Source organism: Sphingomonas sp. J315 (assembly GCF_024666595.1).
Classification (GTDB): Bacteria; Pseudomonadota; Alphaproteobacteria; order Sphingomonadales; family Sphingomonadaceae; genus Sphingomonas.
The window spans coordinates 2,079,542-2,136,225 of the sequence record NZ_CP088296.1 but is presented as its reverse complement, the minus strand read 5'-3'; the positions used below and the strand labels follow the sequence as shown (position 1 = coordinate 2,136,225).

Here is a 56,684-nt window from a genome sequence, read left to right as displayed (position 1 = left end):
GGGCGGGCACTGGCGGATGCACTGCGGCGGGGCGAAATTTTCACCCTGACGTCACCCCGGGCTTGACCCGGGGCCCAGCTTCTTCGGGCGCTCAAGGCAGCTGGGCCCCGGGCCAAGCCCGGGGTGACGATTGTTTGTTCGGATGGTCAGCGCCGATTGAGATCGGTGCGGGGCTTTCATCGCGTGCCAACAACCCCTAGATTACGCCCATGCAACTCTTCCTCGTCCTGCTCCTCGTCGCCGCGATGCTTGCGACCGTCTTCGCCCTCATCAAGGGAATCGTCGCATTCCTGCGCACGACCGAGGCGGAGCTGAAATCGGGCGAGGGGCCGAGCGCGTCGGCGCTGAAGTCGAACAAGGCGATGCAGCAGCGCATCCTGTTCCAGGGCATCGCGATTGCCATCGTCGCGCTGTTGCTGTTGCTCGCCAGCAACGGCTGAGGCGCTGCCTGAGCGGTGGTCAAGCTCAATAAGATTTATACGCGCACCGGCGATGACGGCACCACCGGTCTGGTCGACGGGTCGCGGGTGGCGAAGCATGACGCTCGCATGGCCGCGATCGGCGATGTCGATGAGGCGAACAGCGCGATCGGGGTCGCGATTGCGGCAATCGGCGAGGACTATCCGGCGCGGTTGCTGACCACGATCCAGAACGACTTGTTCGACCTGGGTGCGGACCTGGCCACACCGAGCGAGGATTTCGAGCCGGGCGAGATGAGCTTGCGCATCGTCCCCGCGCAGGTCGCGCGGCTGGAGGTCGCGATCGACGCAGCGAATGAATCGCTGTCCCCGCTGACCAGCTTCATCCTGCCCGGCGGATCGGCGGGCGCGGCTGCGGTGCATCTCGCACGCGCGATCGTGCGGCGGGCGGAGCGCAGCGCGACCGCGGCAGCAGCACAGGTTGCGATCAATCCGCAGGCGATCGCGTACCTCAACCGGTTGTCGGACCTGCTTTTTGTGCTGGCGCGCGAAATGAACCAATCGGCGTCGGGCGACGTTTTGTGGACTCCAGGGGCGCATCGCTGATTTCCGGCATTTGACCCGCGCCCCGGTTTCGGGTTACAGGAACAAAATGCGAACGAGTGCGAGTCCCGTCGCGTGCAGTTCAACGCTTGAAACGCGGTTCCGCAAGGTTCGCGCGCTGACCGCCAATCTCGCCGCCTCGCTGTCCGACGCCGATGCGTGCGTCCAGTCGATGGACGACGCCTCCCCCGCCAAATGGCATCTGGCGCATACGACCTGGTTCTTCGAGACGTTCGTATTGCGCGATCATGTGCCAGACTATCGGCTGCACGACGACCGCTTCCCGTTCCTGTTCAACAGCTATTACGAGGCCGAGGGACAGCGCCATGCGCGGGCGCGGCGGGGGATGGTGACGCGGCCGACGCTGGACGAGGTGCTGGCGTACCGCGCGGCGGTGGAAGCGGCGGTGATCGACGCGCTGCCGGATTTGCCCGAGGCGGTGTTGGCGCTGGTCGAGCTTGGCTGTCACCATGAGGAGCAGCATCAGGAGTTGCTGCTGACCGACTTGCTTCATCTGTTTTCATGCAATCCGGTCGAGCCGGCGGTGTGGCCGGGCGATCCGAAGGTGCCGGTGGCGATGCCGGGGCCGATGGGCTGGATCGAAGGTGCCGAGGGTGTCGCCGAGATCGGCGCGACCGGCGATGGCTTTGCGTTCGATTGCGAAGGACCGCGCCATCGCGTGCTGCTGCATCCGCATGCGATTGCCGACCGGACGGTGACCAACGGCGAATGGGCGGCGTTCATCGCCGATGGCGGTTATCGCGATCCGCGCCACTGGCTGTCCGATGGTTGGGCATGGGTGCAGGCGCAGCGGATCGAGGCACCGCTTTATTGGGAGATGCGCGACGGCGGTTGGACGCGGTTCGGGCTGGACGGGCGGCGGCCGATCGACCCCGCCGCGCCCGTGACGCATGTGAGTTTCTTTGAGGCCGACGCCTATGCCAGCTGGGCAGGCGCGCGATTGCCGACCGAGGCGGAGTGGGAGGTCGCGGCGACGGGACATGACCCGGTGGGCGGCAACCAGCTCGACCGCGCCGGGCCGGTCGAGCCGCGCCCCTCCCCCACCGGCCCTGCCTTCTTCGGCGATGTGTGGGAATGGACCGGGAGCGCCTATCGCCCCTATCCCGGCTTTGCCGCCGCCGAGGGCGCGGTCGGCGAGTATAATGGTAAATTCATGAGCGGGCAGTTCGCCCTGCGCGGCGGAAGCTGCGCAACGCCGCGCGGCCATGCGCGCGCCAGCTATCGCAACTTCTTTTATCCGCACCAGCGCTGGCAGTTCACCGGGGTGCGGCTGGCGAAGGATCTGTAATGCTGAAGCGGGAAATCGAGGATGGTCAGGCGGGTCTGGCCGATCCGGCGTTTCGCGCGGATGTGCTGAACGGGCTGGCAGCGCGGCCACGCGCGATTCCGGCGCGCTGGTTTTACGACCGGCGCGGGTCGGAGCTGTTTGAGGCGATCACGCGGTTGCCGGAATATTATCCGACGCGGACCGAAACGGCGCTGCTCGAGCGTGTGTGCCCGGAGGTAGCACGCGAAGTGGGCCTGGGCGGTGCGGTGGTCGAGTTTGGGTCGGGTTCGTCGGCCAAGACGCCGATCCTGCTGCGCGCGGTGCGCCCGGCCGCCTATGTCCCGATCGACATTTCGGGCGAATTCCTGCGCGCGTCCGCGCGGGAAATCGCGGCACAGTTTCCGGTGATGGCGGTCGAGCCGGTGGAGGGGGATTTCCTGAAGCCGCTCAAGCTGCCCGCAGGAATTGGCGGATTGGCGCGGCTGGGCTTTTTTCCCGGATCGACGATCGGCAACATGACGCCTGTCGCCGCAGTCGACCTGCTGCGCGCGATGCGGGCGTCGCTGGGCGAAGGGTCGGCGCTGTTGATCGGGATCGACCGGATCAAGGATCCCGCAGTGCTGGTTCCCGCCTATGACGATGCGGCTGGCGTGACGGCGGCGTTCAACCTCAACCTGATCGAGCGGATCAATGCCGAGCTGTCGGGCACGATCCCGGTCGATGCGTTTGCGCATGTGGCGAAGTGGAACGATGACCTTGCGCGGATCGAGATGCATCTGGAGGCGAAACGCGCGGTGGCGTTCGAAGTGGATGGACGCGGCTTTGCAATCGCGGCGGGCGAGACGATCCATACCGAGAACAGCCACAAATATGGGGATCGCGACGCACGGCTGCTGCTCGCGGCAGGCGGGTGGAGCGTGACGCGCGCATGGACCGATGATGCCGGGCTGTTCGCGCTGTATCTGGCGCAGGCGCGGGCGGCGGAGGTTGCGCCGTAGCGATGCGCTCCTGCGACCGGAGCGCTGAGGCTATCCATTCGGCTCCACAGCCCCGCTCGCGCGCCAGCGGCGGCGCAGCAGCCGCGCCGCGACGCCAGGCAGTCCCGGCCGCACAAACAGCCAGTCGCGAATCGCAGGACCGGTGTCCGCGCCGATGACACGCTTGTAACCGCTGTCCCCTGCACCCCAGTCGACATCGGTAATGCCGTCCTCGAGCGCACGGACGAGGTTGCGGTAATAGAGCAATTTCCCCGGCGAATGCTTGGCAACGCGCGGGTCATAGCTGTTGGCGATCGCGTATTTGAGCGTCCCGGCGTTGAGATCGAAGGAGAAGGCGGTGGGTTCGCCATCGATGCGCAGCACTGCGGCCCACAGCATCTGCGCAACCACCGGGTCCTGCGCCGCCGCGCGCCAGAATGCGCCGTGGCCGGTGTCGGTGAACTTCGCATCGCGCCCGTCGGTGCGGTCGGCGATCCAGCTCTTGCGTTCGATTTCCGCCAGGGCGTCGAACGCCTGCGCGGTCCAGTCCCCGCCGCTGACGAAGCTCCAGTCGGGTTCGCCATGTTCGGCGAGATGCTTTTCGTGGAAGCGGTTCTTGCGCAGGGTCGAATTGCGGGGCCAGGTGCCTTCGGCCTGCAATGCGGCCATGTCGAGCAGGAAGCTTTCGGCGACGAAGCGGTCGAGCGCGACCCAGCCGCGCGTCGCGGCGGCGGCGCGCAGCCCCTCCAGCGCCGGGTCGCCGTCATAAACGGGGCCGATGCGCAGCGCGTTGGCGTGCCGCGCGAGCAGGTCGAGCGCGACCTCGAACGCCTCGGTCCCCGCCTCCTGCGCAACCGGGAAACTTCGAAACGGCCAGTAGCAGCCGGGGACTTGCGCGAGACGCAGTGGCGCGGGGCCAGTGGGGATCAGCGGCAGCGCGAGCACCGGCACGCCTTCGCGCAATATGGTCAGCGTGCGCGCTTCACCGCCATAGACGTGGAGCGCGGCGGCAAACCATCCATAGCGCAGAAAGCGGTGGGTTGGCGCGGCGGATGCGGCAACGCTGTCGATCGCGCTCGCCAACCCGTCCCCGATGCTGGCGGTCAGCACGGGCGGCAGGCGCGTGAAGTCGGCAAGCGGCATCGGCTTCGTCATAGCTCCGCTCTACCGGCAAGTCGTTACGAATGGGTGGAAGTGCTTGCACTCGCGCGCGGCGCTCCTAGTGTTTGCTTCGCTGCGCTCAGCAACGGCACCGGCCCGCTCCCCCACCCGGCCACCCAACGACAGTGTATTCTATGGGTGGCCGGGTGGGGGAGCGGGCCGGTGCCGCCACGGGTTCAGCTTGTCTGAACCCAAGCAAAGGCTTTCGATGCAGGCCCCGATGATCTCCACCGTCGCCGCGACGATCCAGATATCGATCGCCCCCGTGTTCCTGCTGGCGGGCATCGCCGGCATCCTCAACGTGCTTGTCGGGCGGATGGCGCGGGTGGTGGATCGCGCGCGCAAGCTGGAGCAACTCCACCCGGTGTCGACCGGCGCGGAGCATGAGCGGCAGGTGTGGGAGCTGCGGCTGATCGACCGGCGACTGTCGATCATCAACACGTCGATCTGGCTGTGCGTGGCGAGCGCGATCGCGATCTGCCTGGTGGTCGCGTTGCTGTTCGGGGCGGAGATCGTCCATCTCGACATCGGCGTGGTGGTCGCGGTGGCGTTCATCGCGTCGATGCTGTTGCTGACGGCGGGACTGGTCGCGTTTCTGGTCGAGGTACGACTGTCGGTGCAGGCGGTGCACGTCCGAGAGGAATTGCTGGAGCGGGATCGGGTCGGCTAGCGCCGCTCGCGCGCCTGTGCGACGGCGCGCTTGAGCGTGGGGAGATCGACCAGACCGGGGACGAGATAGGGGCCGACCATCATGCCGGGGGTGCCGGTCAAGCCGAGCAACCGGGCATAGTCGTTGGTCCGCGCGAGCAAGGCGTCGATCTCACCCTTGCGTTTGACCAGGTCGCTGTCGAGCCGCTTCCAGTCGACGCCGGAGGCATCGGCCGCGGCGCGGATCTTTGCCGCGTCGATCCGGCCCGATTGCGCGATCAGCGCGCGGTGGAACGCGAGATGCTTCTTCTGGAAGCTGGCGGCAATCGCGGCGCGCGCAGCGGGGCCGGAGCCGCCGCCAAGGATCGGCCAGTCGCGATAGACGACGCGAACCTTTCGGTCCTCCGCCATCAACGCGTCGAGCGTCGGGCTGAACCGACGGCAATAGCCGCATTGATAGTCGGAGAAGACGACGAGTGTGACGTCATAACCGCGCGGCGCGATCGTCGGGGCGAGCACGTCGTTGCGGATCTTTTCGCGGATCGCCTCGGCGGCCGCACGGCGGCGGGTGTCGCCGGATTCGGACACGCCCTCGTCCTGCGCTGCGGTGGAGAGCGGGATCGCGAGCGCGAGCGCGGCAAACAGGAACTGGCGAAGCATCTGCGCGCCTTAGCGCAGACGCGCGGTCATCAGGAAGCGTTCGCGGCTTTCGGCGGCCTTGCGGCGCAATTCGCTGATCTCGCGCTCTTCGGTCGCGTCCAGCATCGCTTCGAGCAGGCGGTTGAAATGCTGGCGCATCGCGATGCGCGCGCCACCCGAATCCCCCGGCGCGCAGCGCATCGACGATCGCGGCGTGCTCGCGCTGGCGGGTGCGTCCGTCATGCTGACACACGCTGGCATAGGTGGTCCGCACTTCGGGCATTTCGGTGCGCATCCGCCACAATTGCTTGATGACGTGGATCACAGCCTGATTGCCCGATGCCGAAGCGATCAGCAGGTGGAATTCCTGATCCGCCTCGGTCGACGCAGCGTCGTCGCTGTCGTCGCGACCCATGATTTCGAGCAGCTCGTCGAGCCGGGCGAGCATTTCCGGAGTGACGGTGGACGCAGCAAGCGCCGCCGCCTCGCTTTCGAACAGCGAGCGCGCCTCGGTCAGTTCGAACGCGCTGACCGAAGGGGGCGTGTCGGTCGGCGCGGACTTGCCGTCGGTGACATAGACGCCCGATCCCGTCTTGATGACGATCCGACCGATCGCCTGGAGCGCGATCTCCGCCTCCCGGATCGTCACGCGGCTGACCCCGAACCGTTCGGCCAGCTCTCGCTCGCCGGGCAAACGGGTGCCGGGGGGAACACCCCCTGATCGATCAGCGCGGTGATCTGGTCGGCGATCCCCTGGTATAGCCGGTCAGCCATTGCGCTCCTCACCAATTCGCATGGCCCGATCCTTATTGCCTTCGCACCAAAGCGCAAGCGAAGAGGGTTCCGAGCATCGCTTTGCCATGCGTGCGGTGCCGATCGGCTCCCCCAAGCCCCTAAATCCGGAACCGCGCGCCGATGAAGTAGCGCGGGCCGTAATAATGGTACTGCCGGATGCTGCCGACGACCGGCATATCGGTAACCTTGGGCGAATCGAAGATGTTGGTCGCTTCGGCGCGCAGCGAGATGTTGCGGTTGACGTTGAACGAGGCGCGCAGGTCGAATGTCTCGTTGCCGCGCACATAGCGCAGCTGCGTGTTGCCGCCGACAAAGTCCTGATAATAGCTCGACCGATAGTTGTAGATGCCCTGGAGCGAGAAACCGCCAATCTCGTAATAGAGCTGCGCCGAGACGACGTGCTTGGAGAAGCCGCTGAGGCCAGCCGGCGGGATGATCCCCTCGCTGACATTGCCGGTCAGCGGATCGAGAATGTCGCCGAGGCTGACATCCTCATTCTCGAAATCGGTGTCGGCATAGTTGTAGCTGAGCTTGCCGCCAAACCCGTCGAGCGGCTTGGGCAGCCAGGAGAAGCGGTTGGCGAGCGTGACCTCGACGCCCCAGAGCTGGCTCTTGCGGTCGCTGTTCGCGGTCTGGATCACCGGGACGCTTACATTCTGGCCGCCGATCACAAAGTCTTCGTTGGTGACGAACGGGATGAAGCCGCCGCTGAATTCCTTGAAATAGAGCGTCGCGGAGAAGAGCGAGTCGCGGTTCGGATAGTATTCGAGCGCGATGTCACCGTTCCACGACATCAGCGGCTTCAACGCCGGGCTGCCATTGGCGCGGATTTCATTGATCGCGTCGGCGACGCTGGTGCCGCTCGCGTCGAGGACGAAGGTGCGGCCGGCACCGAGCGCGCTGGGTGCGGGGCGCGAAAGGGCACGATATGCAGCGGCGCGGAGCAGCAGCCGGTTGGGCTGAAGCTCGAAGATCGCATTGACGCTCGGCAGGACCCGGGTGGTCTGCGCTTCCAGCGTCACCGTGTCGAACGTCCCCGGCGTCGGGGTCAGCGTGACCGTGCCGTCGGGATTGTTGACCACCGTGAACGCGCTGCGCAGCCCGACCGAGGTCAGCTGCGTGTTGACCACGCGCACGCCGACATTGCCGCGCACCGGCATGTCGCCAAGGTCGCCCGCATAATCGGCCATCACATAGCCGGCGAGCGTGGTTTCGGTGACGTCGCGATTGGCGGGCGAGCGCAGGTCCGCCGGGCGCCCGGGGTCTTCCGACCCGGTATATTCGCGCATCAGGCACAGCGGGTCGAAGGTCGCCCAGCTGGTGATGCTGTTGCCCTCCGCACGCTCGAGGAAGCCAGTCTGCGGGAAGGCGGTGCGGCACAGCGTGTTGATGCGCGCATCCTCACGCCCCGCAGCGGGCGGACCCAACGGGTTGAGCGTGACTTCGTTCCGGACATCGTAATCGGTGAAGGTCTGCTGCGCCCAGCGACCGCCGACGGCGATGTTGGTGATGAAGCCGTCGAGCCGGTAGTCGAGGTCGAGGCGCGCGCCCCAGATCTCGTTATGGCGGCGGCTTTCGTCGCGGCGGGCGCGGGCGTCGTCCCAGAACAATGCGTGGTTGTTGGGGTCGAAGCGCGGATCGAAGGTCACCGTCGGCGCGAAGTTCCCCGGCAGCACTTCATAGGTGTAGGGGACGCGCATGCTGTTGGTGGCAAATGGCGCGGTCGCGAAGAAATTGCGGGTGCCGTTCATGTCGAACGGGTCGGTGCGCAGGCGGACCTGACGCTCGATTTCGGTGCGGATGGTTCGCGAATAGGCGCCGTCGAGTGCGACAGTGAGACGGTCGCCGCTCCAGCGCAGGTTAGCACCTGCGCCCAGATATTCCTCGGCGCGCGACAGGTTGGAGGCGGTGGATTCGACCGCGCTGAGGCCGTTCATCCGCTGAATCACGCCATTTTCGTCATAGACGACGTTGGTGAGGCCGTAGCGCATTTCCGAAATGTTGAGGTCGCGGCGGTTCTCGACGAACGTCCGGTCCGACCATTGTGCGTCGAGGTTGAGTTCGACCCGGTCCGAAAATTGCCATTGCAGCGCGCCGAACACCGCGTCGCGCGTGTCGACTTCGCTGATCTGCCGCCATGCCATCGCGTTGGGCGCAAGGTAGAAGGGCGTGCCGGCCGCTGCCTGGGGGCGGGTGACCGGGGTGCAATTGTTGTTGGCGACGACGATGGTCGCGTTGCATGCGGTCCAGGTCGAGCTGCCCGCGACGGTTTCCTCGGGGTTGTTGGTCGAATTGCGCTGGACGCCGATCGCGATGCCGACCTCGCCGAGGCCGCCCAGCTGATACTGGTCGACATAGGACAGGGTACCGCGCCAGCCCCAGGCCGACGAACCGGTGACCTTGTCCTGATAGGGGCTGTAGTTTGCCTTGATCTCGCCCTGCACGCGCATCTTGCCGAAGTCGAGCGGGCGCAGCGTGCCGATGTCGATCGTGCCGGCGACGCCGCCTTCGACCAGGTCGGCCTGCTGGGACTTGTAGATCTTGATGTTGTTGACCAGTTCCGACGGGAACTGGTTGAAGTTGACGGCGCGGTCGCCCGACCCGTTGGTGGCGTCGCGGCCGTTGAAGGTCGTGTTGCTGAGGAATGGGCCAAGGCCGCGCAGCGCGATTTCCGATGCACCGCCCTTTTCGCGGTGCGTGGTCGCGCCGGTGATCGTCTGGATCGCCTCACCGACCGACAGCGCGGGAAGGTCGCCGATTTCCTCGGTCGACAGCGCATCGACGATCGCGGTCTCGCGCTTCTTGACGTCGATCGAGGTGCGCAGCGTTTCGCGGATGCCGGTAACGACGACCTCGTCCTCCGCCGCGGCATCGGCGTCCTGCGCCAAAGCGGGTGCAGCGGCGAACAGCGGGAGCGCGGCTCCGGCCAGCAGAATGTTACGAAGTGCGCGCGGCGTGCGTGCGGCCTGATCGAGCATGGCCATCGGCCCTCTCCCCAAAGTTCATGTTATGCCAGCTTGGTCGCCGGTCAGGGCGATTCTGTCAACCTGTTATTTAGTCCTATTATCGCAATTGGTCCTACCAATTTGTCAGGGCACCAATTGCGATGCGAGCGCCGGGACCGCGCGGGCGAGGTCGTCGGCGACCAGGCGCGCGAATACGCCCGCCCCGGTTTCCCCGAGATGGGTGTAGTCGAACTTGCGCGTGTGCTGGCCGCGCGCGCCGCCGGGCCGGGTCGGCAGATCGGGCTCGCGCGCTTCCTCGGTCGAGCGCTGCCTGAGCGTCGTGCCGGCCTTGGCGGCGGCGCGTTCCTCGGCCGTCGGTTCGGCCTGGGCGAGCGCCATCGAGTCTTCCGCGCCCAGCTTCTGCACCACTGCGGCGCTCCGGCGATTGAGGTCGACCAGTGGGGTCTTGGTCGCGGTCGCGACCTTGCGCACCTCTTCCGACCATTCGTCGAGATTGTTGTCGAGCTTGCCGCTCTTGAACACGCGGCGGGTCAATGGGGTGACGAGGACGGGAATTCCCCCAGCGGCGCGGACCTCCTCGACCATCTTCGTCAAATTCGCGGGGAATTCGGTGGTGCGGTCGGTCCAGCGCTCGGGGACACTCGACTGGTCGTTATGGCCGAACTGGATCAGCACATAGGTGGCGCGATAACCCGGCACCTTCGCCTCGGCCAGCGCGATGTCCCAGCCGCCTTCCTGCCGATAGCTGCGCGTCGAACGCCCGCCGCGCCCCGCATTGAGGCAGGCGACCGAGGACTTGACGTGACGGGCACAGAACATCGACCCCCAGCCGCTCGCCACCGCCATCGTCAGATCGCCGACCAGCACGATCTTGTACGGCTGAAGCGGCGGTGCGTCGGTGCGCTCCTTCGTCTGCGCCCTGGCAATGGCGGGAGCCAGCGCGAGGGCGACGGCGGCGAGCGCGGCGGTGGCGAGGATGCGGGTCATGAGAAGGCGAGCCCCCCGTTGATGTCCATGTTGAGTCCGGTGAGGAAGGAGGCATCGTCGGAGGCGAGGAATGCCACTGCGGCAGCGACCTCGTCGGGATGGCCTTCGCGGCGCAGCGGGGTGTTGCCGGCGACCGCGGCGCGTCCCTCGGGCTTGGAGAAGATGTCGTGGAAGCTAGTGCCGATCAGGCCCGGGCACAGCGCGTTGACGCGGATGCCCTGCGGACCCAGCTCCTTCGCCCAGCCGCGCGTCAGCGTGGTCAGCGCGCCCTTCGACGCGGCATAGATGCTCGCGCCCGGCCCGCCGCCGTCGCGCGCGGCGAGCGAGGACAGGTTGACGATCGCCGACCCCCTGGCGAGGTGCGGGAGCGCCGCCTTGGTAACGAGGAAGGCGGACTTGAAGTTCAGGTCCATGACGGTGTCGAAGAACGCTTCGTCCATCTCGGACAGCGTCTTGCGCGCGACCATGCCGCCCGCGCAGTTGACGAGCACGTCGATCGCGCCGCCGCCGAACTGTGCCGCCGCAGCGATCAGCTCGGCGACCTCGTCGGACTTCGTCACATCGGCGCGGTGGAGCAACGCGGTGCCGCCTGCTGCCTCGACCGTAGCCAGTGTGTCCTGTGCCGCTGCCTCGTCGCTGCGATAGTTGATGACGACCTTCGCGCCCTCTGCCGCGAGTCGCAGCGAGATCGAACGGCCGATGTCGCGACCGCCACCGGTGACGATGGCGAGCTTGTCCTTGAAACGCATTTATGCCCCTTGGTCTTGAGTGTTCGATTGGACGGGCTCGATGCGCCCGCCGATGAAGATGCAGATCAGCGACAGCGGCACGAGCGCCGCGCCGAGGATGAAGATCGGTGCGAAGCTGGTCGCGGTCATCGACGGGACCAGCCAGGTGGTGATCAGCGTGCCCGCGACCGCCGCCGTGCCGCTGATCCCGGCGAGCGAGCCGACTGCGCCACCGCCGAACCAGTCGGACGGCAGCGTCTGGATATTGTTGATCGCGACCTGAAAGCCGAACAGGATCGCGGCGATCAGCAGCACGGCATAGAGCGGCGTCGCGGCGGTCGCGGTGAGCAGCAGTGCGGGCAGCATGATGATGCAGCCGAGCGCAATCACGCTCTTTCGCGCCCGGTCGGTACTCCAGCCGCGCTGGATGAGCTTGCCCGACAGCCAGCCGCCCGACAGCGATCCGGCCATCGCGCCGACGAACGGCACCCAGGCGAACATGCCGATCTGCTTGACGTCGAAGCCGAAGCTTTCGTTGAGGTAGATCGGCAGCCACGAGACGAACAGCCACCAGATCGGATCGAGGAAGAAGCGGCCCGACATGACCGCCCATGCCTGACGATGGCGCAGCAGTTGGCCCATCGAGGGGGCGTAGCCGGCGCTCTTTACGCCGCCCTCCGCCTCGTTCGCGCCGAGGATGTGTTCGCGCTCGGCCTTGCTGAGCCAGGGGTGGGCGTCGGGGTCGGATTTGTAGACCCAGATCCACGGCAGCAGCCACAGGAAGCCGAACACGCCGATGATGACGAAGGTCGTCCGCCAGCCGACAAAGCCGAACAGGATCGCGATCAGCGGCGCGGACACGATCGCGCCCATCGACGCGCCGGCGTTGAAAATCCCCTGCGCAAAGGCGCGTTCGGAGCGCGGGAACCAGGTGGCGTTGGCCTTGGCCGCGCCGGGCCAGTTGCCCGCCTCGCTGACGCCGAGCGCAGCGCGGAGCACGCCCAGGACGAGCATCGAGCGGACCAGACTGTGCGCGGCGATCGACAGCGACCAGACGACGATCGAGATGGCGAAGCCCATGCGGGTGCCGACCACGTCGAAAATCTTGCCGAAGATCGACTGGCCGAGCGCGTAGAAAACCATGAAGATGGTCACCAGCAGCGCATAATCTTCCTTGGTCGCGCCGATGTCCTTGGCGACTTCAGGCCACATCACCGCAAGCGCATTGCGGTCGATGTAATTGATGACCGTCGCGATCGCGATCAGGCCGATGATCCACCAGCGGAACCCGGATTTCATTTGCTCTCTCCATCGAACCGGCCGACCGGGCCGCTCCAGTCGAGCTTGCGCCCGTTCACGGTGACGCTGTGCGCCTTGCCCGCAGTGGTGTCGGTGGCGATGGCGATCAGGATGCTGCGCCCGCCGGTGAGGGTGATCGTCGCGACGCGCGCGCCGCCCGTTTCGGTCATGGTCAGGCCGGTCACCGCGCTGCGGCTGCCGGTCGTGGTCTCGGTCGCGGCGTCGTAGCGGCCATGCGGTTCGAGCAGGCTGAGGAACGCGGCGTCCCCTGCCCCGCTCAGCCGCTGGATCAGCACCGGTTCACGGCGCAGGTTGAAGCGCGGATCGTTCGCGCCGCTTTCGGCGACGATCAGCTGCGCGCCGGGCGTCGCCATGCGGTAACTGTAGAAGCGCCCCTGATTGATCCAGGTAACGCGCCCCTGCCCGTTCGCAAGCGGCCCCGTCGCATCGACCCAGAGATGCTGATAGCCGTTCGCCTTGCCCAGCACCGGGCGGGTGGTGACGTTCGATGCCAGTTTCACGTCGGTATCGATGATGTGCCCGGCGAAGTGGAGCGGCAGGTCATAGGTTGCCTTGCCTGCGTTCTTTACGGTCATCAGATCGAGGACGAGCGGGGCGTTCTTGCCCATGTCGATCTGGACCAGCGCGCGGCGGAAGACGATGCCGGGATAGGCACCCGCCATCTCGCCGATCGAATAGCGGGCCGGTCCTTCGCCCTGGAACGCCAACTGGACCGGCGCCACCTTTTCAGCCGGCGCGAGCTTCGCGTCGAAATGGCTGGTTTCGTTCACGACCAGCGTGTTGTGCGCGACGCTCTGCTGCGCCCAGCTGTCGTTTTCGGGAAGGTAACGACCGCCGTCCTTCGCCTCGATATTGAGGAAGCGGGCGGCGCCGTAATCTGTCACCACCGCCTGGCCATTGTCGTAGAGCAGCCAGTTGAGCTTGTCGAAATGGCCGTGGCCCATGCCCTGCGCCGTATTCTTGGCGACGACCACCTGCGCGGTGTCGTGCGGACCGGAGCGCAGGATGGCGAGCGCGCCGTCGCGGCCCTGTGGCCCGTCGCGGAGCAGGGTGGAGGCGAAGGCAAAGGGTTTGGCCTTTCTCGCCGCAATGTCGCGCGCGACCGCGAAGCCCTCGGGCGAGAGGGCGACCTTGTCCTGCCATTTGGCGATGCCGAGCAGGCCGGGATCGCGGGTCGCGGCATAGCCGATGGCTACACCCTGATAGAGTTCCTCGGTCTTGAGGCTCTTGTCGGGCATCGCGTCGTTGATCGGGAAGAAATAGCCGCCGTAGCTGGTCTGGATCGCGGTACGGATCGCCTTGAGCACGATCCCGTCGCGGTAGGTGAAGATCTTTCGCTGCGGCTCGTTCGCCTCGATCGCCTGCGCGAACACGACGAAGGGCTGGAGCGCGTAGCGCTGATAGTACGGCCCCTCGGCATAGTAGCCGTCGGGGGAGAAGAGTTCATCGAGCTGACGCAGGAAGCCAACCTTGCCCGAGCGGTCGCTGCCCTTGAGTGCCTGCTCGACCAATACGGGATCGCGCAGGACGTAACCGGTCATGCCGACCCCGGCATTGGCCCAGGTCGAATGATTGTGAATGCGGTCGAACGTCTTGGGCTCGCTGGTCAGCCACGCGGCAATGCGACGGAACACCTGCTCGTCGATCGTCTTGCGCTCGGCAGCGGTCAGGTCGGCGCGGACCGCGTCGTAACCCTGGATCGCATGGACCAGCCAGACGCTGTCGTTAAGGCTCTGCCAGAACAGCCGGCCCGGCACCTGATTCGACGCGGCAGGGTGGTTCGCAAGCGTCGGATACAGCTTCGCATAGGCGAGCAGCAAGTCGCGGACATAGTCGGCGTAGCGGCGCTCGCCGGTCACCCGGTAGAGCGTCCCCGCCTGCTGGATCAGCTTGTAGTTCGCCTTGTGCCGCTCATGCGTCGGCCCGCCGCCGCGATCTTTTGGGATCGGCACGTCGATCCCCGCACGGATGGCGGCATCGACCGATTTGCGTGCGGCGGCGAGCTCGCGCGCAAACAGCGGGGCGGACTCGGCGCCGGCGGTCATCGCGCGATAGGCTTCGAGGCTGGTGAGGACGGGCGCGGTCGCAGCGTCCTGCGCGAAGGCGGGCGCGGCGCTGGCGAGCAGCAATGCGGCGAGCGTGATGCGGATCATTGCAGCGCCTCGACGCGGTTGTCGGCGACCAGAATGTCGGGCGCTCCCTGTGGGTAGAGACGGGTGATTGCCGGTTCGGGCGTCGCGGCGAAGACATTGGCGGTGATCCGCACCACCGGCGCGCCGACGCTGTTGGCGATGGCGATGCCCCCTGCCCGCTCAAACCGGTTGCCGCTGATCGTGACATTCTGAACCCCCGAGAGGCGCACCGCACCGCCGCCGGCAACGCGGTTGCCGGTCATCGCGAACCACGGACCGAAGGTGCTTTCATCAGTTCCGAGCCGCGCGACATCGGCGATGGTCGCCACATCGGTGAAGTCGCTGTCGGCGACGGTGATCCGCTCGGCACTGTACAGGCCCTTGCTGCCGGTCTCGGCGGCGGCTGCGACCACCGCACCGGAGACGTTGGCGAAGCTCGAGCGGCGGATTTCGATATCCTCGGCGAAGGTGCCTGCAGTCGTCGCGATGACATCGCCCGCGCCGCGCACGGCGACATCGGTCAGCGACACGCGATAGTTCAAAATGCTCACCGACTGCGGCGCGCGAATGAGGGCGGCGCGCGCCGCAGCCGGTGAGGCAGCGACGCCGGAGAGGGTGACGCCGCTGAAGTGAAGACTTCCGCCGGGGAGCAGCTGGAACAGGGTCGGCGACGCGCTTTCGAGGATCGCGGCGCGCGGGCCGGTGAGCGTCAGGCTGTGGCCGACCGGGATCGGCGCTGTGACGCGATGCGTGCCGGGGGCGACGCGGATCGTGTCGCCGGGGCCGGATGCTGCCACCGCCTGCGCCAGCGCGCCGGGGGCCGCGTCGAGCGTGCGACCGCTCGCGGCGGCGGCGTCCTTGGGATACCAGGCCGGGCCGGCATCCTCGCGCTTGAGCATGACGAGGTCGCGGGGCGCGCCGACGTTCGCGAGCGCGGGGTCGGCGGGATAGAGCAGGCCATTGGCCGCGCGAACCAGCTTGATGTCGGCCCGCGCGAAACCGGTCAGCCCCTTGGGTGCCGGGCCGGACTGGACGTTGCCGGCCATGGCGATGCCCGACGCATCGCCCTCGACCCGGACGATATCCTTGCCCGATGCGGTGTAGATCAGGTTGCGCTCGAACCTGCTCGACACCGGCGGCGCGCTGCGTTCGGCATCCGCCCCCGCGCCGAAGGTGATGCGCGCGGCGTCCACGATCGTATTGCGTTCGATCACCGCATTGGCGACCTGGTGATAGCGATTGATCGTCGAATTGGGCACGCCGTGCATCACGGCGATGGCGCTGAGGAACGAGGTGCCGGTGACGCCTTCCAGATAATTGTGCCGTACGATCTGGTCACGGTTGATCACGCGGATACCCCCGGTCGACGGCTTGCCGCGCCCCAGGAAGATGTTGCGCTCGACCAGATTGCCGTTGCCGTGGCGCAGCACGATCGCGCCCTGCGATTCGACGACCATGTTGCCGCGGATGATGTTGCCACCGGCCTTGACCGAGACGATCTCGACCTCGCCATCGCAGCGTTCGAACCAGTTATTCTCGACGATCGACTTCGAATCGCTGAGCGATTCGTCGCTGGTGCCGATGCGGATCGTCTCGCCACCGTTGGAGCCGAGCGGGGGCGCGGGCCGAAGAAATTATGGTCGATGCGTGCGCGGTTCTCCTGCCCCTGTCCCTTGGGCCGGATCACCGCGAGGGTGACGCCGCCATTGCCCTTGCCCGCGAACCAGCTGTGGTCGACGCGGTTGTCGGTGCCATAGAGCGCAACCCAGATATCCTCCGCGCGACGATCGGGATTGGTGAAGCGATCGACCACGATGCCGGTCAGGCGCGTGTGCGATGCGGGCGTCTTCAGATCGCGGCGGAGCGCGATCAGTTCCTTGGTCGGCGAAAAGCCGTTGCGGAAGACGAGGTTGGAGACGACGAGATGTTCGCCGCCGATGCGCAGGTTGGACTGACCGGAAATGATGACCCTGCCCGGGGTCTGTGCGGTCAGCGTGATCGGATTGTCGGCGGTGCCGCGCCCGGTAAAGACGATCTGGAAGTCGCGCCACACCCCGTCGCGCAGGATGATGCGATCGCCGGGCTTCGCTTTCTTGACCGCAGCGGCATAGGCGGCGGGGTCGGCGACGAGATAGTCTGCGGCGAACGCGGGCATCGGCGCGGCGATCACCGCAACTGCAATGAGTGCCCCAATCCGCATCCCGATCCCCTCAATCTGTTCTCTATACCCATTGGACTAACCAATTGGTCGTAACACTTCAAGGGGTCTTCATACCATTTCGTCGCGACGACGTTGGCCCTACCCGCGCTCGACGATGCCAAGCGTGAGTTTCTCGCCCGCCGCGACGCGTTCATAACGTTCGGCCATGGCCCGGTGCGCGGCGCGGACTGCGGGATCGATGGCGGCTTCCGCACGCGCCCGCTCTTCCGCCGCCCGCGCACGGTAATAGTCGAGATCAGCTTCCATGGCGCGTCCTCCTGTTCACGGAGGCGTAGCGCGTCGGGCGAGGCGGACCGGCTAACCCGTGTTAGAGCGGGTCCGCATCGAGATAGAGATAGGCGGGATCGAACTCGGCAATCGCACGCAGCGCGACCGCATCGGTGATCTCGACCCGCCCGGCGCGGAAGGTGAGTACCCCCATTTCGCGCAACCGGCGGAGCGAGCGGTTGACGTGGATCGAGGTGAGCCCGTGGCACTCGGCTAGATCGGTCTGGCTGAGCGCGAGCGCATAGCAATCGGGATCGGCCAGCCCGACGATGCCGAGCCGTAGGTGCAGTTCGCAGAACAGATGCGCGATCCGGGCGAGCGCATCGCGGATACCCATCGACAGCACCCATTCGCGGTGGATCGATGCGTCGAGATTGGTCGAGAACCAGTAGAGCCGCCCGATGCGGGGGTATCGGGTGATCAGTTCCTCGATCCGCGCATGGGGCACCGCGGCGATGCGGCACGGGGTCAGTGCGATCAGCGAATGATCGAGACGCTTCAATGTGAAGCTGTGCAGATCGGCGAAGTCGCCGGGAACGTGGAGTTCGGTGATCTGGCGCTGACCGTCGCTCAAGTCCTTGTAGCGCGCTGCGATGCCGTCGAGGATCAGGATGCTGTGGTCGAGCCGGGTCCCCGCCTCGATAAAGGTGCGCTGCGCCGGGACGGTCAGGGGAGCGCCGATGATCTCTCGAATCGCCCGCTCCTCCTCCGTGTCGAGGCTGTGGCGCGCGCGGATGCGGGCGAAATGGCGGTCGATCATTTCGGTCACGCCCCGCCAACGCGTGGGCCGCGATTGGGGTCCGTAAAGCAGAAGGGCCCGGGCATCGTGCGATGCCCGGGCCGCCCCGTTCGCCCAAGGGGTCGGGCTTAGAAGTTCAGGCGCGCACCAAAGGTGAAATAGGTGCCGATCGCGTCGTAGAAGACCGGACCGACCGGGCTGAGCGGCGGCTTCTGGTCGAGCACGTTGTTGATGTTGAGCGACAAAGTGACGCGGTCCATCACCTTCGCCCGCGCGCCCATATCGAGATAGGTGTAGGCACCGATATCGTTGTTCACCAGATAGCCGGTCGGGTTTACCGACTGGTCGAGCTGGCTGTTGAACTTGCCCGCGCCGACATAGCGGACGCGCGCATCGAGCCCGAGTACCTCGTTCTGGTAGGCGAAACTGAGGACGCCGCGCCAGCTGGGGATCGCGTTGCCGGTGCCCGCACCGACATCGCCCGCCGTGTCGACGCGCGACACGCCGGTGTCGATCACGAATTCGCGAACATGGGTTGCCAGCGCGCGAATGCGCATCGTGCCGGGGATGTTCGCGATCGCCGACATCGGGAAGACATAGGATGCCTCGATATCGACACCGCCGGTTTCGAAGATCGCCAGATTCTGGGAGTTCGATCGGACTTCGGTGACCGTGCCCGTCGCATCTCGGGTGATCCGCGCACAGGCGGCGGCGTTGCCGTTCTTGCACGCCAGCGTCAGGTTGGAGCCCGACAGGGTGCTGATCGCGCCGTCGATCTTGATGTCGTAATAGTCGACCGACAATTTGAAGCCCGGGATGAACTTCGGCGTGAACGATACGCCCAGCGCGGTGGTGTGGCTGATTTCCGGCATGAGGTCCGGGTTGCCGCCGCTGTAGGTGGTTACCGTCGCCGGGGTCGGGTTGTAGGCAGCGTTGGCAGCAGCCCGCCCGTCGGTGTCGCGATCGACCAGCGGACCGACATTGATCGCGCGGGTCGAGAACAGCTCGCCGATGGTCGGCGCGCGAATGTCGCGCGAGCGTGTGCCGCGGAACATCACCGTGTCGAACAGGGTGACGTTGGCGCCGCCCTTCCACGACCAGATCCCGCCGCTGCGGCTATAATCCGAATAGCGCGCCGCGCCGGTGGTATCGATCTTGGCCGTGCCCTCGATATCGAGCAGCGGGAGCGCGATTTCGGCAAAGCCCTCCTGCACGTCGAACCCGCCGCTGACCGGCGAACCGTAAAGGTTGAGCGGGCCGAACGCACCGGCCAGGTCGAGCGCGCCGCTGACCGACTTCTGCTCCTCCCACCGGCTTTCCGCACCGAACGCGACCGTCACCGGCCCCGCCCAGAGCGAGAACAGGTCGCCCTGGATCTGCACCGCCGCCGAATCGAGCTTGCTGACCGTGTCGTTCTGCTGCGTGCCGCGGATATAGGCGAGCGCCTCGGGCGAGGCCGCATTCAGGCCGAACAGGTTGAGCGGGCGGCACGCCGCGTCGTCATTGGTGGTGCTGGCGTCGGCATTGATCCCGCACACGATCTGGCCGCCGCTCGACACCGCGTTGATCGCGGCGTTGAAGCGCGAAACGATGCGCGCGTTGCGGATGCGCTGCGCCTGATCGACTTCGCCATGGCTGAAATGCGCATTGGCCTTCCATCCGCCGCCAAGATCGGCCTCGATCCCGATCGCGCCCTCCTTCTGCTCGCGCGTGCCGTCATAGATCAGGCTGTAGGGACCGGTGAAAAAGCGGCCGAGGGTGAAGCTGGTTTCGCCGGCATTGGCGAGCGTGGTGCGGATCGTCTGCGACAGGAACGGGTTGGTCGCCGAAATCGTCAGCGCCGGCGAAATGCCGATGTCGGGCAGGAAGGCATAGGTCGATTGCGACCGGCCATAGCTGACATCCGCCCATAGCTTCACCGCGCCGAAATCATAGGTGGCCCGGCCATAGGCGCTGATACGCTCCAGCGGCGTGGTCACGGCGACGACGTCGTACAGCCCGACCGCATCGGCACCGCCCAGTACCTGTGATGGAAAGCGGATCGCCGGGTTGGCGTTGAGCGAGGTGCCCGCGCCATAGGTACGCAGCGTGCCGTCGCTGTTGAACATCTGTCCGGCCAGCACGCCAGTGGTGATCAGGCCGCCGGGGGTCTGGTTGCCGTAATTGACGTCGGGGACGAGGATCTGGCGCAGGTCGGTGGTCGAGGTCGGGTTGAGCCGGACGATACCCGCACTGCCCAGCCGGTCGCGCGAATTGCGATCGGGGATCGATTCGTCCTTCACATATTCGGCGGTGACCATGATCTGGCCCCGGCCATCGGCGAAGGAGGTGCCCGCGGTGATGTCGCCACCGTAACGCGCGCCGTCGCCGCGCGTCGAAATGCCGCCAACGCCACCAACGGTCACGCCCTTGAAGCTGTCCTTGAGGATGATGTTGACCACGCCCGCGACGGCGTCCGAGCCCCACGCCGCAGAGGCACCGCCGGTGACCACCTCGACCCGTTCGACCAGGCTCATCGGGACATAGTTGAGATTGTTGTTGCCGACGAAGCGCCGTCCCTCCAGCAGCGTCAGGGTGCGGTTGGTGCCCAGGCCGCGCAGGTCGACCGGCGCGCTGCCGCTCGACGTATTGCCGACCGACACCTGCGGCGTGACGCTAGGGCGGAAGGCAGGCGAATCGTTGAGCACCTGAGCCAGATTCGGGCGCTGCCCCTGGCGCAGTTCGGCCTCGCCGATCACCGTGGTCGGGGTCGGCTGGTCGAACCCGTCGCGCACGATGCGCGACCCGGTGACCACGACGGTATCGTCCTCGGCGACAGCCTCCGCGGGCGCGGCAGGCGCGGTTTGTGCGAATGACGGCGTTGCAGACAGCAATGCGACGACCAGCGCGGCGGCGCTGCTCCCGCGAGCGATGCCGAGTTTCCGATTCGATACGAGCTTGCGCATGTCTTCTCCCCTTGTTGGCCTGCCTCCCGGGCGGCCATCCTCTCCCAGGGAAAGAAAAGTGACACATTGTCCCGATCAGGACAATATATTTCCTATGGTGCAAGATGTGGGCAATTATCCCCCTGATTCTCCACTATTTTGAGTCGATTGGACGCACAACAGGTCGCCGCGCACCCAAAGCAGGCCGCGACAAGTCGCGCGGGACCGGTTGACCTTCTCCATTCGGGACTATAGCGTCCTCATCAGAAAATTCGGGGAGATGGGGCAATGCGGGTTTCTCGTCGTCAGGCCATCGGCGGGCTGGGGGTCGTCGCGATTGCCGCGCCGCACATCGCGCGCGCCAGCTTCCAGGTCGATCCGGTCACCGGGCGCAGCTATTCGAAGCGCGCGATCGAGCTGGTCCGCCAGTCGGTGGTCGTCGACATGCTCGCCCCGATCAAGATCGACTTCAGCCCCGAATTCTATGCCGCACCGATGAGCGACCAGATGGTCGCGGACTTTCGCGCGAGCGGCATTACCGCGATTCACCACGCGGTCGGGCTGGGCGGCCCCAACGCCAAGGAAGCGGCGTTCAATTTCTTCGCGATCTGGGGCAATTATGTCGCGCGCAACAGCCATGTCCTGACCGGGATGAGCAAGTTCGCCGACATCCTGCGCGCGAAGAAGGACGGCAAGGTCGCGGTGATCATGGGGCTGCAAAATGCCGACCATTTCCTGCGCCCGGCCGACGTCAAGACCTTCTACGACCTGGGCCAGCGCTGCGCGCAGCTGACCTACAATTCGCAGAACCGGATCGGGTCGGGATCGACCGACCGGGTCGATGGCGGGGTGAGCGATTTCGGCGCCGAGATCATCAAGGCGATGAACGATGTCGGGATGCTGATCGATGTGTCGCATTGCGGCGACCGCACCACGCTCGACGCCATCGCCATCTCGACCAAGCCGCTGTCGATCACCCACAGCAATTGCCGCGCGCTGGTCGACCATCCGCGCGTCAAGACCGACGAGGCGATCAAGGCGATGGCGGCCAAGGGCGGGGTGATGGGCATCACCGGGGTGCGCAACTTCATCAGCAAGACCGACCCGACCACCATCCGCCATTATGCCGACCATATCGATCATGTCGTGAAGCTGACCGGGATCGAGCATGTCGGGATCGGCACCGATTCCGACCTGTACGGCTATGACGACACCTCGCCGGAGATGAACAAGATGCTGCGCGGCGCCTACAAGGACAGTTACGCCTTTCGCGAAAAGATCGATGTCGACGGGTTCGACCACCCGCTCAAGATGTACGCGCTGGCCGACGAGCTGATCCGGCGGAACTATTCCGATGCGAATATCAAGGCGGTGCTGGGCGGCAATTTCCAGCGGCTGCTGACCGCGACCTGGGGCGGCTGATCATGGGCAATTTTACCACCCTCACCGTCCCGAGCGACGGACCCGATCTGGATGCTCTGGCGCTGCCCCAGCCCTATCTGCTGTTCCTCGGCGACACGCGCGAGCCGGGCTTTGCCAAGACCGCGTTCGGCCTGCGCGACTGGGCACCCGAGCGCTGCGTCGGCGAATATGCGCTGGCCGAGGCGGAGGTCACCACCGGGCTGACCGCAATGACCCCGGCCGAGGCACAGGCGCGCGGCGCGCGGGCGATGGTGATTGGTGTGGCCAATCCGGGCGGGGTGATTCCCGACAGCTGGCGCGCGGCACTGCTCGACGCACTTGAGGCAGGGCTGGATCTGGTCAGCGGGATGCACGCGCGGCTGTCCGACATTCCGGGGCTTGCTCATGTTGCTGAGACACTGGGCCGCCGGTTGATCGACGTGCGCGTGCCGCCAGCGAACATCCCGGTGGCGAGCGGACGCAAGCGGACCGGCAAGCGGCTGCTGACCGTCGGCACCGATTGCGCGCTGGGCAAGAAATACACCGCGCTCGCATTGTGGCGCGCGTTCGAGGCGCGCGGGATCGACAGCGATTTCCGCGCGACCGGCCAGACCGGGATCATGATCGCGGGCGGTGGCGTGCCGATGGACGCGGTCGTCTCCGATTTCGAGGCCGGTGCCGCCGAAATCCTCTCCCCCGACGCCGCGCCCGATCACTGGGACGTGATCGAGGGTCAGGGCGCGCTGACGCATCCGTCCTTTGCCGCGGTGTCGCTGGGACTGCTCCATGGCAGCCAGCCCGATGTGTTCGTGGTGTGCCACGAGCCGGGGCGACGCGAGATGCTGGGGACGGCGGGCTATGCGCTGACATCGATCGACGAGATCGTCGATCTGACGATCCGCCTCGGCAGTCGTACCAATGCAGCGATCCGCTGTGGCGGGTTCGCGTTCAACACATCGGCGTTCAGCGCCGAAGAAGCGGCCGAACTGATGGCGCGTGAGAGCGAGCGGCTGGGATTGCCGGTCGCCGACCCGATCCGCGGCGGCCCCGCGTTCGACGCACTCGTCGCGAGCTGCCTCGCATGATCGGCGCGCGGCGCACCGGGAAGCATCCGGGCGCCGCGCCGCCGCTGAACTTCGTTCAAGGGGAGAGTAAGATGCCGCGTCCATCGTCCTGGCTGCGCGGCACCGCCGCGCTTGCGCTGATCGGGTCGGCGCTGCCCGCCGCCGCCGGCGGTCGCGAGCCCGCGCCCGTCGCGACCTATTCCACTCCCCCTGCCCGCATCGCCGGTCTCGCCGATTTTGTCGACGGAGTGATGGCGCAGCAGATTGCGACGCGCGAGGTAGCGGGCGCGGTGGTCACCGTGGTCTATCAGGGCAAGATCCTGTTCTCGCGCGGCTACGGCTTTGCCGATATCGACAAGGGCGTACCGGTTGACGGGATGCGCACGCTGTTCCGCCCCGGGTCGACGGGGAAGATGTTCACCTGGTCCGCGCTGTTGCAGCAGGTCGAGGCGGGGAAGGTCGATCTCGACGCGGACGTGAACACCTATCTCGACTTCAAGATTCCGCCGTTCGAGGGCAAGCCGATCCGGGTGCGCGACCTGTTGTCGCACGCGCTGGGCATGAGCGATGTCGGCAATCTGACCGCGCCGTCGGTCGACAAGCTGATCCCGTACCAGACCTGGCTCAAGCAGCGCGTGCCCGAACGGCTGTGGCCGGCGGATGGCGAGATTTCCTATTCCAACTATGGATCGGCGATCGCGGGCTACATCGTCGAGCGGGTGTCGGGCGTGCCTTTCCCCGACTATGTCGAGCGCAACATCTTCGCGCCGCTCGGCATGACCTCAACCACCTTCCGCGAGCCGCTGCCGCCCGCGCTCGCGCCGCGCATGGCCAATGGCTATGTGGTCAAGGACGGGAAATTGGTCGCCGAGCCGTTCGAGCTGTTCAGCCCGGTGATGCCGGCCGGTTCGGCGAGCAGCAGCGGCGCGGACATGAGCCGGTTCATGCTGGCGATGCTGAACGGCGGCGCGCTCGACGGCAAGCGCATCCTGAAGGCAGAATCGGTCGCATTGCTGATGCGCGATTCGCGCGCCAACGCGCCCGGCCTGCAGGGCATGGCACATGGCTTCATGGTGGTGCGAAAGGCCGGGCCGCGTCTCGTCGGCCATGGCGGCAATACCGGCGACTTTCATTCGAACATGATCCTCGCACCCGAGGCGGGGTTGGGTTTCTTCGTGTCCGAGACCGGGGGGGCAGGGCAGCTATGGCGGGCGCACCGAACTGGTCGAGGCGCTGATCGGGCGGCTGTTCCCGGTCAATGCCGCGCCAAAGGTCGCGACCCCGGCGGGCGAGAGGGTGCCGGTCGGCGCCTATCGCATGAACCGCCGCGACTATGCGCGCCCGGCCAACCCCGACCGCGACTGGAAGGTCGAGGCGGCCGGGCCGGACGCGATCACCCTGGTCGTCGAGGGTGCCAAGACGCATTGGGAGCGGATCGGGCCGCAGTTGTACGAACGCCGCACCGGCGCGCGCGCGGGCGGGCCGTTCGAGCGGCTGCAATTCTATGGCGGCGAGGGGAAATGGCGGCTGGGGTTCAGTTCGCTTCCGCATGTCGCATTCCACCAGGTAAAGCCGTGATCGTGCCAAGGAGACGTCGCATGAAGTTCCTGACCGCCATCGCCCTGATGACCCTGCCCGCCGCCGCGCTCGCGCAGAGCGTGGCCGCCGACACGCCGGGCAAGACCCAGAGCGGCGTCCAGTTCGTCCAGCCCAAGGACTGGACCGCCGCGCGCAGCGGGCAGGCGGTGACCTTCACCGCGCCCGAGGGCGATCTGCGCATCTCCGTGATCGACATCGGCGCGGCGAGCGACGGCAAGGATGCTGCGGCCAAGGCATGGGTCGCCGTGCGCGGCGCCGCCGGACCGGAGCCGCGCCTGACCACCCCGGTGCCAGCGGGCGATGGCTGGGATGAACGGTTGAGTCTTGCCTATGAAGTCGCACCGACCGAGCGCGCGGTGCGTTCGGCGCTGGCGCTGCGCAAGGGGACGGCGTGGACGGTGCTGATCGTCGATGGCGGCGCGGGAACGGCCGCCAAGCGCTCCGCCGCGATGTCGGTGGTGCAGGCGGGGCTGAAGCCCGCCGGGTTTCAGGCCGAGAGCTTCGCGGGCAAGACCGCGCACGAGCTGACCCCCGAACGGATCAAGCTGCTCACCGATTTCGTCGAAAAGGCGCGGCAGACGCTGGAGGTGCCGGGCATCGGCTTCGCGCTGATCGATGACGGCAAGGTCCTGTGGCAGGGCGGGTTCGGCGTCCGCGCGCTGGGATCGCCGGAGAAGGTCGACCAGAACACCAAGTTCATGGTCGCGTCGAACACCAAGGGGATGACGACGCTGCTGCTCTCGGTCCTCGCCGACGAGGGCAAGCTCGACTGGAACCAGAAGGTCGTCGACCTCTATCCGCAGTTCCGCCTCGGCAATGACGAGGTGACCCAGTCGGTGCTGGTCAAGCATCTGGTCTGCGCCTGCACCGGCCTGCCGCGCAAGGATTACGCCTTCATCCTCGCCGACAAGGGCCAGCCCGCATCGGACACCTTCGCGCAGCTCGCCGCGACGATGCCGACCAGCAAGTTCGGCGACCTCTTCCAGTACAACAACCAGCTGGCATCGGCGGCAGGCTATGTCGCGGGCTATGTCCTGCATCCCAAGATGGAATTCGGCGCGGGCTATGACCGCGCGATGGAAGAGAAGATCTTCAAGCCGCTCGGCATGAAGGACGCGACCTTCGACTATGCCGAGGGGATGGCGGGCAACTGGGCGGCACCGCATGGTCTCGATATCGATGGCAAGGTCACGTTGATGTCGAACGACTTCAACTGGTCGCCCTACCCCTATCGCCCCGCAGGTGCGGCGTTCGCGACGACAGCCGACATGATCCGCTATGTCCAGCTCGAGCTGGGCAAGGGCGTGCTCGACGGCAAGCGCGTGGTGAGCGAGGCGAACCTGACAGAGCGGCGCAAGAAGGGCGTCCAGGTCGGCCCCGACAGCTGGTACGGCATGGGCCTGTTCCAGACCAATGCGAAGGGCGTCAACGTCGTCACCCATGGCGGCACGTTGCTCGGCTATCACAGCAACTGGTACGCGCTGCCCGAGAGCGGGGTCGGCATGGTGATCCTGACCAACAGCGATCCGGGCGCGGCACTGCTCGCCCCGACGCTGCGCCGCCTGCTCGAAATCCTGTATGACGGCCAGCCTGAGGCGGAGCGCGATGTCGCGGCAGCGGCGGCGCGGATCAAGGCGGGCGCGGCGGCGCGGCGCGGGCGGCTGACCTATCCGGGCGATCCGGCGGTGCTCGGCAACCTTGCAGGCCATTATTCCGACCCGGCGGTGGGCCAGATAGCGATCAGCGAGAAGAATGGCGCGAAGTGGATCAAGGCCGGGTTCGTCGAGGGACCGATCGCGACACGCAAGAATGCCGATGGCACCATCTCGATCATCTCGGTCGGGCCGGGCAATATCGGCGTCGACGCGCTGGTCGGGGTCAAGGACGGCAAGCGCACGCTGACCATCAATGACGGGCAGCAGAACCAATATGTCTATGTCGAGGATTGAGGGGACTCCATGAAGCTTACCGTCGCGCGCGAGAGCCTGCCGCTCAACGCCCCGTTCCGCATTTCGGGCCATGTGTTCGAGACGTCGGACATCGTCGTCGTCACGCTGGAGGATGACGGCGCGCGGGGTCGCGGCGAGGCGGCGGGGGTCTATTATCTGGGCGATGACGTCGATCACATGCTCGCGGCGATCGAGACCGCGCGGCCGGGGATCGAGGCCGGGATCAACCGGCTGGCGCTGCGCGAGCTGATGCCGGCGGGCGGTGCGCGCAACGCGGTCGACGCGGCATTGTGGGAGCTGGAGGCCGACCGCGCGGGCGTGCCGGTGTGGCAAGTCGCCGGGATCGACGCACCGCATCCGGTGGTCACCACCTTCACGCTTGGCGCGGATGACCCCGAAGCCATGGCAGCGGCAGCGCGCGGCTGGGCCGATGCGCGCGCGATCAAGGTCAAGCTGACCGGCGACGACGATCTCGACGCCGCCCGCGTGCGCGCGATCCGCGCGGCGCGGCCCGATGTGTGGCTCGGCGTCGACGCCAATCAGGGCTATACGATCGACCGGCTCGACGCATTGGTCGCGGTGCTGGTGGAGGCGAATGTCGACCTGCTCGAACAGCCGCTCAAGCGCGGGCGTGAGGCGGACCTGGACGGCTATACCTCCCCGATCCCGCTCGCGGGCGACGAGAGCATCCTGACGCTCGCCGATGTCGCGAGCGCGCGCGGCAGGTTTGACGTGATCAACATCAAGCTCGACAAATGCGGCGGGCTGACCGAGGCGCTGAGGATCGCCGATCTGGCCGAGGAGCTGGGGCTGGGCGTGATGGTCGGCAACATGGTCGGCACCAGCCTGTCGATGGCCCCGGCCTTCATTCTCGCGCAGCGCTGCAACATCGTCGATCTCGACGGCCCGACGTTCCTGAAGCAGGATCGCACCCCGTCGATCGTCTATCGCGACGGCAAAGTCAGTTGTGACGACAGTGTCTGGGGACCCAAAACATGATCCGATCGCTCGCCCTGCTCGCCGTGCCTTTGCTGATCGGGGCCACCGCCCCGGCCGATCCAATGTTCGACATCGTGATCCGGGGCGGGCGCGTGCTCGACGGGGCGGGCAATCCCTGGGTCAGCGGGGACGTGGCGATCAAGGACGGCAAGATCGTCGCGATCGGCACCGTCACCGGCACCGGCAAGCAGGAGGTCGATGCGCGCGGCCGCTATGTCGCGCCCGGGTTCATCGACATGCTCGACCACAGCCAGCGCGCGCTGCTCAACGACGGGTCGGCGGTCAACAAATTGCGCATGGGCGTGACCACGCTGATCGCGGGCGAGGGCGGCACCGCGGTCCCGGCAGGCGAACTGACCAGCTATTTCGACCAGCTGGAGCGCCAGGGCATCGCGGTCAATTTCGGCACCTATTACGGCGCGGTGCAGGCGCGGGTGAAGGTGATGGGCGACGCCGCCGGCACCCCGACCGAGGACCAGCTGAAAGCGATGGAGGCCGAAGTCCGCACTGCGATGCGTGCGGGCGTGTTCGGCATCTCGACGGCGCTGATCTATCACCCCGCATCCTTCCAGTCGGAAAGCGACCTCGCCCGGCTGGCGGCGATCCCGGGCAAATGCGGCGGATTTTACGCCACCCATATGCGCGACGAGAGCGACAAGCTGCTGACCGCGATCGACGAGGCGGTGAGCATCGGCGAGCGCAGCGGAGCGAAGGTCGAGATATTCCACATCAAGGCCGCCTATGCACCACTGTGGGGCAAATTGATGCCGCAGGCGATCGCGCGGATCGAGGCTGCGCGCAGCCGCGGGGTCGATGTCGGCGCGAACATCTATCCCTATCGCGCGGGCGGCACGGGACTCGACGTCACCGTCCCCACCCATGTCTTCGCCAAGGGGCGCGAGGCGGCGCACGCCGCGCTGCGCGACCCGGCAGTGCGCTCGAAGATCAAGAAGGAGCTGGCGGCGGGGTCGCAGCCCGACTGGTCGAACCTGGTCCATGCCTCGGGCGGGTGGACGAACGTCGTCCTCGCCAATGCGCAGAACGAGAAGTACGCCCGGTTCCACGGCAAGAGTTTCGCGGAGATCGGCAAGGCGCTGGGCAAGGATCCCGCCGACGCCGCGTGGGACATCTGGCTCGACGCACTGCCCGCACGCGCCACCGCGCTCTATTTCATGATGGACGAGGCCGACATCGCGCTGGCGATGAAGCAGCCCTGGGTCAGCGTCGGCACCGATGCCGGCGCGACGGATTCGACCGTCGATCCCGAGAAACAGGGACGCCCGCATCCGCGCGCCAACGGCACTTTCCCACGCATCATCGCCGAATATGTGAAGGCGCGGAAGGTGCTGACCCTGCCCGACGCGGTGCGCAAGATGAGCGGATGGCCCGCGCATCGGCTGGGCCTGTCCGACCGCGGACTGCTGCGTCCGGGCATGCGCGCAGATGTGGTGGTGTTCGACCTCGACACGATCAAGGACGGTGCGACGTTCGACGCGCCGACCACCCCGCCCACGGGGATCGACACGGTGATCGTCAACGGCGCGCTGGCGCTCGACAAGGGTCAGCCGACCGGCGCGCGCGCAGGGCGCGTGCTGCGCCATCCGTGCCCGGGGATTTAGGTCCGCAACGGGATTGTCTGGCGGCAAGACGCTGCTATCACCAAAGGGTGCCGATCGGGACGGACTGTCCTGATCGGAAACTTTGAGGTGATCGCGCTCTATGTCTGATGCCCCCACTCTTGGCAGTTTCCTGCGCCGCCTGCGCGGTCAGGAGGGCTGGACGCTCAAGCAGATGAGCGAGCGGACCGGGATTCCCGTATCGACCCTGTCGAAGATCGAGCACAACCGCCTGACGCTGAGCTATGACAAATTGCTGCAGCTCGCGCAGAAGCTGGGGCTGCGCATGTCGGAGCTGTTCGCCGAAAGCAGCGAGCCCGCCGATCCGCAGCAGCAGCCGGTGACCGCGCGCCGCAGCGTCGGCAAGCTCGACCGCGCGGTGCGGGTCGAGACCGCGAATTACGACTATTTCTACATGAATACCGAACTCCGTCGGAAGCGGATGATCCCGATCGTCACCAGGATCCGCGCGCGCACCGTCGAGGAGTTCGGCGAGCTGGTCCGCCATTCGGGCGAGGAATTCATCTACGTCCTGCAGGGCGCGGTCGAGGTGCATACCGAATTCTACGACCCCGTGGTGCTGCACGAGGGGGAGTCGATCTACATCGATTCGAACATGGGCCACGCCTATATCGCCGCCGAGGGCTGTGCCGAGGCGACCGTGCTGGGCGTGTGTTCGAGCGCCGAGGAGCGGCTGATGGAATCGCTGATGACCCTGCAGGGGCAGGAAGTGGTCGAAGCGGGGGGGCAGCGGCGGTCGAAGTCGGCGTTGTAGGGCCGCACACCGCGACGGTGCCGTTCGGATGACGGCTAGTGAGTGGGAAACTGCCATCAAGCGACAAGTATGTCGTCCAGTTCGATTGAAGTTTCGCCATCCACATTCATCACTGTCAGGCGAAGCTCCAAATCAGACCGCCCACCCTCACTTTGGCTCCACAGCGGCGCTCGGACTGACCATTCCTGCCCGACCTCATTGCCGACCGCTATGACGTCCCAATCAGCAAACGGGGGCGCTGAAAGCGCTCGTCCATGCTCGGAAATTGCGCGTGAAAGGTCTTCTGCCGAACAGCGCGATCGACTGACTTCCGCCAAGGCGCTTCGATAGTCGCCCGTCGAAACTGCAACGATGATCCGGCGGATTGTAGTTTCGACATCAGCGGACAGCATGGTCCAGGGAATGCAGTTTTGCGCCCCCTGCCGTCAGCGCCCGCAATGGGGTCGGAAGCCAACCGGCAGCTGATTGACCCTCAACCCTCCCTCGTCACCCCGGCCTTGTGCCGGGGTCCACCGAGAGGCGAGGCGCGACGCAAGAAGCTTGAGCGCGGGAAGTGCGGCGCAGTGGACCCCGGCACAAGGCCGGGGTGACCAACGGAGTTTGCCCCTCAGCCCTCCGCCTTCGCCTGTGCCTCCGCGACGATGCGCAGGATATTCCCGCCCCACATCTTCGCCAGATCCTCGTCCGAATAGCCCGCCGCCTTGAGCCGCGCGGTGACCAAAGGCAGCGCCGAGATATCCTCGAACCCCTTGACCCCGCCGCCGCCGTCCCAGTCGCCGCTGAAGCAGACATGGTCGGGTCCGGCGACTTTCACGACGTACAGCACCATCGCCATGTACTTCTCGAAATCGGCGTCCCACAGCGGCTGGGTCTTGTCGAGTTCGCGCCACTTGCGCACCAGCTCCGCCTGTTCCGCGGGTGTGAGGGTCGCGATCTTTTCATATTGCGCGAACAATGCGCCGCGCTCACCGGCCAGGTTGATCTCCGACAGGAAGATCGTGCTGATGCAGATCGCCCCGCCCTTTGCCGCCAGCGCGCGGAGGCGGGTGTCGTCGAGGTTGCGGGGGTGGTCATAGGCGGCCCGCCCGCTCGAATGCGACAGGATGATCGGCGCGCGCGAGGCCGCGAGCATCTGGTCGAATGCCGCATCGGAGGAATGGCTGGCGTCGATCACCATGCCCAGCCGGTTCATCTCCGCCACCCATTGGCGACCGAGTGGGCTCAACCCGTTCCAGCGCGGCTTGTCGCCCGAGCTGTCGGCGAACTGGTTGTTCTTGCCGTGCACCGGTCCGGCCATGCGCACGCCGCGCTTGTGGAACTCGGCCAGCAGCGTCAGGTCCTCGCCCAGCGCATAGCTGTTTTCCATGCTCTTGAACGCGATCAGCTTGCCCGCAGCGTTGTAGCGGCGCGCTTCTTCGGCGGTGGTCGCAGGCAGGATGCGGTCACGGAACTGCGCGAGGGTGGTGTCGATCGCGTCGGATCGCCCGCGCGCAAAGGCGAGCGCATCGGCATAGCCCTTGGCCGTCAGCGGCCCCTGATCGGTGTAGATGACGAAGAAGCCGCCATCGAGCGCGCCTTCTTCCATCCGCCCCATATCGACCTGCGCAATGTCTGTCGCGGGGTCGTGCCTGTCGCCAAAACTCCACCCGGGACGTCCGAAATGAAGCGGCGTGTCGAGATGGGTGTCGAGAACCAGCAGGCGCTTGTGCAGCGCCGCAGTGTCTTCGGCGGGTTTCTCGGGCGTCGCGGCGGTGCAGGCGCCGAGCAGTAGCAGGGCGAGCGTCGAGAAACGCTTCACTTGCCCGCTCCCACCGGACGCAGGTCCAGATCCTGGTAATTGTAGCTGAAGTCGGCGATCGGGCTTTCGGCCTTCATCGACACGCGCGCGACCTTGCCATCGGCGTCGAGCGCGAAGGTGACATAGGCGGGCTCGAGCGACTTGTCGTCGAAGCGGGTGACGAAGCTGTCATACTGCCAGTGAACCAGCTTCCCCTTCATCGCCGGGGTAGTCGTGAAGTCGATGGTCAGCCCGCCATCCGCGCCCTTGCCCACCACGACATCGCCATACCAGGCGTCGCGATAGGTGCCGACATAGCGGTCCAGCGCCAGCGACGGCCCGACCTTGGCGGGTGCAGCGCGGGTGGTCGACAGCGCCGCCTTCGCCCCGGTGATGCGTTGTTCGATGAAGCTGTTGAAGCGCGTCGGCCAATCCTGATCTGGCACGCCCAGATAATGGTCGACCAATGTATGGATCACCCCGCGCAGCAGCGCCGTCTCCTCGGCATTGACCACCCCGGCGATGCCGACCTCCTGATCCGGGAGCAGGATGACATAGGCGATCGCGCCGAATACCGCGCCACCATGCGCGATCACGCGGACACCGCGATAGTCGGTGACGCTCCAACCGAGCGCGTAAGAGCTGAAATTGGGGGTCAGCGGCGCGAGCTGGCCGGGCATCGGTGAGATCGGCTGGAGCGTCACCCCCTTCCACATCTCCGCCGACTGCGCCGCGCTGAACAGGCGCCCGCCACCGGGCAGCGCGCCCTTGGCCAACTGGATCTGGAGCCAGCGCGCGAGATCCTTGGCACTGAGCGCGAGGCCGCCCGCCGGGAGCGCCGCGCGGCCAAGCTCCGCCGCACGCTCGTCGAGCATCGACACGGGGCCATCGCCGCGCACTGCGCCGCCGATCCGAGCGTGCGGATGCGCGCGATTGGGGTTGGCGAGGCGGCTTTCGTAATTCGCCGTCGCGCTGGTCATCCCGCCCGCGGCGAACACGTCCTGCGCCATGAAGTCTTCCCAGCTCTTGCCGCTGACTTCCTCGATCAGCTGCCCGGCGACCGAATAGAGGATATTGTCATAGGCATAGCCCGATCGGAAGCTGCGCGCGGGCTGGATATAGGCGAGGCGCTTCACCGTCTCCTTGCGCGACAGCTTGCCGCGCGGGACGTAGAGCAGGTCGCCCGCACCGAGCCCCAGCCCGCTGCGATGGACCAGCAGGTCGCGGATCGTGATCTCGCGCGTGACCCACGGATCGGCCATGCGGAACCAGGGCATGTGGTCGATCACGCGGTCGTCCCATTTGATCTTGCCGCGATCGACGAGGATGGCGAGCGCGGCGGCGGTCATTGCCTTGCCGGTCGATCCGGTCTGGAAAATCGTGTCGGCATCGACCTTTTGCGTGCCGCCGAGCTTGGTCGTGCCCCAGCCCTGCGCCAGTTCGACCTTGCCCTTGTGCACCACCGCGATGGCGATGCCGGGCGCGCCGCTTTTCGCGCGGAGCGTCTCGACCTTCTCGGCGAACCCCTTGGGCAGGTCGGCGGCGGCGGGGAGCGCGGTGGCGAGCAGCAGCGCGGGAAGCGCGATCAGGGCGCGGATCATGCAACAGTCTCCACTTCGGGCCGCGCGCGCAGGATGCGCACGACGCCCAGGGTCATCACGGGAAGGACGAAGACGGCGAGCATCGCGAAGGCGAGCATGCGATAGCCACTGCCGATCAGGTCGATCAGGCCGATCGCGGTGGCGACGAACACGCAGCCAAGCAGCAAGGCGAGCGCGATGCCGGCGCGCGGCCCGCTGCCGAGCGGCACGCCACGCCTTGTCTGCCAGACGCCGGACACGCGCTCATTGACCGCGTGGATGATGCCGACCCCGGTTTCGAGCAAGGCGGCGAAGATCATCGCCTGGAACGCGATCGTGAACACCGGAATATTCATCTGTCCCAGCAGAAAAGCGGACGGAAGGGTTTCGTCGCCGATCGCAGGGTAGAAGGCGATCATGCACAGGAAAAAACCAAACGCCGGCAGCATCGCCAGCGGCCCGGCGATCGATCCGGCGATCACGGCATCGCGGCGGCTGGTGAAATGCGCGGTGAGCGGCAGCACTGCGGCGGCGGCGATCAGGTTATAGCCGGCATAGGCGATGCCCCCCATCACCCAGCCCGTCGTCGGGGTCGGCGTGGCGAGGTTCGCACCGATGCGGTCGCCGAACAGCCACAGGCCGAGGATCAGGAACAGCGCATAGACGATGTAGAGCAGGGTCGAAGCATATTTGAACAGACGCTCGACCGATGCGGTGCCCATGCCGGTCACCACAGCGATTGTCACGGTGAGGAGCAACGTGCCGAGGATCGCGGGTGCGCCAAAGCTCGCCCCGATCTCCCCCGCCGCCGCCCCGACCACCGCGAGGATCAGCACCAGGAGCAGGACATAGACGATCTCGAACGCGATCCAGCCGGGGCCGAGCAGTTTCTGGAAGAAGCTGCGATAGTCATAGCTGCGCGTCAGATGCGCGAAAGCGAAGGTCGCGGCGCACACCGCGCTCCAGATCAGCATCGCGAGGATCATCGCCATCAACCCGCCTTGCGGCCCACTGGGGATGAAGAATTCAGCCAGCTCGCGCCCGGTGGCATAGCCGCCCCCGATCACCACCCCCTTGAAGGCGAGGCCGGGGAGCAGGAAGCGCTGGAACAGCGTCGGTTGGGTCATCGTCATGCGCCCTTCAGGCAATTGTCGACCAGCGCGTCGAATGCGGCACCGCCGCGGATTGGATCGGCGACGGGCAGGCCCAGCCGCGCGCTTTCGGCGGCCATCAGCGCCTCGGCCTCGTCGGCGTCAAGCGCAGCGGTGTTGTACGAATATCCGCCGCAACGGATAGCGGGATTGGTGCGGCGCCCGAGCGCGATGGCGAGGCTCGCTATCTCCTCGACGCTGACCACGCCATAGCCTGCCGTGCCAAGCATCGCAGTGCGCCCCGGCTCATGGCACACCACGAACACATCGGGCTGGCTGCCATGGAGCAGACCGAGCGACACGGCGGCATAGGCGGGGTGCGCCAGCGACCCCTGCCCCTCGATCACGTCCCAATGATCGGGCGCGGCGTCGGGCGACAGGATCTCAGCCGCACCCGCCTCGAAATCCGAGACGACCGCGTCCATCGGGATGCCGCTGCCCGCGATCATGATCCCGGTCTGCCCCGTCGCGCGGAAATCGGTCGGCACGCCGCGTGTCGCAAAGGCGCGGGCGAGCGCCAGTGCGGTGTATTTCTTGCCCAAGGCGCAATCGGTGCCGACGGTCAGCAGGCGCTTGCCGCTACGCTTCCGCCCGGTCGCGACCGGGATGTCGGCGGGCGGCACGCGCACATCGTGCAGCGTCCGCCCCAGCCGCTGCGCCGTGGCCGCGATCTCGGGCAGATCGGCAAGGCGCATATGCATCCCCGCGATCAGATCGAGTCCCGCCTCCAGCGCCTCGACCAATGACGCGCGCCAGGCGAGCGGGATGATCCCGCCCTGATTGGCGACCCCGATCACCATCGCCCGCGCGCCCTGTGCCCGCGCCTGAGCCGGCGTCATTTGCGGGAGCCCGGTCGACACGGTCGCGTCGGTCAGCCGCAGCTCCCCCACGCATTTGTCCGCCGCCCAGTCGCGCAACCCCAGCGCGGTCTTGGCAAAGCCGCGCTCGACCGTATCCCCCAGAAAGAGCAGATAGGGCTGAGGCAGCGTCGCGTCCGACGACGGCGCGTTGAACGGAGCGTTCATGCCCGGCGCGATCAGAAGGACAGGTCGATGGCCAGGCCCAACGTGCGGGGTTGCAGCGGCACGGTCGACAGGAAGCCGGGATTGGTGGTTGCGACGTTGCTGGTGATCCGCCCCTCGGAATCGGTGAGGTTGCGGGCATAGGCACGCAATGTCCATTTGTCGTTGAAGGTGACGGCTGCGTTGAGGTCGAGCGCAGCATAGCCGTCGATCGGCACCGCCAGCGCCGAACTCTCGACCGCAGAGATACGATCCCCGACGATGCGCACCGAACCGCCCAGCCGGGCCTCAGCCGAACTGCCGACCGCAAAGCTATAGTCCGCAGTCATCGCCGCCGCGATCTTCGGCACGCTCGGCAACTGGTCGCCATCGGTACAGGCAGCCGTCGTCTCGGTGCATTTGGCGTCGGTATAGGCAAAGTTCGCGCCGACATTCAGGCCCGTGATCGGCGTGATGGACAGCGATGCCTCGACGCCCTGACTGCGCGCGGTGCCGGCGTTGACCAATCCATTGATGCCGGCGGCAAAGGCGGCTGCGGTCTGCAGGTCGGTCCAGTCGAGCATGAACACGGCCGCATCGAGGCTGACTGCACGGTCGAGGAAGCTGGCCTTCACGCCGACTTCATAGCTCGTCACTTTCTCGGCATCGACGGTGGCGGGGAAGCCCGGCAGCGCGACGTTCGGCCCGCCCGGCTTATAGCCGCTGGCGACGCGGGCATAGATCATCGAGTTGCGGCTCAGATTGATCTGGGGGCTGACGCTGTAGGTGACGATCTCTTCCGACGATTCGCCGTCGCCGCTGGCGTTGAGGCCGAGCAGCGGGATTGCGGTCGACTGGGTGAAGGTCTGGTCGTTGCGCGCCCAGCGCAGTCCGCCGGTCAAATGGAACTTCTCGCTGATCTTCCAGGTCGCGTTCCCGAAGACGGCATATTCCTTGTACGTGTTGGGCAGGCCGACGATCGCGAACGGATCGAAGCCGGGGATCGGCGTGCCGCTGGCGTCGAGCGCGCGGACCACCTGGCTGTGGGTGTTGTCCTCATCGGTGTAGAAGAAGCCGACCATCCATTCGAGGCTGGTGCTCGGCGCTGAGGTCAGGCGCAGCTCCTCGGTCCATTTCTTCTGTTCCAGCGTCGCCGGATAGGGCGCGAAGCCGCCGAAGATACCGCCGAACACGCGGCTCGCGTCGGTCACCTCGAGAATCTCGAGCTTGCTGTAGGAGGTGGTCGAGCTCAGCTCGGCAAAGCCCAGATCATAGCCGATCGTGGCCGAGTAGAATTGAAAGTCGCTGGTGAAGGGTTCGGCCAGCTGGGTGTTGGTGCTGAAGAACGACCTGCCCGGCGCGATCGGCGTATTGCCCATGCCTTCGTAGACGATGCTGACATTGTCGGAGTCGACCGACTGCCACACGCCGCTCAGCTTGATGGTGAGCGCGGGATCCGGCCGCCACAGCAACGCCACCCGGCCGCCCTGCTGGACCGCGTCGTTGACGTCCTCCTCACCGGTCTGGATGTTGTCGACATAACCCGGCGTCTCGCGGCGCGCATAGCTGGCGCTGACCGCGAGCTGATCGGGCACGAGCGGCACATTGACCATGGCGTTCCCCGCCCAGCCAACTCCGTCACCATGCGCCACGGTAAAGACTTCAGCGCCGCCACGGACAGTGAGATTGTTCAGATCCGGCTGGACGGTCACATATTTGAGCAGCCCGCCGATCGAGCTGGCGCCGTACAGTGTCCCCTGCGGCCCGCGCAGCACCTCCAGCCGCTCGATATCATAGGGCATCAGGTCGAGCGTGAAGACCTGTGAGCGGTTGTAGATGCCGCTCGATCCGATCGGGGCATCGTCCAGGTACATACCGACCGTGGCGCTGGGGCCGATCGGTGCGACGCCGCGCAGCGACAGGGTGGAGCGGCCGGGGGAGCCGGCATTGTCGACCTGAAGCCCGGGGATCGACGCGGCATAGTCGGAGAGCTGCGACGCGCCACTCTGCTGCATCGCCGCGCCACTGACCACGGTGATCGAGATCGGAACGTCCTGGACGCGCTCGCTGCGCTTTTGCGCGGTCACGACGACCTCGTCGCGATCGACGGTGACGCCGGTGCCGTCATCCTGTGCGAGCGCCGATGCCGGGAGCATCAGCGCGGCGGCAGCCGTCGAGAGGGACAGGACGATACGGGTCGAGTTGATATGCCGTGTCATGTGAGTCTCCCTGAGCCCGCCTGTCGCACGGGTCCAATCCGGCGCGCGGTATTTCTGATTGGGATAGTGTTGTCTCAAATGGACAATTGTCAATCGTGATTTGGCGCGATCCGGGCGCGGCGGCGTGCCGCGCCCGGATCGCCGGAGCCGATCAGTAGCCGGTGCCGAAACTCACCAGCTTGAACACCAACGCCACCCACAGAAGGACGAAGGCGCCGAGCACCAGCAGTACCGACCAGAGCTTGGAGAACCAGCCGCGACGCCCCTTGAACGCAAGCCAGGCGTTCCACACCGAGGCAGCGAGCAGGCCCAGATAGGCGAGCGTGCCCACCGCCTGCAGCGTCAGGATCAGCCAGTCATTCTTGCCATGGCCTTCGAAATTCTCGATTCCGGTGACCACGACCAGCCAGCCGACCAGCACCAGCACGACCAGCCAGGCAAGCCCGCGCACGGCACGGAAGGCCGTGCGCGACGGGCCGGTCAGTGCAAGCTGCGCCCCGTACCGCTTGCGCGCGATCCAGCCGATCGGCCAGCCGAGTGCGGTAATCAGGATGACGGCGAGCGCGAACAGCAGGGCCGGGATCAGCCACGCGCCCGTCGCATACCAGGGAGTACGATCCCACACCATGAAGGGCGAGACCATGCCGAAGGTCCAGCGGACGATCTTTCCGTCGCGGACTTCGGCGACGAGGCGCTCCTTGCCATAGGCATCCTGCCACACGAACGGTTCGACCTCGATCCACTTGCGCGGCGCGCCGCCGAGCGAGGGGATGCCGGAAACCAGCGGGCGACCATCCTCGTCGAGCCCGATCTTTTGCTCACCGAGCAGATAGACGAAGGATGCGAAGCTCGATGCGACACGACGGCTGTTGGTCCAGCTGCCGACGAGCATCTTGGCATGTTCCTTCGCGGTCGCCAGCTCGACCGGCGGCTTTGCGTCGGCGGCAGGGAGGTAGCGATCGGCAAAGCCGTCGACCAAAGCGCCGCGCACCGCGCCGGGCGCGCCGCCCTTGCCCTGGCTGTTGACCGAGACATAGATGCCGACCTTCTCCGCCGGGAAAATCTTCAGGTCGGTGTGGAAATAGACGGTGTCGCCGCCATGGCCGAGCGCACGGCGACCATTGATCCAGTTTTCGTAGAAGCCGAGCGCCATCTGGTTGCCGCCCTTGACGCTCAGATTCTGCGCGGTGAGCATCTCTGCGGTGGTCGCGGGCTTGAGCAGCGGGCCGCCGTCGTTGAGGAACGCCAGCATGAACTTGCCCATGTCCGCACCGCTCGCCGACATCGCGCCGGCGGGCGCCATGCCGATCAGTTCGAACCGCTGCGCCTTGCCCGCACCCGATTCATAACCCTGCGACATGAACGGCTTGAGCCGGGCGGGGAGCGGCTGACGGAAGCTGGCATATTGCATGCCGAGGCGTCCGAAGATGTTGCGCTCGACATAATCGTCGAACGTCTGACCCGACACGCGCTCGACGACGTAGCCGGCCAGCGCCGTCGCATAGTTGGAGTAGGCCGGCGTGGTGCCGGGGGCGTAGATGCGCTCGGGAATCCGCTCCTTCAGGATGTCGCCCAGGGGTTTCAGCTGGATATCGAACGCCAGCAGACCCTTGATGATCTCCTCGAACCCCGCCGTATGCGTCATCACCTGGCGCATCGTGATCGGCTTGCCGTCATAGGCGGGAATCGTGAAATCGAGGTACTTGTTGATGTCCGCGTCAAGGTCGATCTTGCCCGCCTCGACCTGCTGCATCACCGCGGTCCAGGTGAACAGCTTCGAGGTCGAACCGGGGCGGAACAGCGTCTTGTCGGGATCGACCGGCGCGCGCTTGGCGACATCGGAATAGCCAAAGCCGCGCTGCGTCAGCACCGCGCCGTCCTTGACCACCACGACCACCGCGCCGGCGATATCGCCGCGCGCGAGCGCATAGGGCATATATCCGTCGAGCCAGGTGTCGACATCGGTCTTGGTCAGCCGGTCCAGCCCGACCGGGGTGGTGGGCGATGCGGTCTCACCGACCGGAACCTCGGTCGGTTTAGGCACCAATGGCGCCTGCTGGGTTGAAGCCGGTATCGCGACGGTCAGCGCGAGTACCGCCGCTACCGCCAGTTTGACCTTATGCGTCCATACGCGCATCGCGTTTCCCTTCCCCGTAACGTCGCGACCCTTCCCGTGCAGCCAATGGCGCGACGCGGGTGAATCGTCCTGATCTGGCGATGATGATCCTATTTAGAGAATTGTCAAATCGGATCGCGAGATATCGGAGTCAGCCGAACCGAAGCCGCACGGTGCGCACGCTGACGATTGCGCGCATCTTGTGTCCGATGATCTCGGCGCGGTGCGCGTCGATCCCGGCAATGGTGATCGCGGCGCGATAGCCGCGCGGGCGTGCCTCGACCGATAGAGCGTCGACCATCCGGTCCTGTTGCGCGAACAGCCCGAGCAGGCGGCACAGCAATTGCGGGCAGCGCGCAGCGGTCACGACAAAGGTCGCGGTGCCCATCGACTCGCTGAAGGACATGTCAGGCGGCGAGCCCCGGCTGGCGAGGCGCGCGGGCGATGGCCGCGCGGGCGAGGCGATCGGCGGCAGCATGCGGCGCGATCCGTTCGGCGGCTGCATGGTCGAGCACCGCAGCCAGCCGCTCGCCAGTCGCCTCGACCCGCGCGCGGGCTTCATCGACGCCCCAGCCGAGATGTTCGGCGGCGACGTTGATGATCCCGCCCGCGTTGACGACATAATCGGGCGCATACAGGATGCCGCGCGCGAGCAGCGCATCGCCCTGTGCCGGGCTTGCCAGCTGGTTGTTCGCCGCGCCGCATACCACTGCGGCCTGAATCCGCTCCACTGCGACCGCGTCGAGCACGCCGCCGAGCGCGCAGGGGGCGAACACCTCGGCCTTTGCGGAGACCAGTTCCTCCGACGCCACCACGCTCGCGCCAAAGCGCCGCGCGGCCTCCGCCGCCACTTCGGCACGCGGTTCGGCGACGACCAGCCGTGCGCCCGCGTCGTGGAGTTGTTCGCACAGCGCGAAGCCGACATGGCCCAGCCCCTGCACCGCGACGGTCACGTCCGACAGCGACGCACCCAGATGGCGCTGCACTGCAACCTCCATCGACCGCAGCACGCCGAGCGCGGTCCAGGGCGACGGATCGCCCCCCGCCGCTCCGACGCGCGCTGGAAGGCCCGCGACATGGCGCGTGCTATCGGCGACGCACTGCATATCCGAGACGCTCGTCCCGACATCCTCGGCGGTCACATAGCGCCCGCCCAGCGATGCGACCGCACGCCCGAATGCGCGGAACAATGCGGTGCGATCGAACGGCCCGTCGGGCATCCGCACCACCGCCTTGCCCCCGCCCAGCGGCAGCCCGGCCAGCGCATTCTTGTAGCTCATCCCCTCCGCCAACCGCAGCGCGTCGGTCACTGCGTCGGCATCGCTGGCGTAGCGGTGGAACCGGCACCCGCCCGCCGCCGGGCCGAGCGCGGTCGAATGGATCACGATCACCCCCGACAGGCCCGATTGCGGGTCGTCGAGGCGCAGCACCTCTTCGGGCGGAACGGGGGCGGAGAATTCGGGCATAGCGGGTCACCTTGATCGCGAAGCCCCGATCGTAACGGCTGACACCGGAATTTTCTGACCTATTTGTTCGCGTTTTGGCGAGAATTGGCTAAACTCTGACCGCATATCGCCGCAATCTAGGTCAATTCATGCCCGAACCACTCGACTCGCACGATCGCCGCATTCTCCGCGTGCTCCAGGAGGATGCCTCGCTCTCGACTGCGGCGGTGGCCGAAGCGGTCGGCCTGTCGCCCTCCCCCTGCTGGCGGCGGATCGACCGGTTGGAGCGCGAGGGCTATATCAAGCGGCGCGTCGCCCTGCTCGACCGGCGCAAGATCGGGCTGCGCGCGCAGGTCTTCGCTCTGGTGAAACTCAACGCGCATGGCCGCGCCAATCTCGACGAATTCGCCGCGTCGATTCACGAGCTGCCCGAAGTGCTCGAATGCTATGTGTTGATGGGGACGGTCGATTTCATGCTGCGCGTGGTCGCGGCGGATATCGAGGCCTATGAGCAATTCTTCTTCGAAAAACTCTCGCGCCTGCCCGGGGTGCAGGAAATCAACTCGACGGTCGCGCTGTCGGAGATCAAGTCGACCACGGCGCTGCCGGTATAGCTTTCACCGCTGCTTCTTGGCGATGGTCGCGGTGAAATCGGGATCCTTGTTGGCAACCCAATCGACGAACTTGCGGACATTCGGATTGTCGAGCAGCCCCGCGACTTCCATCCCGTGGCGCTGCAGTTCGGAATTGGTGAAGTTGGCGATCACCGTCTGCTGACAGATCGAATGCATCGGCACGACGTCGCGGCCGCCACGGCTCTTGGGTACGGGATGGTGCCAGACGATTGTCTTGCCGGTCGGGCGGCCGCACAGCCAGCAGAGCACCGGCGCAGGTGGCGCCTCGTCCTCCGGTGGAAGGTGATCATAGGGATCGTGTTTTGAACGCCTGCGGGCCATAGCGCGATGCCGCTATCATGAAGTTGCCGCGAAACGAACTGGAACCTGCCATGACGACCCCATCCAAGCCCTGGGACGCGGCGCTGGTCCGCACCTGGCTCGAACGCCGCCTCGTGGCATCGCGGCTGGATCAGGCGGCGGCGGATCGGCGCGGCTATGACTATCGCGACGACTATGATCAGGCCGCTGCAGAGGAATATGCGTGCCGCGCGCTGGCCGACGCCCCGGTCGACGATCAGGTGGCGTTCGCCAAACGCATCAAGGATCTGATCGCTCAGGACGAGTATCGCGCGACCGGCCTGTACGACGACGCCCGGTTCGAGCGGCATGTACGCGCCTGGTTCAGGAAGGTGGCGAAAATGACCAAGGCGAATGAGGGGTTCGACAAGACGCTGCGCCGCCAGTGAGGCGGTGCCGCACGTGTTTCACGCCTGGCTGAAACATACACTCGACAATGTCTGGAAAGTGGTGCCCGGAGACGGATTCGAACCGCCGACACTGCGATTTTCAGTCGCATGCTCTACCAACTGAGCTATCCGGGCACGGATGAAGGCGCGCTCTTAGTCGCGGGGTTGGCCGCTGTCCAGCCCGCTTTGCAATTCTTCCGGATCGGCGGCGCGGCCGGGGATGCGATAGCCTTCGCCCAGCCATTGCAGCAGGTCGCGATCCTTGCAGCCGCGGCTGCAGAACGGCTTGAACTCGGGCGTCGGCTTGGCGCCGCAGATCGGGCAATCGGTCTTCATGTTGCTTCCACAAAACGCGTATGTCCGCCGGTGCGGCGGTGGAGTTGCGCGGTCCAGTCGGGCTCACGCTCGATCCGGCGCAGCAGCGCTGCGGGCAGGATATGGGTATCCGGCGCGGGCGGGGGAAGGCGTTCGAGGCGGCGCAATTCGGCCCGCAGCGCTGCGCCGACCGGGTCGGCGGCGATCAGCTCGGGCAGCGACATGCGCGTCTTGCGCCGGACGATCTGAAGGAAGCCGAAACCGTTCATCGCAGTCCGCTCGAACGGCTGGGGCAAGGCGGCGTCGATTGCCTCGCCGACCGCGTTGCGCTCATTCTTGTTGGCGAGCGTCGGGAAATCGACCCCGACCGACCCGGCAATGTCGAGCCGCTCCATCGCTGCGGCAACCGCATGCGCGGCGTCGATCGACAGCGGTCCCAACGGCGGGCCGCCATCGACATCGAACAGGTTCATCGCCGGGGTGAGCGAGAGCAGCAGCGCGCCGCTGGCGAAGCGAATCTCGCCGGCGCGCGCTTCCTCCAGCACTTCGGACCAGCCCGCTTCCTCCAGCGCATCCGCTTCATGCGGCCGGCAATGGCGGACGGGAATGCCACTCGCGGTGATGCGCGCGAGCAAATCGGGGCCGGGCGCAGGCGTGGCATCGGGCGCGGGTACCGCCTTGGGCAGCTTGATCCGTCCGCGCTCGGCGACGGCTTCGCGGACGATGCGCACCGGGAAGGACACGCCCTGCGTCACCCCCTTGGGCAGCGGGTCGCACAGCGCCTCACCGCGATCTGCCAGCATCACCTTGCCGGTGCCGCGGTCGATCAGCTTGGCGATGGCGACCGTGTCGGCGCGGAGGCCCGGCAGCTCGATCCGCGCCTTGCGGATGGTGCCGCGTGCGACGAGCGCAGCGCGGTTCTCGCCGATCCCTGCTTCGTAGAGCCACTCAGCCAAGATCGTATCCGGCAGTCTCCAGCAAGGCGCGGGTGTCGTAGAGCGGCAGCCCGACCACGCCCGAATGGGTGCCGGAGATAAAGCGCACGAACGCTTCTGCGCGACCCTGAATGGCGTAGCCCCCCGCCTTGCCCAGCCCCTCGCCGCACGCGATGTAACGATCGATCTCGGCTTCGCTCAGCCGCTTGAACGCGACGACCGTGTCGGACAGGCGCACGCGGGCACGCCCGTCACGGCCGATCAGGCACACCGCCGACAGGCAATGATGGCGGCGTCCGGAGAGCTTGGCCAACAGGTCGCGCTGCACATCCTCGGTCTCGGCAGGCGGCAGGATGCGGCGACCGAGCGCGATGGTGGTGTCGCCCGCCAGGACAATCTCATCGTCAGCCCGGTCCACCGCGCGCGCCTTGGCCTCCGCCAGCCGCAGCGCATAGGTACGCGGCAACTCGGCCTTCAACGGGTTCTCGTCGATATCGGGAGCCGCCACGCGATCCGGCACGACGCCGATCCGCGCCAGCAGATCGCGGCGGCGCGGGGAGGTGGAGGCAAGCACGAGCCGCATGACGCGGCCCTTATTTGAAGCGATAGGTGATGCGGCCCTTGGTCAGGTCATAGGGCGTCAGTTCGACGAGCACCTCGTCACCGACCAGCACGCGGATGCGGTTCTTGCGCATCTTGCCGGCGGTATGGCCGAGAATCTCGTGATCATTCTCAAGCTTCACACGGAACATCGCGTTGGGGAGAAGCTCCACAACACGGCCGCGCATTTCAAGCAGTTCTTCCTTGGCCAAACAAACCTCTTGGTACGGATCAGAAAAAGTCGCGGTGCCTTACTCCGACTGCACGCAAAAGGGAAGCGCGCCGATCATGCGCCGATGGCGCGGCAACAAATGGTTTCCCGCTGTTCGCTTGATGCGGCGCGCGTTCGTCGCCAAATGGGGGCCATGCTGATCGAAACCGAATTGACGCCCAACCCGGCGACGCTCAAATTCCTGCCCGGCCGCTCCGTGATGGACAGCGGCACGCGCGACTTTGCCACGCCCGAGGAAGCAGAGGTGTCGCCGCTGGCCGATGCGCTGTTCCGATTGGGTGATGTCACCGGCGTATTCTTCGGCCGCGACTTCATCTCGGTAACCGCCGCGCCGGGGGTCGACTGGTCCGGCCTGAAGCCCGATGTGCTCGGCATATTGCTCGACCATTTCAGCGCCGACATGCCATTGTTCCGCCAGGGCAGCGCCGGCTTCAGCGTCCCCCCCGCCCGAAGCCGACTTCACCGACGATCCCGAGGATGCCGACATCGTCGCGCAGATCAAGGATCTGATCGAGACGCGCGTGCGCCCCGCCGTCGCCAATGATGGCGGCGATATCGTCTATCGCGGCTTCGACAAGGGCAAGGTCTATCTGCAGATGCAGGGTGCCTGCGCCGGATGCCCCTCATCGAGTGCGACACTCAAGAACGGGATCGAACAATTGCTCAAATATTATGTACCCGAAGTCACCGAAGTGCGGGCCGTCTGATGGGAACGCCGCTCGACGACGCCGCGCTCGACACGCTGTTCCGCACCGCGCGCACCTATAATGGCTATCTGCCGGGTGAAGTGACCCAGGCGGATATCGAGGCGATCTACGATCTGGTGAAGATGGGGCCGACCTCGGCCAACCAGCAGCCGGCGCGCTTCGTCTGGTGCCTGTCGCAGGCATCGAAGGACAAGCTGGCCGAATGCGCGACCGGGACCAACCCCGACAAGATCCGCAAGGCACCCGCTGCGGTGGTGATCGGCATGGATCTCGACTTCCATGAGGAACTGCCCTGGCTGTTCCCGCATACCGACGCCAAGAGCTGGTTCGTCGGGCCGCAGGAAAAGCGCCGCGACAGCGCGTTCCGCAACGGGTCGCTGCAGGGCGCCTATTTCATCATGGCGGCGCGCGCACTGGGCTGGGACACCGGGCCGATGTCGGGGTTCGACGCGGCAAAGGTCGAGGCGGCATTCCTCGCCGACCAGCCGTCGGTGCGCGTCAATTTCATCTCGACCTTCGGCAAGGGCGATCCCGCGACCATCTTCGGCCGCTCGCCGCGCCCCGAATTCGGGAAGTTCAACAAGATTGCCTAGGCTTCTCGTCATCGAGACGGCGACCGCCGCCTGTTCGGTCGCCCTGATTGACGGCGACACGCTGGTCGCCGAAAATCACGCGGAAGTCGGACGCGGCCATGCCGAGCGGCTGGTGCCGATGATCGCCGAGTTGCCCGATGGCGGCCGCGCCGGAGCGATCCTGGTCGATTGCGGGCCGGGCAGCTTTACCGGAATCCGCGTCGGCATCGCCGCTGCGCGCGGGCTGTCATTTGGTTGGGGCATCACGGCGCAGGGCTTTTCCTCGCTGCCGCTGGTTGCCGCCGGCGCGTTTGCTGCCGATCCGGGTATCGCGGAGGTGGCGGTCGTGCTCGAAGGCGGGCATGGTGAGGTGTTCATGGCCGCCTATGACCGCCAGCTCGCGCAGATCGCGCCCTTTGCGTCGCTGAAGCCCGAAGCCGCGCGCGCGCAATTGGCCGGGCGGGTCGCGGTCGGCAACGGCGTGCGCCACCTCGCCGTGCTCGACCCCGCACTCGATCTGCGCGAGGCATTGCCCCGCGCCGCCGACGCCCGACTGCTCCCCGCCGCCCTCTGCGCATTGCCGCCGCGCCCGATCTATGGTCGCGCGCCGGACGCCAAACCGATCGCGGCATGAGCACCGCGCCCTGGCCGATCGAGATCGTTCGCGGCGACGCCGCCGATTTGCGCGCGGTGAACGCGATCATGGGCGAGGCGTTCGAACCTCGCTATGGCGAGGCATGGACGCCCAGCCAGTGCCTGGGGATGCTGGCGCTGCCCGGCGCGTGGCTGACATTGGCCCGTGTCGACGAGCGGGTCGCGGGATTCGCGCTCGCCCGCGCGGTGCTCGACGAATCCGAACTGCTGTTGCTGGCGACCTGCCCCACATTGCGCCGTCGCGGGATCGGCGGGGTTCTGCTGCGGTCGGTGATCGCCGATGCACGGATTCGCGGCGCGACGATGATGCATCTGGAAGTCCGCGCGAACAACGACGCGGTTGCGCTCTATCAGGGCGAAGGATTCCGGAAGATAGGTGAACGTCGCGATTACTATCGCGGAAATGACGGCAAGCTGTTCGACGCGCACACATTTTCCAAAATGCTCGACTGATCCCACCCGAAATCGGACAGAATGACTTGCAAAGGTCGCGTCATGGCGTGATAGCTCAATTGACGGCCCGTAAATCTTATCGCCGCCGCGTTATGTGAAAGGACGAAAATGGACACGCAGAATGACATGCAGGAAACGCTGATCACGCTGACCGCGGATATTGTTGCGGCGCATGTCAGCAATAATAGCGTGGCAGTTTCCGATCTTCCGCTGCTCATTTCCAACGTTCACGGCGCACTCGCCAATCTGGGTAGTGCGAAGCCTGAACCCGAAGTGAAGAAGCAGGAGCCTGCCGTTTCGATTCGCTCTTCGATCAAGCCGGACTTCATTGTTTGCCTTGAGGACGGAAAGAAGCTGAAGATGCTGAAGCGCCATCTGATGACTCATTATCAGATGACCCCGGATGACTATCGCGCCAAGTGGAACCTGCCCGCCGACTATCCGATGGTCGCGCCGAACTATGCCGAACAGCGCCGCACCCTGGCGAAGAAGATCGGCCTGGGCACCAAGCGCCGCAAGCGCTGAAGTTTCCATATCGGATTTGCAGACGCCGGAGCGGATCACCCCCGCCCCGGCGTTTTTGCGTTGCGGATTGGTGGCACCGGCCCGGGACCGAACGCGCCGACCGGCACAGCAAACGCGCTCCGCCCCTTTTCCCCCGCCGCGGTTGCCGCTACACCGTCCCAATGAGCCGCAAGATCGATCTCGAAGCGCTGTGCCACGAAAAGGGCCTGCGCATTACCGAACAGCGCAAGGTGATCGCGCGCGTCCTGTCCGAAGCGGATGACCATCCCGACGTCGAGAAGGTCTATGCCCGCGCATCGGCGATCGATCCGGGCATCTCGATCGCGACCGTCTATCGCACGGTGCGGCTGTTCGAGGAGGCGGGCATTCTCGACCGCCACGATTTCGGTGACGGCCGTGCGCGTTACGAACCCGCGCCCGAGGCGCATCACGATCACCTGATCGATGTCGAAACGGGCAAGGTGATCGAGTTCGTCGATCCCGAGCTGGAATTGCTGCAAAAGCAGATCGCCGAGCGGCTCGGCTTCCGACTGGTCGATCACCGAATGGAACTGTACGGCGTCGCGCTCGAGCGCAAGACCTGAGGCAATGGCCGATGGCGTCGATCCGCGGCGCCACGACGCCGCCCTTGGGCTGCCGACCCCGCTGACCGCAACAGAATTGTTTCGATTCTGGCGGCGGGTCGGGCTGTTGCTGCTCGCGGTGCTGACCCATGTGCCGATGCATTACCTTTGGCGGCTGCTGCGCCTCCCCTCCCCGTGGCCGCGCTGGTTTCTGGGACGCGCCGGGCGGATCGCCGGGGCGCGGGTCGAGATCGTCGGCACGCCGTTGCGGCGCGACGTCTTTTACGTCTCCAACCATCTGTCGTGGATCGACATCCTCGCGCTGGGCGGGGCGAGCGGGACTGCCTTCGTCGCCAAGGCGGAGATCGGCGCATCGCCGGTTGTCGGATGGCTCGCGGGGCTCAACCGCACCGTCTATGTGAAGCGCGAGAACCGGATGGGGGTCGCCGAACAGATCAACGCGCTGCGCGACGCGCTCGCGGAAAACTGGGCGATCACCGTATTTCCGGAGGGGACGACCACCGACGGCAAGTCATTGCTGCCGTTCAAGACGCCGATGTTGCGCGTGCTCGAACCCCCGCCGCCGGGCGTGATGGTCCAGCCGGTTCTGCTCGATTATGGCGCGGCGGGTGAAGAGATCGGTTGGGTCGGCGATGAGGGCGGGATCAACAATGCGCGGCGCATTCTGTCGCGCAAGGGCAGCTTTCCGCTGCGCATCACCTATCTCGACCCGTTCGACCCGCATGACTTTCCCGGTCGCAAGGCGATCGCGGCGGAGAGTCGGCGGCGGATCGAGGACGCGCTGGTCGCCGCACTCGGCGGGCCGTTGCGACCGTTCGCCTGGTCGGTCGAACCGGTGAACTACAAGCCCACCGACAGTTAGTTGACCCGGCTAACGCCGGGTGCGGCACCGGCCCGCTCCCCACCCGGCCACCCATCTAGGATATTCTGCTTGGGCGGCCGGGTGGGGGAACGGGCCAGTGCCGCATTTCAGCGAAGCTGAAACAAGCCTAGCGCTTCCGCCGCGTCTTCTGCACCACCGGTTCCATGGGCGCGAAGACGACACCTTCAGGTGAGACCGACTGGCCGCCTGAAGCGGGGATGATCACATCGTTGCTCGACGTCACCACGTCATAATCGCCGGTGCGGAAAGCGGCATAGTCGGCGCGCAGAAAGGGCGGATCGGCGCGCTTCGCCATTTGCGTCGGCGGAAGGCGCGGCGCGCCGCGGCGGACGCGGGGATCGACGATCTCGTAATCCACGACCGAGACTGCGGTGCCGAGTGCGGTGATCCCGAACAGGCGTCTCGCAAACTCCATCGGGAAACGGATGCAGCCATGCGATGCGGGATAGCCGGGCAGCTTCCCCGCATGCAGCGCGATCCCGTCCCAGGTCAGCCGCTGCATGAACGGCATCGGCGCGTTGCTGTAGAGATTGGAGCGGTGATGCACCCGCTTTTGCAGGATGGTGAACTCACCCGCGGGCGTGCGCTTGCCCGGCTTTCCGGTCGAGATCGTCGAGGCCGCGATCAGCACGCCGTCGCGATAAACATAGGCGACCTGGGCGGGAATGCTGATCAGGATGGTGACGCCCGACGCGCCGCCCGCAGGCTGAAAAGCCGCGTCCTCGATCCAGGTCCACTGGCCGTTGCGGAGCAGGATTTCGGCCGAGCTATCCGCCGCTACCTCCTGCGCACCGGCCGGAACCGCCACGCACAGCATTAGGCCGAATGCCACTGCCCGCACTGTCCGCGCCATCGCAGACGCCATTCGCAAGACTCCATCGTTACGCGGGCGAATGCCCCACATATCATGGTTAACGCCGTTCAGGGCAAGGTGGTGCCGTAGCCCTTTCCCCCCGCACATCACGGAAATTTCCTAAGTACAGTGGGCTCGCCCCACCTGATTGGCGTTGCATCTGAAGCCCGCTGGGACATTATGGAGTGAAATCGGGGGGATAAGATGCGCCGTTTCGTTGCTCCGCTGCTGGTCGCAGCGCTGGTTGGGCCACTGCCTGCACTCGCTCAGGCGGATGGTGTCGGGCGCGGCCCGGTTCCGAATTGGGTGTCACCGTCCACGCCGCTCGCGGTTCCGGATAATCCCGGCGGACTGGTTTTCGTGCGGCGGCAGGACGTGCTGGTGCGGTTGGATGCCAAAGGACTGAACCAGCATCTTGGCTATCATTTCCGCATTCTTCACCCCAACGCCCTGCAGGCGGGCAATATTTCGATCGCATGGAATCCCGCACACGGGGCGCCGATTGTCCACATGGTCAGGGTGCATCGCGACGGACAGATCATCGATGTGCTCAAGACCACCAAGTTCGAGGTACTGCGTCGAGAGGATCAGCTCGAGGCGATGATGCTCAACGGCGTGCTTACGGCGGTGCTGAAGGTCGCTGACCTGCGCGTGGGAGATGAGCTGGAAGTTGCCTTTACCACGCGGGTAAGTGATCCCACGCTCGCCGGGCAGGATTCAGGTTTCCTGATGCTTGGGCCGAACCCCGCCCCAGGGCGCTACCGGCTCGGACTGAGCTGGGACAAGGGTCAGAAGCCCGCAATCAAGCTGACACCCGATCTGACCGGAGCCGCACAGCTGAGCGAGGACGGACTTGAACTCAAGTTCGACAACCCCGCCCTGCTTGTACCCCCAAAGGACGCACCGTCGCGGTACCAATGGCAACGGATCGTCGAATATAGCGACTTCGCGGACTGGAAGTCGATCTCACGCCATTTCGCGCCACTCTATGTCAGGGCGGCGAAGCTGGCCGATGGATCGGCACTCGCCCGCGAAGCCGACCGCATCGCTGCGGCGCATGCCGATCCGATGGAACGGGCGCGGGCGGCGCTGAAGCTGGTCCAGCAGGATGTCCGCTACATCTATGTCGGCCTGGACAGCGGCAATCTGACCCCCGCGACCGCCGAGGAAACATGGCAACGGCGCTATGGCGATTGCAAGGGCAAGACGGCCATGCTGCTCGCCCTGCTCGCCCGTCTCGGATCACGGCGGAGGCGGTGCTCGCCAACAACAACGGCAGCGACGACGGTCTCGACGCCCGTCTGCCCAGCCCGCGCATGTTTGACCATGTCCTGGTCCGGGCACGGATCGGCGATGGCATTTACTGGATGGACGGAACCTTGCCGTCGGCCGCCCCGCCGTCCACCGCGCCGATACTGCCCTATCGTTGGGTGCTTCCGCTCAGCGCGGAAGGCAGCGGGATCGAGGCGCGGCCGTGGTCGCCGGCACAGAAGCCGGATGAGACCCAGCTGGTCGATCTTGACGCGAGTGCTGGATTCGATGCGCCTCCCCGTGTCACCACGACGTCGATCATGCGCGGCATCAAGGGCCTGCAGCAGCAGGTCCAGCTGTCCGGGCTGACCCCGGGCCAGCTTACCGAGAGCTTTCGGCAGGAGATCGTCGGCGACACGTGGCAAAGCGTCGAGGATGTCAAATGGCGCTACGACACAAAGGCCGGGGCCAGCATACTCACGGTCACCGGGACATGGGCTCCAGATTGGGACGATGACGGCGGCGAGCGATCGATGGCGCTGCCTGGCGGCGGCTTCAGTCCGCCAGAGCGGCGGGTGCGCGCAGCGCAACAGGATCAACAGATCCCGTTCTACAAGGAGCCGAGTTTTACCTGCCATGTGACAACGGTGCGCGTTCCTGCATCCGCGCGGACAGGCGCCTGGACGACGCGAGCCGGCTTCGACACGCGCATGTTCGGGATCAACTATTACCGCGCCTTCGACGTCCGCCCGGAGTCGATCCGCATGGTGCGCGCCTCCAGGGTCGAGCAGCCGGAGATTGACGCAGATGCTGCGCGCAAGGACAATCAGCGAATCGCCGGGTTCGACAACAGCATGGGCTGGATCACCTATACGCCCGGTGCGGCCAAGACCGCGCCACCCGCAAAGGTCAAGGTCCCTGCGACAGATGAAGTGGATTGGGTCGCAGATTCGAACGCGTGCCTGGCACCCGCCACGAAGCCGTAAGCCGCGTTGATCGCCACGCTCGATTTGGCACAAGCTTCGACAAGGCGCTCCGACTCTGCGGCGAACCGACGCACAACCGTGGAGTCCCTTAGGACAGATCGGCCGCGACCTTTGCTATAGTTCACATCCGATAGGCGAAGTTTGTGGGGGCACAGAGGTCGCATGGACAAGATGATTGACGTTGCGGCATCCCGCCGCGCTTTCCTGAGGACCGCCGGCATGGTTGCGGGCACCGGCCTGCTCGCCGGATGCGCCGCGCGCAGCGTGACCACTGCGGTTCTCCCCGCCACGCCGGTTCCCGTGCCGCCACCGCCGGTCGCCACGCCAGTTCCCGCCGCGCCGCGCGCGGTCGCCAGTGCGCCGCGCGGCATTCGCCCCGAATTGTTCGAGCGCGCGGTCGCGGCGATGCAGCGCCATTCGACCCGCATCCGCCAGCAGGACCGGATCGCGATCGCCGATTTTTCGCTGCCCAGCTCGCGACTGCGCTTCCACTTCGTGGACATGATCAACGGCGCCACGCGCTCGATGCTGGTCAGCCACGGCATCGGGTCCGACCCTGAGCATACCGGCATGCTCCAGCGCTTCTCGAACGAGGTGAATTCGGAAGCGACCTGCGAAGGCGCGTTCCTCGCCGCCAACTATTATGTCGGCAAGCATCAGCTGTCACAGCGGCTGATCGGGCTCGACCCGACCAATTACAACGCGCTCGACCGCGCGATCGTGGTCCATGCCGCCTGGTATTCGAACCCCGAGATGATCGCCAAGCATGGCAAGCTCGGCCGCAGCCAGGGCTGTTTCGCGGTGGGTGAGCGCGACCTCGACACGCTGTTCGCGCTGCTCGGCGAAGGCCGGATGATCTACGCGACCAAGGTCTGAGGCGGAGCAACCGGCCCGCCCCACGCGTTGATCCCCCCACCATCGGGAGGATCGCATGACCGAAACGCTTCATCCGGCGCTGCCCGACGACGTTGATCGCGCCGCGCGCGACGTACTTCAGGCCGCCTGCGACGCGAAGCTGAGTCTCTCCACGGCCGAAAGCTGCACGGGCGGGATGCTCGCATCGCTGCTCACCGATGTCGAAGGTGTCAGCTCCGCGTTCGAGCGCGGCTTCGTGGTCTATTCGAAGGATGCCAAGTGCGAGTTGCTGCACATTGCGCGCGACACGGTCGAGCGTTGCAATGCGGTCAGCCGCGAGGTCGCGGTGGCGATGGCGGAGGGGGCGCTGGCGGCGAGTCACGCGGATATCGCGCTCGCCATCACCGGCTTTGCCGGACCCGGCGGACCTGATGACGAACCCGGCCTTGTCCACTTCGCCTGCGCCCGAAATGGCCGCCCGACCGCGCATCGCGAAGAACATTTTGGCGATATTGGTCGCGGACCGACCCGAATTGCCTGTATGCGCGTCGCACTGGAGATGATCGGCGAGGCGATAGGTTAGTGGCAAAGCACCGGTTCCACTCGATCCACGCGCATGGAATGGTGCGCGTCGGCGCGTGCACACCCAGCGCGAGCGCGGGCGATATCGCCGCGAACACCGCGTCGCACATCGCGCTGGCGAAACAGGGCGATGCGGCGGGTGCCGACCTGCTGCTGTTCCCCGAGCTTGGCATCACCGGATACGCGATCGACGATCTGCACCTGCAGGATGCGGTGCTGCGCGCCACGACGCAGGGCCTGGACGAGCTGATCGCGGCGAGCGCGAAGCTGAAACCCGTGCTGCTGGTCGGCGCGGCGCTGGAACGCAACGGGCGGCTGTATAATTGCGCGGTGATCATCGCACGCGGGCGGGTGCTGGGCGTGGTGCCCAAAAGCTATTTCCCCAATTACCGCGAATATTATGAGAAGCGCTGGTTTGCTTCGGGCATCGGCCTGTCGGGCACGGTCGAACTTGCTGGCCAGACCGCACCATTCGGCACCGACCTGATCTTTGCCGCCGCCGACCTGCCCGATTTCGTCTTCCATGCCGAGATTTGTGAGGATTTCTGGGGGCCGCTGCCCCCTTCCACCTTCGGCGCGATGGCGGGCGCGACAATCCTGTGCAACCTATCGGCCAGCAACATCGTCATCGGGAAGGCGCGCGAGCGGGCATTGCTGTGCGCGGCGCAATCCAGCCGCACCGCATCGGCCTATCTCTTCTCCGCATCGGGGCCGGGTGAGAGCACCACCGACCTCGCCTGGGACGGGCAGAGCCTGATCTATGAGCTGGGCGAACTGCTCGCCGCATCGGGCCGGTTCGACCTCGAGGACGAGCTGATCACCGCCGATATCGATGTCGCGCGGCTGCGGCAGGAGCGGATGCGCTTCGGCACGTTCAACGACAATGCCGCCGCCGCCGGTCATCCCGAGCAGCGCTTTCGCCGCATCGCGTTCGAGCATCAGCCGGGGTTCGACGATATCGGCCTCCACCGCGCGATCCGCCGCTTTCCGTTCGTCCCCAACGCGCCCGAAAAGCTCGACGAGGATTGCTACGAAGCCTTCAACATCCAGGTCGAGGGGCTGCGCAAGCGCATGGTCGCGACCGGCAATGGCAAGATCATCATCGGCATTTCGGGCGGGCTCGATTCGACCCATGCGCTGATCGTCGCGGCCAAGGCGATGGACCGGCTGGGCCGACCGCGCAGCGACATTCTCGGCTTCACCATGCCCGGCTTTGCCACCGGCGAGAGGAGCAAGGGCAATGCCTGGGCGCTGATGAAGGCGCTGGGCATCACCGCCGAAGAGGTCGATATCCGCCCGGCTGCGCGGCAAATGCTGACCGACATGGGCCATCCCTATGCGGACGGCGAGCCGGTCTACGACATCACCTTCGAGAATGTTCAGGCCGGGCTGCGCACCGATTATCTCTTCCGCCTCGCCAATCAGCGCGGCGGGTTCGTGCTGGGTACTGGCGACCTGTCGGAGCTGGCGCTGGGCTGGTGCACCTATGGCGTCGGCGACCATATGTCGCACTACGCCGTCAATGCCGGCGTCCCCAAGACGCTGATCCAGTTCCTGATCCGCTGGTGCGTCGCGACCAACCAGTTCGACGCGGAGACCGATGCGGTGCTCGACGCGATCCTGGCGCAGGAAATCTCGCCCGAACTCGTCCCCGCCGACGCCAGCGGCGCGATGCAGAGCACCGAGGCGAAGATCGGTCCGTACGCGCTCAACGATTTCTTCGTCCATTATGTCGTGCGCCACGGCCTCGCGCCGTCGAAGATCGCGTTTCTGGCATGGCAGGCGTGGAAGGATGCCGATGCGGGCGAATGGCCGCTGGGCGTGCCGCCGCACCAGCGCGTCGCCTATGACCTGCCCACGATCCGCCACTGGCTGGAGAGATTCCTGATCCGCTTCTTCGCGCAGAGCCAGTTCAAGCGCAGCGCGATCCCGAATGGGCCAAAGGTGTCGGCCGGCGGCGCGCTCTCCCCCCGCGGCGACTGGCGCGCGCCGTCGGACGGCGTGGCGAGGCCGTGGCTCGACGAGCTGGAGGCGAACGTGCCTACGTAGCCAGCCGCTCCAGCCCCGCGATCGTATCCGCCTCATGCGCGGGTTTGTCGGTGCGGATGCGGCTGATCCGCGGGAAGCGCATCGCGAGGCCCGATTTGTGCCGCTTGGATGCGTGGATCGAATCGAACGCGACCTCCAGCACCAACGACTTCTCCACCTCACGCACAGGGCCGAAGCGCGCAACGGTGTGGTTGCGCACGAAGCGGTCGAGCCATTTCAGCTCTTCGTCGGTGAACCCGAAATAGGCCTTGCCGACCGGCAACAGCTCGCCGCCATCGGTCCATGCGCCGAAGGTATAGTCGGAATAGAAGGATGAGCGCTTGCCGCTGCCGCGCTGGGCATACATCAGCACGCAATCGGCGGTGAGCGGGTCGCGTTTCCATTTGTACCACAGCCCGACGCGCCGCCCGGCGACATAGGGGGAGATCGCGCCGCTTGAGCATCACCCCCTCGATCGCCGCGTCGCGCGCACCGGCGCGCAATTCTTCGAGCGCGGCGAAATCCTCCGCTTCGATCAGCGCGGAGACATCGAACCGCTGTGGGTCGAGCGGCGCGGCGAATGCCTCCAGCCTGGCGCGCCGCGCATGCCACGGCAACTCGCGCAGATCCTCTAGGCCATCGAACAACAGGTCGTACAGCCGCACGAACGCCGGAAACTCCGCCAGCGTCTTCGCCGACACGACCTTCCGTCCCAAGCGCTGCTGCAACGCATTAAAGCTCCCTGCCTCACCCCCCCTGCGCCTCGCCGCGCACCAGCAACTCGCCGTCGAGCACGCCCG

51 protein-coding genes, 1 tRNA gene and 5 pseudogenes (2 of these 57 running past the window's edge) are annotated in these 56,684 nt (G+C 66.2%); 26 read left to right on the top strand and 31 right to left on the bottom strand.

The features are described 5' to 3' along the window. From gluQRS to egtD, 5 genes and pseudogenes are all read left to right on the top strand, one after another. Positions 1-66, top strand: a pseudogene (gluQRS, locus tag LRS08_RS10980) (tRNA glutamyl-Q(34) synthetase GluQRS); it begins 800 nt to the left of the window's first position. Positions 67-209: 143 nt separating this feature from the next. Then, a complete protein-coding gene (locus tag LRS08_RS10975; protein ID WP_257843656.1) occupies positions 210-440 on the top strand; it encodes a twin transmembrane helix small protein in 231 nt (76 codons plus the stop codon). Positions 441-455: 15 nt separating this feature from the next. Then, entirely contained in the window at positions 456-1,025 is a 570-nt protein-coding gene (locus LRS08_RS10970; RefSeq protein WP_257843657.1) for a cob(I)yrinic acid a,c-diamide adenosyltransferase, read from the top strand. Positions 1,026-1,071: 46 nt separating this feature from the next. Continuing rightward, on the top strand, positions 1,072-2,331 hold the full coding sequence (gene egtB, locus LRS08_RS10965) for an ergothioneine biosynthesis protein EgtB (protein WP_257843658.1): 1,260 nt from the start codon (positions 1,072-1,074) through the stop codon (positions 2,329-2,331). Then, on the top strand, positions 2,331-3,308 hold the full coding sequence (gene egtD / locus LRS08_RS10960; RefSeq protein WP_257843659.1) for an L-histidine N(alpha)-methyltransferase: 978 nt from the start codon (positions 2,331-2,333) through the stop codon (positions 3,306-3,308). The genes egtB and egtD overlap by 1 nt, the downstream gene beginning before the upstream one ends. Before the next feature lie 30 nt (positions 3,309-3,338). Here the strand turns inward: egtD and LRS08_RS10955 are convergent, their stop codons facing one another. Then, positions 3,339-4,442 (bottom strand): GNAT family N-acetyltransferase, encoded by a 1,104-nt coding sequence (locus tag LRS08_RS10955; RefSeq protein ID WP_257843660.1) that lies wholly within the window; start codon positions 4,440-4,442, stop codon positions 3,339-3,341. 226 nt (positions 4,443-4,668) lie between these two features. Between LRS08_RS10955 and LRS08_RS10950 the strand changes: the two genes are divergently transcribed. Further along, positions 4,669-5,118, top strand: coding sequence for a DUF2721 domain-containing protein (locus tag LRS08_RS10950; protein ID WP_257843661.1), 450 nt, complete (start codon positions 4,669-4,671; stop codon positions 5,116-5,118). Here the strand turns inward: LRS08_RS10950 and LRS08_RS10945 are convergent. The 13 genes and pseudogenes from LRS08_RS10945 to LRS08_RS10890 form a co-directional block, all read right to left on the bottom strand. After that, positions 5,115-5,756 (bottom strand): DsbA family protein, encoded by a 642-nt coding sequence (locus tag LRS08_RS10945; protein WP_257843662.1) that lies wholly within the window; start codon positions 5,754-5,756, stop codon positions 5,115-5,117. The two genes, LRS08_RS10950 and LRS08_RS10945, sit on opposite strands and share 4 nt — an antisense overlap. Positions 5,757-5,765: 9 nt before the next feature. Next, entirely contained in the window at positions 5,766-5,894 is a 129-nt protein-coding gene (locus LRS08_RS10940; protein WP_260480719.1) for a hypothetical protein, read from the bottom strand. Positions 5,895-5,979: 85 nt separating this feature from the next. Then, positions 5,980-6,429: pseudogene (locus LRS08_RS20315) on the bottom strand (FadR/GntR family transcriptional regulator); the annotation flags it as partial. Further along, positions 6,381-6,509: a hypothetical protein gene (locus LRS08_RS20310; protein ID WP_409456252.1), complete on the bottom strand. Its 129-nt coding sequence runs from the start codon at positions 6,507-6,509 to the stop codon at positions 6,381-6,383. The pseudogene LRS08_RS20315 and the gene LRS08_RS20310, both read right to left, overlap by 49 nt. A gap of 119 nt (positions 6,510-6,628) precedes the next feature. Further along, on the bottom strand, positions 6,629-9,514 hold the full coding sequence (locus LRS08_RS10930) for a TonB-dependent receptor (protein ID WP_260480717.1): 2,886 nt from the start codon (positions 9,512-9,514) through the stop codon (positions 6,629-6,631). Between the two features lie 105 nt (positions 9,515-9,619). Further along, the gene (locus LRS08_RS10925) at positions 9,620-10,483 is read right to left on the bottom strand and encodes a rhamnogalacturonan acetylesterase (RefSeq protein WP_260480716.1); all 864 of its coding nucleotides are present in this window, start codon (positions 10,481-10,483) and stop codon (positions 9,620-9,622) included. Continuing rightward, the gene (locus tag LRS08_RS10920; protein ID WP_260480715.1) at positions 10,480-11,232 is read right to left on the bottom strand and encodes an SDR family NAD(P)-dependent oxidoreductase; all 753 of its coding nucleotides are present in this window, start codon (positions 11,230-11,232) and stop codon (positions 10,480-10,482) included. Before LRS08_RS10920 ends, LRS08_RS10925 begins: the two co-directional genes overlap by 4 nt. After that, entirely contained in the window at positions 11,233-12,510 is a 1,278-nt protein-coding gene (locus LRS08_RS10915) for an MFS transporter (protein ID WP_257843665.1), read from the bottom strand. After that, positions 12,507-14,684, bottom strand: a complete 2,178-nt coding sequence (locus tag LRS08_RS10910; RefSeq protein WP_257843666.1) for an alginate lyase family protein — start codon at positions 14,682-14,684, stop codon at positions 12,507-12,509. Before LRS08_RS10910 ends, LRS08_RS10915 begins: the two co-directional genes overlap by 4 nt. Continuing rightward, positions 14,681-16,818, bottom strand: a pseudogene (locus LRS08_RS10905) (chondroitinase-B domain-containing protein). The gene LRS08_RS10910 and the pseudogene LRS08_RS10905 overlap by 4 nt, the downstream one beginning before the upstream one ends. Before the next feature lie 144 nt (positions 16,819-16,962). Continuing rightward, positions 16,963-17,130, bottom strand: coding sequence for a hypothetical protein (locus LRS08_RS10900; RefSeq protein WP_257843668.1), 168 nt, complete (start codon positions 17,128-17,130; stop codon positions 16,963-16,965). Between the two features lie 61 nt (positions 17,131-17,191). After that, positions 17,192-17,911 (bottom strand): Crp/Fnr family transcriptional regulator, encoded by a 720-nt coding sequence (locus LRS08_RS10895; RefSeq protein ID WP_257845437.1) that lies wholly within the window; start codon positions 17,909-17,911, stop codon positions 17,192-17,194. Between the two features lie 107 nt (positions 17,912-18,018). Then, positions 18,019-20,835: a TonB-dependent receptor domain-containing protein gene (locus LRS08_RS10890; RefSeq protein WP_260480714.1), complete on the bottom strand. Its 2,817-nt coding sequence runs from the start codon at positions 20,833-20,835 to the stop codon at positions 18,019-18,021. A gap of 267 nt (positions 20,836-21,102) precedes the next feature. Between LRS08_RS10890 and LRS08_RS10885 the strand changes: the two genes are divergently transcribed. The 6 genes from LRS08_RS10885 (at position 21,103) to LRS08_RS10860 (ending at position 30,217) form a co-directional block, all read left to right on the top strand. Continuing rightward, positions 21,103-22,236, top strand: coding sequence for a dipeptidase (locus LRS08_RS10885; RefSeq protein ID WP_257843671.1), 1,134 nt, complete (start codon positions 21,103-21,105; stop codon positions 22,234-22,236). 2 nt (positions 22,237-22,238) lie between these two features. Further along, positions 22,239-23,300 (top strand): DUF1611 domain-containing protein, encoded by a 1,062-nt coding sequence (locus LRS08_RS10880; protein WP_260480713.1) that lies wholly within the window; start codon positions 22,239-22,241, stop codon positions 23,298-23,300. 71 nt (positions 23,301-23,371) lie between these two features. After that, positions 23,372-26,827 carry a serine hydrolase domain-containing protein gene (locus LRS08_RS10875; RefSeq protein WP_260480712.1) on the top strand — a complete coding sequence of 1,152 codons (3,456 nt, stop codon included), beginning with the start codon at positions 23,372-23,374 and terminating at the stop codon, positions 26,825-26,827. A gap of 9 nt (positions 26,828-26,836) precedes the next feature. Next, positions 26,837-27,826, top strand: a complete 990-nt coding sequence (locus tag LRS08_RS10870; protein ID WP_257843674.1) for a dipeptide epimerase — start codon at positions 26,837-26,839, stop codon at positions 27,824-27,826. Next, the gene (locus LRS08_RS10865; RefSeq protein WP_257843675.1) at positions 27,823-29,445 is read left to right on the top strand and encodes an amidohydrolase family protein; all 1,623 of its coding nucleotides are present in this window, start codon (positions 27,823-27,825) and stop codon (positions 29,443-29,445) included. Before LRS08_RS10870 ends, LRS08_RS10865 begins: the two co-directional genes overlap by 4 nt. Positions 29,446-29,545: 100 nt before the next feature. Further along, positions 29,546-30,217, top strand: a complete 672-nt coding sequence (locus LRS08_RS10860) for a helix-turn-helix domain-containing protein (RefSeq protein WP_257843676.1) — start codon at positions 29,546-29,548, stop codon at positions 30,215-30,217. A 56-nt stretch (positions 30,218-30,273) separates the two neighbouring features. Here the strand turns inward: LRS08_RS10860 and LRS08_RS10855 are convergent, their stop codons facing one another. From LRS08_RS10855 to LRS08_RS10815, 9 genes are all read right to left on the bottom strand, one after another. Then, positions 30,274-30,609: a hypothetical protein gene (locus tag LRS08_RS10855; protein ID WP_257843677.1), complete on the bottom strand. Its 336-nt coding sequence runs from the start codon at positions 30,607-30,609 to the stop codon at positions 30,274-30,276. A 215-nt stretch (positions 30,610-30,824) separates the two neighbouring features. Beyond that, entirely contained in the window at positions 30,825-32,015 is a 1,191-nt protein-coding gene (locus LRS08_RS10850; protein WP_257843678.1) for a dipeptidase, read from the bottom strand. Then, entirely contained in the window at positions 32,012-33,595 is a 1,584-nt protein-coding gene (locus LRS08_RS10845; RefSeq protein ID WP_257843679.1) for a serine hydrolase, read from the bottom strand. The genes LRS08_RS10850 and LRS08_RS10845 overlap by 4 nt, the downstream gene beginning before the upstream one ends. Continuing rightward, complete coding sequence (locus LRS08_RS10840) at positions 33,592-34,707, bottom strand: hypothetical protein (protein WP_260480711.1); 1,116 nt, start codon at positions 34,705-34,707, stop codon at positions 33,592-33,594. The genes LRS08_RS10845 and LRS08_RS10840 overlap by 4 nt, the downstream gene beginning before the upstream one ends. Beyond that, positions 34,704-35,750: a DUF1611 domain-containing protein gene (locus LRS08_RS10835; RefSeq protein WP_257843681.1), complete on the bottom strand. Its 1,047-nt coding sequence runs from the start codon at positions 35,748-35,750 to the stop codon at positions 34,704-34,706. Before LRS08_RS10835 ends, LRS08_RS10840 begins: the two co-directional genes overlap by 4 nt. Positions 35,751-35,761: 11 nt before the next feature. After that, the gene (locus LRS08_RS10830; protein ID WP_260480710.1) at positions 35,762-37,945 is read right to left on the bottom strand and encodes a TonB-dependent receptor; all 2,184 of its coding nucleotides are present in this window, start codon (positions 37,943-37,945) and stop codon (positions 35,762-35,764) included. Positions 37,946-38,096: 151 nt separating this feature from the next. Then, entirely contained in the window at positions 38,097-40,082 is a 1,986-nt protein-coding gene (locus tag LRS08_RS10825) for a serine hydrolase domain-containing protein (protein WP_257843683.1), read from the bottom strand. Between the two features lie 130 nt (positions 40,083-40,212). After that, positions 40,213-40,467: a hypothetical protein gene (locus tag LRS08_RS10820; RefSeq protein ID WP_257843684.1), complete on the bottom strand. Its 255-nt coding sequence runs from the start codon at positions 40,465-40,467 to the stop codon at positions 40,213-40,215. A 1-nt stretch (position 40,468) separates the two neighbouring features. After that, entirely contained in the window at positions 40,469-41,527 is a 1,059-nt protein-coding gene (locus LRS08_RS10815) for a Glu/Leu/Phe/Val family dehydrogenase (protein ID WP_260480709.1), read from the bottom strand. Between the two features lie 128 nt (positions 41,528-41,655). Here LRS08_RS10815 and LRS08_RS10810 point away from each other — a divergent pair, with 128 nt between their 5' ends. After that, on the top strand, positions 41,656-42,120 hold the full coding sequence (locus tag LRS08_RS10810; protein ID WP_260480708.1) for an Lrp/AsnC family transcriptional regulator: 465 nt from the start codon (positions 41,656-41,658) through the stop codon (positions 42,118-42,120). Between the two features lie 3 nt (positions 42,121-42,123). Here LRS08_RS10810 and LRS08_RS10805 read toward each other — a convergent pair whose 3' ends face one another. After that, positions 42,124-42,462 carry a hypothetical protein gene (locus LRS08_RS10805; protein ID WP_257843685.1) on the bottom strand — a complete coding sequence of 113 codons (339 nt, stop codon included), beginning with the start codon at positions 42,460-42,462 and terminating at the stop codon, positions 42,124-42,126. A 50-nt stretch (positions 42,463-42,512) separates the two neighbouring features. Here LRS08_RS10805 and LRS08_RS10800 point away from each other — a divergent pair, with 50 nt between their 5' ends. Next, positions 42,513-42,869 (top strand): hypothetical protein, encoded by a 357-nt coding sequence (locus tag LRS08_RS10800; protein ID WP_257843686.1) that lies wholly within the window; start codon positions 42,513-42,515, stop codon positions 42,867-42,869. 59 nt (positions 42,870-42,928) lie between these two features. On the opposite strand, the gene LRS08_RS10795 is transcribed toward LRS08_RS10800, so the two are convergent. From LRS08_RS10795 to infA, 5 genes are all read right to left on the bottom strand, one after another. Continuing rightward, positions 42,929-43,004: transfer RNA gene (locus tag LRS08_RS10795), tRNA-Phe, on the bottom strand. Positions 43,005-43,022: 18 nt separating this feature from the next. Next, positions 43,023-43,205, bottom strand: a complete 183-nt coding sequence (locus tag LRS08_RS10790) for a DNA gyrase inhibitor YacG (RefSeq protein WP_257843687.1) — start codon at positions 43,203-43,205, stop codon at positions 43,023-43,025. Next, on the bottom strand, positions 43,202-44,140 hold the full coding sequence (locus LRS08_RS10785) for a ribonuclease (RefSeq protein ID WP_260480707.1): 939 nt from the start codon (positions 44,138-44,140) through the stop codon (positions 43,202-43,204). Before LRS08_RS10785 ends, LRS08_RS10790 begins: the two co-directional genes overlap by 4 nt. Then, on the bottom strand, positions 44,133-44,702 hold the full coding sequence (locus LRS08_RS10780; protein ID WP_257843689.1) for a Maf family protein: 570 nt from the start codon (positions 44,700-44,702) through the stop codon (positions 44,133-44,135). Before LRS08_RS10780 ends, LRS08_RS10785 begins: the two co-directional genes overlap by 8 nt. Positions 44,703-44,712: 10 nt before the next feature. Further along, positions 44,713-44,931 carry a translation initiation factor IF-1 gene (gene infA / locus LRS08_RS10775; RefSeq protein WP_033923152.1) on the bottom strand — a complete coding sequence of 73 codons (219 nt, stop codon included), beginning with the start codon at positions 44,929-44,931 and terminating at the stop codon, positions 44,713-44,715. Between the two features lie 153 nt (positions 44,932-45,084). On the opposite strand from infA, the pseudogene LRS08_RS10770 reads away from it, so the two are divergent. From LRS08_RS10770 to LRS08_RS10740, 7 genes and pseudogenes are all read left to right on the top strand, one after another. Next, positions 45,085-45,658: pseudogene (locus tag LRS08_RS10770) on the top strand (NifU family protein). Then, positions 45,658-46,251 carry a malonic semialdehyde reductase gene (locus LRS08_RS10765; protein WP_257843691.1) on the top strand — a complete coding sequence of 198 codons (594 nt, stop codon included), beginning with the start codon at positions 45,658-45,660 and terminating at the stop codon, positions 46,249-46,251. The pseudogene LRS08_RS10770 and the gene LRS08_RS10765 overlap by 1 nt, the downstream one beginning before the upstream one ends. Then, on the top strand, positions 46,244-46,864 hold the full coding sequence (gene tsaB, locus LRS08_RS10760; protein ID WP_260480706.1) for a tRNA (adenosine(37)-N6)-threonylcarbamoyltransferase complex dimerization subunit type 1 TsaB: 621 nt from the start codon (positions 46,244-46,246) through the stop codon (positions 46,862-46,864). Before LRS08_RS10765 ends, tsaB begins: the two co-directional genes overlap by 8 nt. Further along, on the top strand, positions 46,861-47,337 hold the full coding sequence (locus LRS08_RS10755) for a GNAT family N-acetyltransferase (RefSeq protein ID WP_257843692.1): 477 nt from the start codon (positions 46,861-46,863) through the stop codon (positions 47,335-47,337). Before tsaB ends, LRS08_RS10755 begins: the two co-directional genes overlap by 4 nt. 108 nt (positions 47,338-47,445) lie before the next feature. Beyond that, entirely contained in the window at positions 47,446-47,862 is a 417-nt protein-coding gene (locus LRS08_RS10750) for a MucR family transcriptional regulator (protein ID WP_257843693.1), read from the top strand. A gap of 161 nt (positions 47,863-48,023) precedes the next feature. Further along, a complete protein-coding gene (locus tag LRS08_RS10745; protein WP_260480705.1) occupies positions 48,024-48,446 on the top strand; it encodes a Fur family transcriptional regulator in 423 nt (140 codons plus the stop codon). 4 nt (positions 48,447-48,450) lie between these two features. Further along, positions 48,451-49,308 (top strand): 1-acyl-sn-glycerol-3-phosphate acyltransferase, encoded by an 858-nt coding sequence (locus LRS08_RS10740; RefSeq protein ID WP_260480704.1) that lies wholly within the window; start codon positions 48,451-48,453, stop codon positions 49,306-49,308. Between the two features lie 127 nt (positions 49,309-49,435). Here the strand turns inward: LRS08_RS10740 and LRS08_RS10735 are convergent, their stop codons facing one another. Next, complete coding sequence (locus LRS08_RS10735; RefSeq protein WP_374580388.1) at positions 49,436-50,194, bottom strand: L,D-transpeptidase family protein; 759 nt, start codon at positions 50,192-50,194, stop codon at positions 49,436-49,438. A 192-nt stretch (positions 50,195-50,386) separates the two neighbouring features. Here LRS08_RS10735 and LRS08_RS10730 point away from each other — a divergent pair, with 192 nt between their 5' ends. From LRS08_RS10730 to LRS08_RS10710, 5 genes are all read left to right on the top strand, one after another. Beyond that, positions 50,387-51,802, top strand: coding sequence for a DUF3857 domain-containing protein (locus tag LRS08_RS10730; protein ID WP_260480703.1), 1,416 nt, complete (start codon positions 50,387-50,389; stop codon positions 51,800-51,802). Continuing rightward, a complete protein-coding gene (locus tag LRS08_RS10725) occupies positions 51,754-52,419 on the top strand; it encodes a hypothetical protein (protein WP_260480702.1) in 666 nt (221 codons plus the stop codon). Before LRS08_RS10730 ends, LRS08_RS10725 begins: the two co-directional genes overlap by 49 nt. A gap of 162 nt (positions 52,420-52,581) precedes the next feature. Beyond that, positions 52,582-53,295 (top strand): murein L,D-transpeptidase catalytic domain family protein, encoded by a 714-nt coding sequence (locus LRS08_RS10720; protein ID WP_260480701.1) that lies wholly within the window; start codon positions 52,582-52,584, stop codon positions 53,293-53,295. Positions 53,296-53,350: 55 nt separating this feature from the next. Then, positions 53,351-53,857: a CinA family protein gene (locus LRS08_RS10715; RefSeq protein WP_257843696.1), complete on the top strand. Its 507-nt coding sequence runs from the start codon at positions 53,351-53,353 to the stop codon at positions 53,855-53,857. Then, complete coding sequence (locus tag LRS08_RS10710; protein WP_260480700.1) at positions 53,857-55,905, top strand: NAD(+) synthase; 2,049 nt, start codon at positions 53,857-53,859, stop codon at positions 55,903-55,905. Before LRS08_RS10715 ends, LRS08_RS10710 begins: the two co-directional genes overlap by 1 nt. On the opposite strand, the pseudogene LRS08_RS10705 reads toward LRS08_RS10710, so the two are convergent. Continuing rightward, positions 55,898-56,684: pseudogene (locus LRS08_RS10705) on the bottom strand (cisplatin damage response ATP-dependent DNA ligase) (it continues 793 nt past the right edge of the window). The gene LRS08_RS10710 and the pseudogene LRS08_RS10705 sit on opposite strands and share 8 nt — an antisense overlap.

Excerpts from the sequence above, each read along its gene's own strand:
- LRS08_RS10825 (WP_257843683.1), bottom strand. The coding sequence starts at position 40,082 with ATGCGCGTATGGACGCATAAGGTCAAACTGGCGGTAGCGGCGGTACTC.
- LRS08_RS10855 (WP_257843677.1), bottom strand. The coding sequence starts at position 30,609 with ATGCTGTCCGCTGATGTCGAAACTACAATCCGCCGGATCATCGTTGCA.
- egtD (WP_257843659.1), top strand. The coding sequence starts at position 2,331 with ATGCTGAAGCGGGAAATCGAGGATGGTCAGGCGGGTCTGGCCGATCCG.
- LRS08_RS10800 (WP_257843686.1), top strand. The coding sequence starts at position 42,513 with ATGACGACCCCATCCAAGCCCTGGGACGCGGCGCTGGTCCGCACCTGG.
- LRS08_RS10860 (WP_257843676.1), top strand. The coding sequence starts at position 29,546 with ATGTCTGATGCCCCCACTCTTGGCAGTTTCCTGCGCCGCCTGCGCGGT.
- LRS08_RS10915 (WP_257843665.1), bottom strand. The coding sequence starts at position 12,510 with ATGAAATCCGGGTTCCGCTGGTGGATCATCGGCCTGATCGCGATCGCG.
- egtB (WP_257843658.1), top strand. The coding sequence starts at position 1,072 with ATGCGAACGAGTGCGAGTCCCGTCGCGTGCAGTTCAACGCTTGAAACG.
- LRS08_RS10740 (WP_260480704.1), top strand. The coding sequence starts at position 48,451 with ATGGCCGATGGCGTCGATCCGCGGCGCCACGACGCCGCCCTTGGGCTG.
- LRS08_RS10780 (WP_257843689.1), bottom strand. The coding sequence starts at position 44,702 with ATGCGGCTCGTGCTTGCCTCCACCTCCCCGCGCCGCCGCGATCTGCTG.
- LRS08_RS10890 (WP_260480714.1), bottom strand. The coding sequence starts at position 20,835 with ATGCGCAAGCTCGTATCGAATCGGAAACTCGGCATCGCTCGCGGGAGC.
- LRS08_RS10945 (WP_257843662.1), bottom strand. The coding sequence starts at position 5,756 with ATGCTTCGCCAGTTCCTGTTTGCCGCGCTCGCGCTCGCGATCCCGCTC.
- LRS08_RS10955 (WP_257843660.1), bottom strand. The coding sequence starts at position 4,442 with ATGACGAAGCCGATGCCGCTTGCCGACTTCACGCGCCTGCCGCCCGTG.
- LRS08_RS10940 (WP_260480719.1), bottom strand. The coding sequence starts at position 5,894 with ATGCGCCAGCATTTCAACCGCCTGCTCGAAGCGATGCTGGACGCGACC.
- LRS08_RS10910 (WP_257843666.1), bottom strand. The coding sequence starts at position 14,684 with ATGATCCGCATCACGCTCGCCGCATTGCTGCTCGCCAGCGCCGCGCCC.
- LRS08_RS10925 (WP_260480716.1), bottom strand. The coding sequence starts at position 10,483 with ATGACCCGCATCCTCGCCACCGCCGCGCTCGCCGCCGTCGCCCTCGCG.
- LRS08_RS10880 (WP_260480713.1), top strand. The coding sequence starts at position 22,239 with ATGGGCAATTTTACCACCCTCACCGTCCCGAGCGACGGACCCGATCTG.
- LRS08_RS10790 (WP_257843687.1), bottom strand. The coding sequence starts at position 43,205 with ATGAAGACCGATTGCCCGATCTGCGGCGCCAAGCCGACGCCCGAGTTC.
- LRS08_RS10840 (WP_260480711.1), bottom strand. The coding sequence starts at position 34,707 with ATGACGATGACCCAACCGACGCTGTTCCAGCGCTTCCTGCTCCCCGGC.
- LRS08_RS10830 (WP_260480710.1), bottom strand. The coding sequence starts at position 37,945 with ATGACACGGCATATCAACTCGACCCGTATCGTCCTGTCCCTCTCGACG.
- LRS08_RS20310 (WP_409456252.1), bottom strand. The coding sequence starts at position 6,509 with ATGGCTGACCGGCTATACCAGGGGATCGCCGACCAGATCACCGCGCTG.
- LRS08_RS10885 (WP_257843671.1), top strand. The coding sequence starts at position 21,103 with ATGCGGGTTTCTCGTCGTCAGGCCATCGGCGGGCTGGGGGTCGTCGCG.
- LRS08_RS10730 (WP_260480703.1), top strand. The coding sequence starts at position 50,387 with ATGCGCCGTTTCGTTGCTCCGCTGCTGGTCGCAGCGCTGGTTGGGCCA.
- LRS08_RS10815 (WP_260480709.1), bottom strand. The coding sequence starts at position 41,527 with ATGCCCGAATTCTCCGCCCCCGTTCCGCCCGAAGAGGTGCTGCGCCTC.
- LRS08_RS10920 (WP_260480715.1), bottom strand. The coding sequence starts at position 11,232 with ATGCGTTTCAAGGACAAGCTCGCCATCGTCACCGGTGGCGGTCGCGAC.
- LRS08_RS10750 (WP_257843693.1), top strand. The coding sequence starts at position 47,446 with ATGGACACGCAGAATGACATGCAGGAAACGCTGATCACGCTGACCGCG.
- LRS08_RS10835 (WP_257843681.1), bottom strand. The coding sequence starts at position 35,750 with ATGAACGCTCCGTTCAACGCGCCGTCGTCGGACGCGACGCTGCCTCAG.
- LRS08_RS10820 (WP_257843684.1), bottom strand. The coding sequence starts at position 40,467 with ATGTCCTTCAGCGAGTCGATGGGCACCGCGACCTTTGTCGTGACCGCT.
- LRS08_RS10715 (WP_257843696.1), top strand. The coding sequence starts at position 53,351 with ATGACCGAAACGCTTCATCCGGCGCTGCCCGACGACGTTGATCGCGCC.
- LRS08_RS10870 (WP_257843674.1), top strand. The coding sequence starts at position 26,837 with ATGAAGCTTACCGTCGCGCGCGAGAGCCTGCCGCTCAACGCCCCGTTC.
- LRS08_RS10755 (WP_257843692.1), top strand. The coding sequence starts at position 46,861 with ATGAGCACCGCGCCCTGGCCGATCGAGATCGTTCGCGGCGACGCCGCC.
- LRS08_RS10735 (WP_374580388.1), bottom strand. The coding sequence starts at position 50,194 with ATGGCGTCTGCGATGGCGCGGACAGTGCGGGCAGTGGCATTCGGCCTA.
- LRS08_RS10950 (WP_257843661.1), top strand. The coding sequence starts at position 4,669 with ATGATCTCCACCGTCGCCGCGACGATCCAGATATCGATCGCCCCCGTG.
- LRS08_RS10745 (WP_260480705.1), top strand. The coding sequence starts at position 48,024 with ATGAGCCGCAAGATCGATCTCGAAGCGCTGTGCCACGAAAAGGGCCTG.
- LRS08_RS10895 (WP_257845437.1), bottom strand. The coding sequence starts at position 17,911 with ATGATCGACCGCCATTTCGCCCGCATCCGCGCGCGCCACAGCCTCGAC.
- LRS08_RS10720 (WP_260480701.1), top strand. The coding sequence starts at position 52,582 with ATGGACAAGATGATTGACGTTGCGGCATCCCGCCGCGCTTTCCTGAGG.
- LRS08_RS10725 (WP_260480702.1), top strand. The coding sequence starts at position 51,754 with ATGCGCGGCATCAAGGGCCTGCAGCAGCAGGTCCAGCTGTCCGGGCTG.
- LRS08_RS10845 (WP_257843679.1), bottom strand. The coding sequence starts at position 33,595 with ATGATCCGCGCCCTGATCGCGCTTCCCGCGCTGCTGCTCGCCACCGCG.
- LRS08_RS10810 (WP_260480708.1), top strand. The coding sequence starts at position 41,656 with ATGCCCGAACCACTCGACTCGCACGATCGCCGCATTCTCCGCGTGCTC.
- LRS08_RS10930 (WP_260480717.1), bottom strand. The coding sequence starts at position 9,514 with ATGGCCATGCTCGATCAGGCCGCACGCACGCCGCGCGCACTTCGTAAC.
- LRS08_RS10975 (WP_257843656.1), top strand. The coding sequence starts at position 210 with ATGCAACTCTTCCTCGTCCTGCTCCTCGTCGCCGCGATGCTTGCGACC.
- LRS08_RS10900 (WP_257843668.1), bottom strand. The coding sequence starts at position 17,130 with ATGGAAGCTGATCTCGACTATTACCGTGCGCGGGCGGCGGAAGAGCGG.
- LRS08_RS10865 (WP_257843675.1), top strand. The coding sequence starts at position 27,823 with ATGATCCGATCGCTCGCCCTGCTCGCCGTGCCTTTGCTGATCGGGGCC.
- LRS08_RS10805 (WP_257843685.1), bottom strand. The coding sequence starts at position 42,462 with ATGGCCCGCAGGCGTTCAAAACACGATCCCTATGATCACCTTCCACCG.
- LRS08_RS10765 (WP_257843691.1), top strand. The coding sequence starts at position 45,658 with ATGGGAACGCCGCTCGACGACGCCGCGCTCGACACGCTGTTCCGCACC.
- LRS08_RS10875 (WP_260480712.1), top strand. The coding sequence starts at position 23,372 with ATGCCGCGTCCATCGTCCTGGCTGCGCGGCACCGCCGCGCTTGCGCTG.